Source organism: Leisingera sp. McT4-56, assembly GCF_020514995.1.
Lineage (GTDB): Bacteria > Pseudomonadota > Alphaproteobacteria > Rhodobacterales > Rhodobacteraceae > Leisingera > Leisingera aquaemixtae_A.
In genome coordinates, this window is the sequence record NZ_JAJALF010000010.1 from 1 (window position 1) to 55,449 (window position 55,449).

Consider the following 55,449-nt stretch of genomic DNA (forward strand, 5'->3'; position numbering starts at 1 on the left):
ATGGCAGGCCAACGGTCACTTGGGTAACCTCCTGCTTGCGATGCGCAAAAGCTTCGATGAAGCGAAGAAGAATGTTCCCTGTATCCTTTTTTTGGATGAAATTGACGCGATCGGTTCCCGCGACAGCGTCGGCGACAACAGTGCCAGCTACAGGCGCCAGGTGGTCGCCGGGTTCCTTGAGCAGATGGACCGCGTCAGCCGGGAGGAAGGGATCATGGTCGTCGGTGCCTGCAACCACCCGGAGCACCTAGACCCCGCGGTGCTGAGAGCCGGGCGGTTTGACATCAAGATCGAGATGCCGCTGCCAAGCAAGGCGATGCTGCAGCACCTCATTGCTGAGCGGCTGCAGGACGCAGTCCAAGAGGGGGATCTGCAGCTGCTGGCGCGGGACAGCATCGGCAAGACCGCCGCCGACATCGACGCCGCGGTGCGCTCTGCCCGCAGTGAAGCCCGGCACAGCGGCTGCCCGCTCGATCTCCAGCTTCTACGCCGCCATCTGCAAGTCATGGAACTGAAGGAGAGCCATGACTTACTTTACCGCATCTGCGTCCATGAATGCGGCCATGCCATCGTCGCCTGGATCTTCGGCGAGGCGATCACACAGGTCCGGGTGGCTGCCGCAGGCGGAACAATCGAACGGGATGTTCCTCCGAATGCAGGTCTGCCGTCGGATTTCGACCGTCAGTTGTACGTCCACTTGTCCGGTCGGGCAGCGGAGCGGCTCATCTTTAATACTGTGTCCGCGGGCGCTGGCGGCAGTGCCACGTCCGACCTCGGGAAAGCAGCGCGGATGGTCCTGGCAATGGATTTTGAACTGGGTTTAGGCGCCTTCGGCAACAGCTGGTTTGGACCGCAGGATCACGCGCAATTGGCTGAACCCGACCGCAAACGCCTCCGTGAGAAACTCGACTACGCCGAGGACCACGCGCGCGCGCTGCTGTACCCCCATCAGCAGCTGCTGCAGGACATGGCTGCAGACTTGGTGCAGAAACGAGAGTTCGATGCCAAAGCGGTCCGGTCCTGGCTGCGCGACGTGCCGCGCAAAAATGGTCCGGAGCCGGTCCAGGACCAGTAGATGCGCCCGCCAACCAAGCCGCGCCGCCACCGGATTTGCACAAAGCTTATGCGCAAACTTCCGCGGTGCAGGCACCGGTTGACCCAAAATCCGGATAATTCCCTCCTGGAAAAACTTTGCCCAAAACCCCTGCCGGACAGTTCTTTGCCCAACGTCCCTGCCCGGCGCCCTCTGCAGAGGGAAAGTTCCGTATTTCTAGGCACTTATCCACATCTCTCGCCTCTACAGGTTCATAGCGCGGGTCGATCCAACCCAATCGAGCGCCGTAAACTGTCTCCATCAACGCACGCGGGCGGCCGCCGCCCGCCGGAGACAGGAGACCTCGGTCAATGGCACGGGACCGGAGAAGACATGCCAAAAGCCAGCAGGCGCCGGAAACACCCGGTCGCCCGGCCACAATCAACTGCCTGCTTGAGGATCATCCGATGCATGCACTGTCCGAGGAGCGTCTGCTGACCACAGAGGAAGCTATAGCCTATCTCGCCCGCTTCAAAATCTTCACCAGTCGCAGCGGGCTGGACTCCAAATTCAAAAGCGGCAGCCTCGCACGGGTTGAGGTGAGCGGACGAGTTCGCATCCTCTACCGTCCGCCGGATCTGCTAAACGCATTCTTTAAGGGGGAGGTTCAGAGATGCCCCTCATTCTCTTTCGGCGCAAAAACAGCCAAGGCAAACCCACCGGAAATTTCGTCATCCGGGGTACCCTCGCAGGACAAAGCATTTATGAGAGCACTGGAGTTAGCGACAAAAAAGCCGCAGAAATCATCCGTGTAAGACGGTCAGCCGAAATCATCGAGCGTGCGACACTTGGTAAGTCGGCAACCCTGACTTTTGCCGAGGCTGCGCTGACCTACATGGAAAGTGGTGGGGAAACCCGGTTCATCGGACCGCTGCTGATTCACTTCGGGGAAAAGACACGGCTGGCCGACGTCGACAATGACGCGGCGAACAAAGCGGCACGGGCGATCCTGATGCCCGACGCTGCACCCGCCACCATCAACCGGCAGATCATCACCCCCATCAGCGCCATCTACAATCTAGCCGCTGACGATGGCCATGTGACTCCGCGCCGCTTCCGCCGTCGCAAGGAGCCCCAGTCCAAAATCCGCTGGCTGACACCTGGCGAGGCCGAGGATCTACTGGAAGCAAGCGAGCCACACCTGCTCCCGATCGTGACATTCCTGCTTGGAACCGGCTGCCGCACCAGCGAGGCGCTGGGACTGCAATGTGAAAACCTTCACCTAGAAACCCGTCAAGCGCTCATTCCGACATCCAAGAATGGCGAGCTGAAAATGGCCGAATTTCCGGCGCGTGTGATGCGTCTGCTTGCTGCTTCAGGACTGCCGGAAACCGGGGCTGTTTTCCGCACGCCGAAGGGACAGGCATACAAGCTCAGCACCGGCAGCGGCGGTCAGATTGAAGCTGCCTTCACCAAGGCGCGTGTTGCGGCCAAACTAGGCGGCGATGTGACACCGCACACGCTGCGGCATACCTTTGCCACATGGCACTATGCGATGAACAAGGACTTGCTTCTGCTGATGACGCGTGGCGGCTGGAAGAAACCAGATATGGCGCTCAAGTATGCCAAGCTGGCCCCCGCCGATCTGCCAGAAAAGCTTCTGGCGCACGGCTGGGACTTCCGTACACAGTTGCAGGCCGATCAGGGGCAGAAAGCCATTTTCGGGGCAAAGATCAGGGTGATAAAGTAGGTAGGATGCCGGGGTGAAAAAGTTGATTTGGTTAGCCTAGGCTCCGCATATACGCCATTTTTTAGCCATGAGCGCATTCACTTTCGCAGGCGGGGTGCGGCAAGCTGACCCCGCGCTCATCCGTCAGATTGCGTCAATTAGTGAAGGGTGACACATAGTTTTTTCACTAAGGCGCCACTAACCCCTCAATCTTTTTTTCAGCAGACTCCCCTCTCTCGCACCAGTCTTCATTATTAACTCATTGGTTTGCCATCGGAGCAAGCAGACGTTTATGCTGCGTGCGGCGAAATCGAGTTTCGAGCCCCTAACCTGCTGGTGCTGCGGCTTACAGGAATGTCTGTTTCCGTGTTTCCTACCAGAATGCCGCCTTGTCAGACTTTTATCTGCTGGAACTATCGTCACAGTATCGACAGCAAAAAATCTCTTCGAAGACCAGCAGATTGACGACAGATCAAGGGAAACCTGAGCGCATGTAGGCGATGATCTTCCAGATGTCTTCTTCACTCAGCGTTTGTTTAAAAGCTGGCATGTCTGTTCCGAAGCGTTCTCCACCCTCGGAGATAGCCCAAAGAAGATACTCATCTCCCGACATCGGCATCTGGATCAACCATCTCAGGAGGGCCGGAGAGGGAACGAGCGAGCGTCCGGCTTTACCATCTCCCAAACCCTTGGCGCCATGACACCTCGCGCAGTTTTCCGTGTAAAGTGCCTGACCCTCCGTAAGATTTCCGGGTGTCGCGCGAATGGTGCTTCGAGCCCCCCGATAGGCTGAAGGCACGCCCTCGTTCATGTATGTCCAGTGTCGCTGCATGCGCTGCTGCTGGCCAGGTCCCATGTTGCCATGCCCCCAACCAGGCATGCGTTCAGACCTCATGTGGCCCGGTCCCATTGGCCCATGACCCCACCAGTCTCCTGCTTGCTGTTGGGCACCGGCCACACCGGCAATAGCGATAGACAAAACGCCAAGGGCAAGAATGCGTAATCCACGCCGTGTCATCTTCTCCTCCTTACTGATTCCGCTCGATGAATGTCGCCTCAGGCCGCTTCGTAACTCGTGAACACCTCGGTGCTGCCGTCCTTAAGGATCAAGAATACGTCGTAGGCCTCACGACGATCTTCCGGCCCCATCCCAGGCGAACCGTAGGGCATCCCAGGAACAGCAAGTCCAATGGCGCTAGGTCGCTCCTCCAATAGACGACGAATGTCGGCAACCGGTACGTGCCCCTCGATCATGTAGCCATCGATCTCGCCTGTGTGGCAGGAGATCATTTTTTCGGGAATGCCGTTGTCCAATTTGTGGCGGACGAGCAGTGTTCCAAAGCTGCGCTCCTCGGTAACGCGAAAGCCTTCCTGCCGAAGGATATCGATCCAAGCACTGCAACAGCCGCAATTCGGATCCTTGAGAACATGGATGGAAGGTGTGTTTTGCGCAAACGTGGCAAATGGTGCTGTGCTGGCGAAGCCTGCGGCGTAAGTCAGTATTTGGCGGCGTTTCAGGTGCATAGTGAGAGTCCTCTGTACTTGCGACTCAGTTGAGCAAATTTCGCATCATTCGAGATAGGTTGTCTTGATCCTCGTCAAACATGCTGATGTTCTCCAACTTCCCGGCGCTCGGCGAGCGCTTGGCGCACGATCTGGAAAGCAGGGGAAAGAAACAACGTTGCCATGACCGCAGCAACAATCAGGTCAGGCCAACCGCTTGCCGTGCCCCAGACCCCCAAGGCCGCAAACATAACTGCCACGTTCTGGCGCCAAGCCCTGTCGCTACGGCAATCAAGCAAAACGAACTCGGGCTATGCTACCACCAAACCGGCGAGAAGCAGCAGACCGACCGTGATAAGCGACAGGCTGTCAATGTCTTGCAGGAGAGCTTCAATACCGGTCATCCGATGTGCTCCCAATTCACCCTGCGCAGCAGGAGAGCTGACCTACATCCATGTCAAAGGTCTGCGCTGCGAGTTTCAGCCCTTCTACGGTAGTGAGATAGGGAAATATCGTAGTTCCAAGTGACTTAGCGGTCATTCCGAATTTCAAGGCCATGGCCAGAGTCTGGACGCTGTCGGAGCCTTCCGGCGCCATGATAACACCTCCCAGAAGCTGGTCTGTCCTGGCATCGGCCACCAGTTTAATCAGGCCGCGCGTGTCCCGAGCCGCAAGCGCGCGCGGCACGTTGTCGAGCGTGAGAACGCTGGTTCTCACCTCATGGCCCGCCGCTTGCGCCTGCGCTTCGGTCAGGCCGGCGCCCGCCACCTGCGGGTCGGTGAATACAACCCAGGGCATCGCCGCATTATCGTAGGTCTCTTGACCGCCCAGAACTGCATTGCGGGCTGCCAGTTTCGCGCCATAGGCTGCCATGTAGACAAACTGATCGCGGTCCGTCACATCCCCGGCCGCATAGACGCCGGGGCGGCTGGATTGCATATCCACGCCGACAGCAATGGCCCCTCGCGCATCCGTTTCAACCCCCAGCTCCGCAAGGCCAAGTCCCTCGGTATTCGGGGTGCGCCCGGTTGTCAGGACGAGATAATCTGCCTCCAGATCCTGCACCGCACCGTCCTTTTGCACGTGCAGAACTGCTTCGCTGCCTTCACGGTGGCTACCCTCGTAGCTAACGCCTTCCAAAATCGTAATGCCTTCGTCGCGCAGGATTTCCGCCAGCGCTTCGGAGACCTCTGGCTCAGCCTGCGGCAGCAGGCGAGAGCGGCAGACAAGAGACACACTGACGCCCATCCGGGACATCATCTGCGCCAATTCAACGCCGATGAATCCGCCGCCCAGAAAAATCAAGCGTTCAGGCAAATGCTCCAATTCCAGCAGAGACGTGCTGTCCAGGGACGGCACAGTTTCAATTCCCGCGATGTCTGGCTGTGCTGGCCTCCCGCCGGTTGCGATGATCACCTTCGGCACCTGGATAAACCGGCCTCCTGCCTCGACACCGCCCGCAACCAGCCGCGCGGGGCCTTCTTCGATATAGGTGACACCCTCGTATCCTGGGAGCAAATCGGCATACTTCTTCTGCCTCAGCATAGCGACCAGATCATCCTTGGCCCCGGTTATCGCAGCCCAGTCTGTGACTTCTGCGCTGGCTTTCAGACCGCGAAAGCGATGCGCAGCCATCGCGCCATGCACCGCCTCGGCGGCACGGATCATCGTTTTCGAAGGCACACAACCCACATTCACACAGGTGCCGCCGATGGTGCCGTGCCCGATCAGCGCCACGCGTTTGCCGCCTTTGGCCGCAGTAATCGCGGCCGAGAAACCCGCCGATCCGGCCCCAATGACAGCAAGGTCATATTCTCCATTCGGCGTGCAGCAGTCGCTGTTCATTTTTTGATCCTTTTCAGGGCGCGCGCGGGCGCCGTTGTTTTGTGATTGGTTCATGCTCCGGCGAACTTTGCCGGGATCAGATTCAGCCCCAAAGGAGCACCATCCTAGTGGGGGCAGAAACAGCCGCAGCGCATCGAACGCCAGACCAATGCAAGAGCCGCAGCCGCCAGCCCAATGGCAATCATGCCGTACCCGGTCAGCCACCCGCCAACCGTTCCGACAAGCGCAGACAAAAGGACACGGCCGCCACAGCAGATTATCACCAGCGGTGCCGCCAGGATTGTCGCGGCGAGGCCTCCCATCAGACTGTCGCGCACAGGATCAGCCCTTCTCCATCGCCGGATAACCAGCATTTGCGGAGGCTGCCGAAATAGCTTCAGCGCTTGTTGCCGCGCTGTCAAAAACAACCGTGGCAGTCTTTGCTTCAAAATCCACGTCTACAGAGCGCACGCCACCCACCCCCGCCATGGCGTGCTTCACAGTCACCGGGCAGAGCGCGCAGGTCATATTTTCAACTGCGAAGGTTACAGTCTCCTCCGCTGCAACGCTTTGGGCGGCAGCGGGCAGCGCAAAGGAGGCGATGGACGCCATTCCGAGAAGGCCAAAGCCGAGAACCGCGGCGAGCATTTTTTTCATGAGATATTCCTTTCAATAGAAGAGCGGCGCCCACCAGGTGATGGTCAGAGCTGCCACAACAAGAACCAGCGAGATCCAGAGTGCGGTTTTGGTGATGCGTGCCGAAGAAGGCTTGGCGCAGTAGGAGCCAGGTTCGCAGGTGGCTGGCCTGCGGAAATAGACTTGCCGGAAGCCGGCGCCGATGAAGCCAAGCGCGATCAGAGCGAATACCGGCTTGTAGGGCTCAAGTGCGGTCAGGTTACCAATCCAGGCCCCCGAGATACCGAGCGTGAGCAAAACCAGCGGTCCGACGCAACAGGCGGACGCAAAAACCGCGCCAAGCAGACCGCCCGCGGCAAGCCAGCCTTTGCTGCTTCGGTTCACACCCGTGTCCGCTTCTCCGGTTTGCTTTTCAGCAATCCTCATATTTTTCTCCTCACGAATAGGGCTGGCACCTTGTGTAGGGCCTGTAGTAGCTACAGGGGCAAGGAGGTTATTTACGATGCCAGATCACAAAAACGCGACATCTCTCACTCGGGGGGAGCTGGCCAAGGCAACGGGCTGCAACCTTGAAACCATCCGATATTACGAGAAGACCGGCATGATGCCGGACCCGCCGCGCACGGCTGCGGGCCACCGCATCTACGGGCAGAGCCACATTCAGCGTCTGCGTTTCATCCTGCGGGCCCGCGAGCTCGGCTTTGCCATTGACGAAATTAAAGGGCTGCTTGGCCTCGTGGATGGCGGCACCCAGACTTGCGGCGAAGTGAAAGCCCTGACTGAACGCCATCTCAGCGATGTGCGCCGGAAAATTGAAGACCTTCGCAGGATCGAAAAAGTATTGGCCGCAACAGCAGGCCAATGTTCCGGCGAGGATGTCCCGGAGTGCCCGGTGCTGGAGGCGCTGGCATCTTGACCGGGACGTTTCTGATCTTTGCCCTGGCAGCCCTGGCGGAAATCGCCGGGTGCTTTGCCTTCTGGGCGTGGCTGCGCCTCGACCGTTCGCCGCTCTGGCTCGTGCCCGGCATCGCAAGCCTTGTGCTGTTCGCGTATCTTCTGACGCGCGCAGACAGCGCATTTGCCGGGCGGGCCTACGCCGCCTATGGCGGCGTCTATATCGCCAGTTCTATGTTCTGGATGTGGCTGGCCGAAGGCAATCGCCCCGACCGCTGGGATATAGCAGGAATGATGATATGCCTGATCGGTAGCGCTCTCATTTTGATGCCGTTGCGTAGTTAACGTCCGCCGGCAAGCAATCTTAGAAGAAGGCTGGAGCCCTTCTGTTTCCCTTGGCTCCAGCCTTCAGTTCGGAATCCCTTGCTACGCGCTGTGGAGGGGCGCCGGCCACTCAGCATTTCAGCCGCCTATAACCGTAGTCATAAACTGTAAGGATCCGCTCAGGAAAACCGCTTGTGCAGGGCGGAGTTGACCGCCTCCGACGCAAGCACAAGCACAACAATGGCCATGGTTACCGTCGCGGCCTTGTCATATTGGAACGAGCGCACGTAGGTCTGGACATAAAGCCCGATGCCGCCCGCACCGACAATGCCGAGGATTAGGCTTTCGCGCAGGTTCAGTTCGAAACGGAACACGGTGTCCCGCAGGATGACCGGCGCCATCTGAGGCCAAATCGCCCATCGCAGCTGCTGCGTGCGGCTGGCGCCAGCACTTTCCAGTGCTACCACCGGGGCGGCGGCCACATTGTCGATCGCTTCGGCATAGAATTTCGCCAGCATCCCCGTTGCATGGAAGGTGATGGCGAGGATCCCGGGCAAGGGCCCAAGCCCCACCGCACCAACCATGAGCATCGCCACCAGGATCAGCGGAATGGAGCGGATCATCGCCAGAAGGCCGCGCACCGGGCGCCAAACGGATGACGGCACTAGGGTCTCGGCTGCGAGAACTGCCAGCCCAGCGGACAGGATGACCGCAAAGAAAGTACCGAGGATGGCAATCCGCAGGGTTTCTGCCAGACCCCGCATGACTTCGCGCCAGATCGACAGGTCCGGCGGCATCATCCGCCCGAGGAATTCGCCCAGGCGAGGCCCTGCACCGGGAAGCTTGTCCAGCCCCATTTCTGCGCTTGTGGCGGACCAAAGGACGGCCGCCGCCAGCACGATCCAAGTCAGCACCTGGCTCATCAACTGACCACGCGCAGCCCGGCGCCGGGAACCGTGCCGTGGTAAAGTTCGGCGATGTCGTCGCTGGTCACCTGAGCGGAGGGTTTGTCGAACTGCACTGCGCCGGCTCGCAGCCCCACAATCCGGTCGGCAAAGCGGCGCGCCAGTTCTGGCTGGTGCGAACTGAAGACGACTCCGATGCCGCGTTTGTCAGCTGCGCCTGTGATCAGGCCGAGGATCCGTTCCGCATGGGCGGGGTCAAGGTTGCTCACCGGTTCGTCGGCAAGGATCAGCCTGGGATCCTGCGCCAGGCAACGGGCAATTGCCACCCGCTGCCGCTGACCGCCTGAAAGCTGGTCCGCCCTACGCCGGGCCAGATCGGAGAGACCGGTATCTTCGAGCGCGGCAGCTGTTTTGAGGTGGTCCTGCTCGCCAAACCGCCCCCAAAGGGAGGGCCAGATGCGCATCCGGGAAAGCCGCCCGTTCATCACATTCTGATAGACAGTCAGCCGGTCAACCAGTGCAAATTCCTGAAAGATGAACCCGGCACCGGTGCGCAGCTCACGCGGCGGAGCCTGCGTTGCCGAAAGCGGCACCCCCAGAACCTCGGCCTCGCCGCGCCAGCCGCGCAGGCGGCCGTCGAGCAGTGCGAGCAGGGTGGATTTCCCGGCGCCCGACGGGCCAAGCAGGGCCACCCGTTCACCCGGTGCGGCGCTGAGCGACACTTCGCACAGCGCCGCGGCGCCGCCGAAGTGGTGCGACACTGCATTCAGGGTGAAAGCTGCTGTCATTTCAGGTACCCGTAGCGCCGTGCCGTCTCGCGCACGCCTTCGTAAACGTCCCGGTCCACCGCGATGTAGCCGTCCGGCCCATAGAGATACGCCAGCAGGTGGCGGTTGCCTGGCTCATTGAGCTGCAACATGGTTTCGATGAACTTGGCCTGCACGCCCTTGTCCAGGCCGGGCCGTGCAACAACCGCATGGCTTGGGATCTGTTCGCTTTCGGCCAGGACTTTGACTTCTGCCTGCTGATCCGGCGTCAGCAGAAGATCGGCATACTGGCTGGCGCCGGCGGCATCCACAAGCCCATTCGCCATGGCCTGCATCGCCTGCTGATAGCCCCCGGCAAAGAACTTCCGGCCAAAGAAATTGTCCGCATCGGCGGCATCGGCGATGAGCCCCTCGCGCACGAACAGATCAAGCGGGTATAGATAGCCGGACTCCGATACCGGATCGGCAAAGGCAATGTCACGCCCTTTGAGGTCGGCCAGCGTCTCGATGCCGCTGTCCTTGCGGACAAACACGCGACCCGCATAGCTCGGCTGCCCGCGGTAGACCTCGGACAGCAGTGGCACGGCACCAATCTGATCCTCGGCCAGAACATAAGGCAGAGCGCCCATGAAAGATATGTCTGCATCGCCGTTGCGCAGCGCCTCGACGGCGGCGGCATGGTCGAAGGTCACAAACCCTGTCACTGGCATTCCCATGCGTTCGGACAGCCAGCCGGTGACCGCCTTTATGTCGCCCAGCAGCTTTTCGGGGTTTTCTTGCGGAATGAAGGCCAGTTTCAGCTCCTCACCCGCTGCCAAGGCTGGCGCGGCGAGGATTGCGGCCGATACGGCCAGAAAATTGCGGCGCGACAGCATCAGAACATCCTCTCGTCAATATCGGCTTGCATCGCTTTGAACAGGTCCCACTGGCGGCCTGCCTCCTCCCAATCGCCTTTGGCGCTTGCATCGCCGACAGCCCGCAGGATGGCCGCGAACTCATAGATCTCCGGCTTGGAGTTTTGATTAACCATGACACTCGCATCTGCCGCCAGATCAGGGGCGACCGTATCCACCAGAAGGGCGATGTTTTCGGCATCGCGCATCGGCAGCAGCGTATCCAGGGTGCTTGCGAAAGTGGTCAGTTCTTCCCAGGACAAGCGGAACACGCTGTCGCGGCCTTCAAACGCCTGATAGGGTTCCTCACCATCTCCGACAGCCTCGAGATAGGCGGTCAGATCGGCACGCTGTGCCTCATCCAGCCCCAGAACTTTGCTTTCGTCGAACCAGTCCACAACGCTGGCCAGCGTTGGCAGCGACCCGTCGTGCATATAGGGCGCGGTGAAGTTGATATTGCGCAAGGTGGGCGTTTCAAAGTGGATTGGCGTACCGCCCGGGAAGGGGGGCTCGGCAGTGCCGATGTCGTATGTGAGACCATCGCGGAAGTTACGCTCGGGCGTGTGGCACGAGGCGCAGGAGCGGTCTCCCAGTCCGGCGAAATCGGTGTTGAACAGCTTCTCCCCGCGCTTGGCAGCTTCCGAGGCCAAATTCGTCAGCCTGCCCGCCCTGTCGATTTTCGGATTCGGAAGAAAGTCGAACTGCTTGACATAGGCCTCCAGCGCGTCCAGCTGGAAGGGTGTCGGCTCATCGCCTGCGAACTCGGTCACGATCACATTGCGGATGAACCGCCGCAGGCTGGGCTCGCGCCCATCGCGCCCGTAAGGCGCAGTAAAGCGGATGCCCCGCATTGAAGGCGTGTCCAGATGGTCGTCTACCCGGTCATTGAACATCGGGTTGAAGAAGGAGCCGTCCACATCCATGCCGCCCGCGTATTTTGACAGTCCGGGGATGAAGAAGTCCCGGTTCACATCCGAACGGTTGTGGCAGGTGGAACAGGCAATACCCAGTTCGCGAGCCGGGCCGCCAAAAATTTCCGGGCTGTCGAACAGCATGTCGCCATAGGCAACCAGCGGCAGGTTCGCCTCATCCTCGCCAGCTTCTTCAAATTGCAGCACCAGCCGGGGCAATTCCTGCTGATCGGCGATATTCGACCCCGGCGGCAAGGTTGCAGGCAGCGACACCGGCGTTCCCGAGCGCACTGCGCTTTCGGGGACCGGGGTCAGCGTTTCGCGTTCCGCATAGGCGGCAGGCAAATAATTTTCTGTCAGATAGGTTTCGAGCGTTGCACGTGCTGCGGCAAAGCTCTCTGCATCGGTCTCTTGCGCTCCATGGCCAAGCACGCCAGCAGTGCCAAGCGAGGAGTTCAGGGCGAGCCATGCCCGCCCCAGATCGCGCGCGGCATTCGCATCCGCCGCCTTGATGCCGTCCTCGAACGCCCGGAACAGCGCTTCGGCATTGGCAACCTCATGTGCTGCGTAGGGCTGTCCAAGCGCAGTCTCTGCCGCTGCCAAGTGACGCAGGATACCCTGGGCCACGGCTGCCGTGGCCGCCTCGAACAGCGCCTGGCGGTCATGCGATGCAAGAGCCGCGCTGATTGCGCGGGCCTCATCCGGGCTCACCCGCGACATGGCATCTTCAGACAATGCGCTGCCCGGTGCCGGTGCGGTCCAGCTGTTTTCGATTTTTTCCCAGGGAACCGGGGTCAGGTTCCCCATGAACAGTGTCAGGCGGTAAGCGGCAGAGCGCGGCGCCCATGGGGCTTGCTCAATCGCTGTGGCCCCGGCGGCCACCGGCAAAAGGCCGACTAATGCCGCTGAAATGAGGTTTTTCATGGTCGAACCTACAAAAGTTAGCTTTGGCTAAATTGTGTAGTTTCTTCTATGCCGTTGTCAACCCGCCTTGTTGCAGGCATACAGGGAGGCCAAAATGACATGCGATCTTATGAGCGACATGACCGAAACAGATGAAAACGCCCTCAATCGAAGCCCAGATGAACAGGCAAGCGGTTTTGAGGCCGTACGCACGGCTCATCAAAGCGAGATGGTCGAAGATTATGTCGAGCTGATTGCCGAGTTGATTCACATGAACGGCGCAGCGCGGCCTGTTGAAATCGCCGAGCGTCTAGGCGTGACCCAGCCCACGGTCTCCAAGAACCTGAACCGCCTGAAACGGGAAGGGCTGATTCTGCAGGAGCCCTACCGTTCGATCCGCCTGACGGAAGAAGGCCGCCAGCTGGCCGAAGCCTGCCGCAAACGGCACAGAATCGTTGTGGATTTCCTTGTGGCTCTTGGCGTGTCGCAAGAGGTGGCCGAATATGATGCCGAAGGGATCGAGCACCACGTCAGCGAAGAAACCTTATCTGTATTCCACGCGTTTACCAGTGAACGGACAAAAAGCTGAGCTATTTTTGGCGCTATTGACTGGGGCGGCTAGAAAGCCCACAAAATTCCCGATGAGATCGTGCTGCCCATGACGAGTGCGGCTAATTTAGGCGGGCTTTCAGCACAGCAATACAGCTGCCCGCGCGATTGCCTTCCGGTTTTACCCCTATCAATCTGCAGGCTGGAAGCATCCGTGAGTGATTTATTGCCGGGAGACGAGGAGATCTATTGTCTACCGGCAAGAGGCATCCAATCTTCCTCGGCATGAGACGCTTTCCAAGGCTTCCGCTGGAACCGGTGTGCCTTGCATCGACTGTCATGAACCATGTCCAAACAACTCCGCGCCGGTGTGCATGTTGGCGGATGCCTCAAACTCCAGAACGGAATAGCGGATGCCATAGTGTTTTGCGAGAGACGATTTGATCTCCGACTTGATCTGCTCAGCATTGGCAAGGCATCCCTCTTCGACTACCACATGGCAATCGAGCGCGACCTCGTGTTCCTGCATTTGCCAAAGATGCACGTGATGAACATCGGCAACACCGTCCACGCTCCGGATCACTTCCACGACCCCCTTGCCGTCTATGTCCGGCGGGCTGCCCAGCATCAGCGTCCGGATTGGGCGGCCGATCTCGGTCACAGCGAGGTAGAGAATGTAAAGCGCGATACCAATTGTGATCGCAGGATCAACCCACTTCATGTCATAGAGAATGATGAGCGAGCCACCGATAATCACGGCGACTGAAGCCAGCGCATCAGAAAGGTTGTGCAGGAAGAGTGCTCGAATGTTAACACTGCCTTTCTGCATCGAGTAAGTGAGAAATGCGGTTAACGTGTCCACCACCAGCGCAATGCCGCCGAGGATTACGACAGTCCAGCCCGCAACCTCGGGGGGGTCGATCATCCGCATGCCCCCCTCGTAGATGAGATAGACACCAACCAGTATGAGCGTTGTGTAGTTGACCAGCGCAGCGACAATCTCGATCCGGCCGTAGCCGAAAGTCATACGCTCGTCGGCGGGCCGCCGGGCGATCTTGCGCGCGGCAAACGCGATGAGGAGAGATGCCATATCTGAAAAGTTGTGCAGCGCGTCCGCGATCAAAGCGAGGCTGCCCGCGAAAATTCCGCCGACGACTTGAGCGATGGTCAGAAGGGCATTCGCCCAGATCGCGATGGAAATCCGACGGTCTCCAGAAGCAGGATCGATATGAGCATGGCCATGATCATGCGGCATCTTGGTTTTTCTCGTGGCGGTGGTTCACTAGGCCCAGTCCCGGGATGTGCGGCACGTGCCCGGACCGTATTGCGCGGACACGAGCATTCATCCAGTGGCGGATAACTTTGCGATAGAGCCAGTCACGCAAAATTCCGAACGCCTGCCGGTGGTCCCGGTAGAATTCGTCCGGTGTGCCGAAAGTTCCAAAATCCCGGGCAATACCAGTTTTCTGAATGTAAGTGTCTCCACCTGTCCAATCGACTGGTGGCGCGCTCAAACAATTGGTTCCGGCACCATAGCCGCATAGGCTTTCGGTACCGGAAAAGGCGGCCTGGAGCGTCCCTAAGAATGCCTCGTCAAGGATGAAACCCTCGAGATTGACCCAGCCTTCCTCTGTCTCGGCCTCCACCCATGAATGCAAGATCTCGTCTGGAGCAATTGGATAAACGATCTCTGGTACCACGCCCCGCTGCAGCGCCTTGTGGATCGTGAAGCCATGCAGCCGGCACCGCACACCCACTCCGCGTAAAAGCGCCATGAGCAGTGTGCCCTTGGTGTTGCACTGGCCGTAGCCGTCGGTGAGAACCCTGGAGGCTGGGATGTCATCCGCGTGGTTGTAACCAAAGGCAATCTCGTTGCGGACGAAGCCGTACACCGCGCCGATTTGCTCATGCTGGGCCAGTTCCTTCCACCCGCGGTTCGTTATTAGCCTGGCAATTGACGGATGGTCAAAGTCCAATAGCCTCGTAGGCTTAAGAAGCGGATCTGCCGGATACACTGCATTTCTCCTCGAATCTTGCAAGAAGGGGTGTAACCGCTACAGTAACTGTAGCTTCAAGCCCTAATCCTGCAATCGCTATCCAGGATTGTCAGGATCACTTGCCTTTAAGCTGTTATGTGGTCCACTCCTTTTGCAGGCTGTGAGCCTCCAGACTTCGTGCTCGCAGCGGCTGCCTTCGAAAGAAGGCATGTCAGTGCTTAAATGCACAACGCCCCGGATAGTTGAGAGCTGCACTCATGCGCCGATTTCGTCGTGCTCCGTCAGACATTCGGCATGATCACGGAGCACCTCAAGGACCCGGCAATCAGATGTCTTGCCGCCACTGCATTCATGCACCATTCGTTCAAGCTCAGTGCGCAGCGCCTCAAGTCTGGCGATCCGCTGATACACCTGCTTCAACTGCCGCCGTGCTATAGCATCGGCTTCGTCGCAGGACCGTTCCGGATGGTCGCTCAGATCGAGTAGTTCCCGGATTGCATCCAGAGAAAAGCCGAGCTGGCGCGCGTGACGGATGAAGGATAGGCGATCAAGCTCGGCTTCACCATAGCGCCGCTGACCGCCTTCGGTCCTGCCTGGTTCGGGCATCAGGCCAATCTGTTCATAGTAGCGGATGGTCTGGACTTTGGTGCCAGTCTTCTTTCCCAAACTGCCAATCGTGAGCATACGCACCCCCAGGACGCTACAGTTCTGGTAGGTTTAATTGGGTCTGGCACTGGCCACAACTCAATTCACAGACACGCGACAAAGTCCCTCTCCTGAAAAAAACGGTTGAACCTCTAGTAGCTGCAGGGTGTAGACGCGCAAAAAATACGTGGAATCAGAAACGGGCTGCTTGCTTTGAAGCTTAAACTCCTTCGGAAAATTCTTTGGGCGCTGGCGGCTGTTGCGCTAATTTGGCTTTTGCTTTGGGCGGATTATCGTGCGGATCAGGCACGTGAGACGCAGTCGGCTTTCCGTGCGGCCTTCGAACTCACGGACCATCAAGGAATAACACGGACGCAGGAAGACTTCGCCGGGCGGTGGATGCTAGTCTTTTTTGGCTTCGCGAACTGCCCCGATGTCTGCCCGACGACTCTCGCTGAGGTCGCCGCTGTGATGGAAGGTCTAGGTCCGGACGCCGGGCGGATTCAGCCGCTCTTCATCTCGATCGATCCCGAGCGCGATACACCAATGACGCTTGCAGATTTCGTACCGCGCTTCGAGGCCGGCATCATCGGTCTCACGGGGACCCCGGACCAGATCGACCGGACAGCGAAGAGCTTTCACATCTTTTACGAAAAAATCGAGGAGGCTGCGGCCCCCGGCGGTTACACTATGGGGCATTCCTCGCAGCTGTTCCTTTTCGATCCTGAAGGTGGCTATGTCACGGCGTGGCCCTATGGCACGCCAGCAGAAGAGATCGTATCCAGTCTGAGAGAGCAGATTTCCTTATGACATTCAGGCTATCATCCGACACGTCGCTCGCAGCCGCATGGATCGTTGCACTAGTTTCCTCACTGTCTGTTTTGTTCATTGGCGAGGTTCTGGGGCAGACGCCTTGTGTCCTCTGCTGGTTTCAACGGGCATTCATGTTCCCGCTGGCGGTTGTGCTGGGTTGCGGGCTCTGGTGGCGGGACAGGAGGGCCGGCCGCTACGGTGTCGCGCTTTCTCTCGCCGGCGGAGCCATCGCATTGTGGCATCTCGGCCTTTTCTGGGGGCTCATTCCCGAACGCATCCAGCCCTGTACTGCGGCAGGTCCGTCCTGCACTGACCAAGGCCAGCTTGTCCTCAGCGTGCCAATCCCGCTGCTCTCGTTCCTGGCCTTTGCCCTCACCGCTGCCCTGTCAGCCGCTTCTTTGAAGGAAAATACCGAATGAACCGCCGCTCATTGATCCTTTCCGTTTCTGCTCTCGCAGTTGCGGCCTTTTCTGGCGCCTCTTGGTATGCAACGCGATCAGAGCCCATTGGGGAGGCCTCTTCAGTCACCCCGGAGATTGCCGACGCTTTGATCCGGCCCTATTCGCCGGTTCTCGGCCCCGAGGGTGCGACCGTGACGATCGTGGAGTTCTTCGATCCTGCGTGCGAAGCCTGCCGCGCATTTTACCCGGTCGTGAAGGATATTATGGCCGAGCATGGCGATACAGTGCGTGTGGTGATCCGCTACACACCGTTTCACGGGGAAGCTTCGGAAGAAGCGATCCAGGTCCTCGAAGCTGCGCGCATGCAGGGGGTCTTTGAGGAAGTTCTGGAAGCGATACTGCGGGATCAGCCCCGCTGGGCGTCCCACGGTGCGCCCGAGCCCGGCCTCATCCTCAATATCGCTGCGGTCGCAGGTCTCGACACAGAAGCCGCGCGGACGCAAATGCGCCTGCCGGATATTGTAGGCATCCTCAATCAGGACCGTGCCGATGTCGAAGCCGTGGGTGTGCGCCAGACGCCGACCTTCTTTGTGAACGGCAAGCCGCTCGCTACTTTCGGCGAGGCAGAATTGCGCGCGCTGGTCGCAGCCGAAGTCGCGGCAACCAATAGCTGAGTGACAATCTGAAAGGAAACTGGCGAAATGAAACCGGTACTTCATGCTGCCCTTGCAGCACTTGTGCTGCCACTCGGCGCCGCCTCCGCCGCGCTGGCCGGTTCCGGCCAAGTGAGCATCGAGAATGCCTGGTCGCGGGCATCTATCGGCACCAGCCGTCCCGGAGCTGCCTACATGGAGATAGTGAACGAAGGCGATGAGCCGGTCACACTGACAGGTATCAAGACTGATATTGCCATGATGCCTGAAATTCATCGGAGTTCGACGAACGAACAAGGCGTCAGTTCAATGGCTCCCGCGGGTGACGTGTCTATTGCGGCAGGAGAGACCGTCGCGCTGGAGCCCGGCGGTCTGCATGCCATGCTGATGAAACTTCAGCGCCCGATGAAGGTAGGGGAGACTTTTCCGCTTTCGCTTGTTTTTTCGGACGGTGGCTGGGTAACGGTCAACGTGCCGGTTCTTGGCATCGCAGCGCGCGGCCCGGGAAACTGATGCGGCGGCGTTCAGCTCTCGGATATGGCGCGGCGGCATTTGGTGCGATTGGCCTGACACTCTTGCTGGGCTGGTGGCGTGTAGACGGCCCCGGCGCACCAGAGCCCATGGACCAGCGGCCCTTGCCGCTTACGGCGATGGACTTCCGCCTGACTGACCACAAAGGGCAGCCAGTCGGCCCTGATACGCTTGTCGGGCGCCCGTCGATGATATTCTTCGGCTTCACCTACTGTCCTGACGTCTGCCCCACGACGCTCTCGGACATCTCAAGCTGGCTGGACATGATGGGCGAGGACGCCGAGCGGCTGAACACCATCTTTATCACGGTAGATCCCGAGCGCGACACTGTCGACGCTATGGCAGAGTATGTCGGCTACTTCCATTCGGCGATCCGCGGCTGGACCGGTCCAGAAGCGCAGATCAAGCGTGCAATCGAGGGCCTTCGCGCGACCTATGAGAAGGTTACTGGCGAAGATGGGAGATACACGATGAACCATACGGCGAAGGTCTTTCTGTTCGATGCCGAGGGACGCTTCGTCAGCACTATCGACTACCACGAACCGAGAGAATTCGCAGTTCCGAAAATCCGACGCGCGATGAAAGTTAGACTGGAGGGAGCAACATGAGGTTGAGGTGCCTGATGGCCGGGCTGGCGGTAACGAGCGGGATTTCGGCGGCGGTCGCAATGGTCGCCACATCCTACTCAACTACGCCTGTTCAGCCGACCCTAGCCGAGGCTGGCGTTTGGGAACCTGCGCCTCTCACACCGCCTCGGTTTGTGGAAGGCCCCTCTTACAGGCTTGCCCGCACGCGGCCTGGAAGTGCGCCGGACTTTCGTCCGCCGTTCCTTCCGGCCGTGGTAAGGAACGATGCTCCGCTGACTGCCATAGAACCGCCACTCATCACATGGTCACGCGAAATAGCTCCGGGCGAGACGCTTGATGCGGTTCTGGCCGAGGCCGGGCTTGCCGCCACAGACCGCGCAGAGATCGCCCTTGCGATTGACGCAGAATACGATCTCCGCCGACTGCGCCCCGGTCACGCAATCACTGTCATATCCACGACAGATGGAAGCCCTCGCAATGTGACCCTTGTTGTCGAAGAGGGCATACGGATCGAGGCATTATTTGGAGAGCAGCTCGCCACCCGGGTTGTGGCCCCTGAACCCGAAATCGTGACCCTTGCTGGCGAGACCAGGATCGAAACCTCGATCTTCGGGGCACTGGACGATGCCGGGATACCAGCCCAGTTCGCCGTCGATCTGGCGCAAATGCTGGGCGGCACAGTGGATTTCCGGCGCGAACTGAGCGGCGGCGAGACGCTGCGCCTTCTCTGGCGCGAGGCGCGGGTTGCGAACAAGGCTGTCCGCCAGCCCGAAATTTCGTTCGCTGCATTGGACCTTGGAGACGCTCTCTATGAAATCGCCTGGCCAGAGGATGGAACCGGCAAGGCTACAATCTATCTCGACGGCGAAGTGCTGCGTGTCTTTTCCCAGCCAGTAGAGGGCGCGCGGCTAACTTCCGTCTTCGGCCGCCGCAAGCACCCGGTCTTTGGCAATGTCCGCATGCACACTGGTGTGGACTTTGCTGCAGCGCGTGGAACGCCTGTCCGCGCCACTGCGCCCGGAAGTATTGCGTTTATTGGATGGCGCGGTGGCTATGGCCGTGTTGTCGAGATTGCCCATGGTGCGGACACACTGACCCGATATGCTCATCTCAGCGCCGTGCCCGAAGGCCTTGCTGAGGGTCAACGCGTGTCGGCCGGGGATACCATTGGCCGGATCGGCGCGACGGGCACTGCGACCGGCCCCAATCTGCATTACGAGGTGCGCGTAGACGGCCGGCCCACTGACCCGCTCTCCGATGACCGGCTCGCCGAGGCCACCAGGCGTGCAACACCGGACACAGCGGCGCTTACACGCCTGAGGGCGGCACGCGCCAGGCTGGAGGAGCAGCTTGCCAGCGTGATCGCCGAGAACCCCAATGAAAGGCTTTGACCATGAAACGACCGATCGCCGCCCTGGCATGTGCTCTTGCCCTGCTCCCCGCCGCACAGGTGCTGGCCCAATCGACGCCCATTGAGGTTAAAAAGACCAATGGCTGCGGTTGCTGCCTCGCTTGGATGGAACATCTGGGGGAAAGCGGGTTTGTTCCAAGCGGAAAAAACATGTTCGCAGGGCTGCTCGTGCGGTTCAAACTCGACAACGGTGTGCCGCAGCGCATGGTTTCTTGCCACACAGGTCTCACCGAGGGTTACGTAATTGAGGGGCATGTGCCCGCGGCCGACATTCGCAGGCTCCTTGCCGAGCGTCCCGACGCAGTGGGTCTTGCCGTACCCGGCATGCCGCTCGGATCGCCTGGTATGGATCAGGGCAGCTGGCGAGAGGCTTACGATGTGTTCCTTATCAACAATGACGGCTCGACCGAAGTCTACGCCAGTTACCCCGGCAACTGATCAGCACGATTGCACGCGGGCTGAGAACGGAGCTGTATTCCTCTGTTCGCCTGGCCGTTCAGGCTACCTTGCAACCAAATCACTTGATGATCACAGACCGGTTTCGTTTCTACGGACGGAGTATACCGATGCCTGCGAGGTGATCGTGATGGTGTTTGCAATCTCGGCCTTCAATGCCGCAATTCAAGCACCATTTGCGTGACTGCCCGCCGTCGAGCGCGGTCTATGCATATATTTCGATGGGCGTCCCGTCCCGCACCATTGCATAGACCTCTTCGATCTGGCGGTCGGACACAGAGATACAGCCTGCGGTCCAGTCGCGTTTGTTCATTGGGTCAATGCCCCGTCGCGGCCCGCCATGGATGAAGATGTCACCACCCGGAGATTTGTCTTGCGCCGCTGCAAATGCGATGTCCGCCTCGTTTGGATAAGAGATGCCGATGGAGAGGTGGAACAGACTGTCAGGATTGCGCCGGTCAATGAGGTAGGCGCCTTCGGGTGTTCGTCCATCCCCCTCAAATTGCTTATGACCTTCCGGTGCAAACCCCAGCCCGACCGGGTAGGTGCGCAAAACACCCTCAGCGCCATCCAGAACAAGCAAACGTTCTGATTTGTAGAGCCGCAAACGGGTAACTTCGGGCCCGGTATAACTACGGAACTTGCTTGCACAGCCGGATAGGAGGACGGCAATGCCGCCCAGTAGAATTCTGCGTCTCGGGATTCTGTTGATCATCGCTGCTCGGTGCCATTATTGACGGCTTGTTACCACAACCCTAGTTGAAGGGCCGGCACCAAATCAATGACCATGTGCCAAAGCGCCCTTCGCCATTTGTTCACCTGCTGGCTCGCCGCCTTCCGGCGGCGACTTGTGGCGGCCGTCCGCGTTCAGAAGCCGCAGCGCATTGGCCACCACCAGCAACGACACACCCACGTCCGCAGCAATGGCCCCCCACATCGAGGCCATTCCGAATGCAGTCGCCACGACAAAGGCGGTTTTCGTCGCTAACGAAAGGCCGATATTCTGGCGGATGATGCTCATCGTGCGGCGCGAATGGGCAATCAGCCACGGCACCTTGGCGATGTCATCTGTCATCAGCGCGATGTCCGCCGTCTCGATGGCCGCGTCCGAGCCTACGGCGCCCATGGCGATGCCGTAATGCGCCCGCGCCATGGCGGGGGCATCGTTTACGCCGTCCCCAATCATGGCAACAACCGAATGGCTGTCCACCAGTTCCTCGATGGCGGTTACCTTGTCTTCTGGCAGCAGTTCAGCGCGAACCTCGTCGATACCGACTTCGGCTGCTACCGCGCGCGCCGTGCGCTCGTTGTCGCCAGTCAGCATGACAACGGTGTTGACACCCTGTGCGTGCAATCGAGAGACGATGCCTTTGGCGTCAGGCCTGATCCGGTCGCGCAGTTCAAGAACGCCCAACACGCCCGTCTCGTCGCCCAACGCGACCAGCGTCGCCCCCGCCCCTTCGATCCGGTCCCGCAACTCATCAGGAATGGCATCCCCAAAACCTTTCTCCGCGGCGAACCGGTCAGAACCAAGCCAGACGGGCCGGTCACCCATGCGACCTTCGAGCCCTCGCCCCGGCACCGTGCGGGTATCCTCCGCAGCGGCTACTGAAACGGCGTCCCGCCCGGCGCGCTCGAGGATAGCGCGCGCTAGCGGGTGCGAGGAGCGCATCTCCAGCGAAGACGCCAGCGCAAGCAGGTCCCGCGCCTCCACCATTCCAAGCGGATGGATTGCCGCAACCTCCGGTCGGCCCTCGGTGATCGTTCCGGTCTTGTCCAAGGCCAGCGCCGTCGTGCGGCCAGGTGCCTCGACATAGGCGCCGCCCTTGATCAGCACGCCCGCCCGCGCCGAAGAGGCCAGCGCCGCAACGATCGAGACAGGCGTCGAAATCACCAGCGCACAGGGGCAGGCGATGACCAGGAGCACCAGAGCATTGTAGAACCAGAAGCCCCATGCGCCGCCAGCAAGTGGCGGAAGAACCGCGAGAGCGATTGCCAGTGCCATGACTACCGGCGTGTATATCCGCGCGAACTTCGCCACCCACTGTTCCACAGGAGCGCGGCGGGAATGCGCGTCGCCAACCATGCGTATGATTTTCGAAAGCACTGTGTCCGATGCCTTCTTCGTTGCCCGCACAGTAAGAGTGCCTTCACCGTTGATGGTGCCGGCATAGACTTCGTCGCCCGGTTCCTTTGGCACCAGAGCGCTTTCACCGGTAATGGGGGCCTGATCAACAGCACCCGCTCCCCCTACGACTTCACCGTCAAGCGGAATGCGGTCGCCGCCGCGCACAATGAATTTTGCATTTACAGCTACCGCGGACGCTGGAACCTCCGCTTCCGATCCATCGTCATAAAGCACCCTTGCCGTGGGGGGCGCGAGGTCCAGCAGCGCCGAAACTGCGTTCCTCGCCCGGCCGACACTCCAGTTTTCGAGATAAAGCGAAAGCGAGAAGAAAAAGGCGACCGTCGCGGCCTCGAAGAATTCGCCAAGGCCGATGGCGCCGGCCACGGCGACGACCATCAGGAGGTTCATGTCGGGCGAGAACCGCCGCGCTGAGGACCACGCCTTGGGAGCGACGAGCCAGACGCCAAAGAGGATCGCAACCGCGAAGAGTCCGGCTTCGGCCATCGGCATCGGTCCCTCCCCATGACCAGCGAACAGCCCTATAGCCCCGCTCATACCGGTCTCGACGATGTGGTAGAGGAAACCTGCTGCCCAAAATCCGCCACTCAACGCGGTGAAGCGCCATTGACGTGCCAGATGCGCTGCCTGATCCTTCGCTGCGTTCTTGACGTCCCAGGGCTTCGCACTCATCCCGGTACTAGCGACCAACTTGGTGACCTCGGAGTCGGATAGTGCTATTGCGGTATCAAGGATCGTCATGCGTCCGTTGATCACGTCAAACGCCAGGTGCTCGGTTCCGCCCACACTCGGACCCACGGCCCGGTTCAGAATTGCCACCTCTTCGGCGCAATCGAGTCCGGAGACCTGGAAACTGCGCCCGTTAGCAGGGGGCGGGCCTGCCGGACCAATGTCCCCGCAGGTTGAAGCACCGCCGCAGCAGGCAGATTCATGATCCTGCGTGCAGGTGCTATTGTCATCGTTACGGCGGGTTTCGAGCGGCATAGGCGGACCTTCAGATTCGACGAGATCCTTCGAACCTAATTCCTACAGCACCTAGAGCTTCAAGTGGTCAAACGCGTTTTTTCGCTAGACGCTCAAATGCGCCGTAAATGCGAGGGTCCGACCTCTGGCTTGTGGCGAAACATACCGTATGCCAGATTGCCGACGGGAAACAAAAAAGCAAACGGCAGAGGTTCAGATGCAGAAACGAAATGCGGCAATCGTGGCCACAATGCTAATTCTGGCAGGATGTTCTTCCTCTACTAGTGTCTCCGGCAACGCCGCAACGCGGGTCGGAAACGTGCCTGACGCCGTCGTTGATCTCGCGGCTCCGGGACAAAATCTTGCGTCTGCACGGCTTCTGCCTGAAGACGGCTGCTACTGGTATGAGCATAGCGGGCCAGTTGAAACCACGTTGCTGCCGCTTAGAACAACGGCGGGAAACCCGATCTGTTCGAAACCAAACGCATAGATTAGGTCACCAACCTCCCCCTCAACTCCGTGAAGTGATGCCGTCTTCGGCCTCATACAGATAGGCCGTCGAGCCGGTTTCCACGTTTGGGTAGAGATCGTTGATATGCGCCATAACCATGCGGACGCATCCTGAACTCGCCCTGCCACCGATCGAACGCGGCCAAGGCGTTCCATGAATACGCAGGTAGGTATCGCGGTTTCCAACAAACAAATAGAGAGCGCGGGAACCTAGCGCGTTCTTGGGGCCTGGTTCCTGCCCGTCTGCATACTGGGAATAGGCCTCCGGGTCGCGTTCGATCATGGATTGAGTAGGCGTCCAATGCGGCCACTCAACTTTTCGCCGGATGGTGTAAGTGCCAGGTTCGTACAAATTGCCACGGGCTATGGCCACACCATAGCGCATGGCAGTTCCCCCCTCTTCAATGTGGTAAAGGTATCTCGCAATGGCATCGACATGGATGTCCCCCGGCACCAACCCGTCGTTTGCAACGACCCGGGTGGGAAGGAAACGTTGGTGCAGCCCCCATGGATTAGACGTTGCCGGATCATAGTTTGGCGGTGTGATTTGAGCGTCCCAATTTGCCTTCTGTGTGGCAGTCGGCCAAGATCCGGCCCACACCGGTTCTGCGATTGCAGTAGAGAACAGTGCTGACGAACTTGCGACAAAATGGCGTCTCGTAATCATATCTGAGATTTTCTCCTGTGCCCTTTGATTGCTTCAAATTACCCCACTCCGATAAGAGCTACAGCTACTAAAGGGTCAAGGGGTTTCTGAGGCCAGCGTAGATTTCTGGACCGAGCTATTTTTGCTTACTGTCCCAACCTGGCAAGGCCTCCGTGGGTAGGGAAAACTGATCAGTTCATCACATGGAGGTTTCTGACAGAGAAGTTGAATGGCAGATTTCGGCCCATTGCGCCACGCGGTGGCTTCGATGGCAGGGCGAATATCGGCGTGTTCAAGTCACGGCTCGTTCAAGTATTCTGACCTTAGAGACGGGGTAGTTGTGCCAAAATCGATTCAGAGCCATTTTGAATGCCTATGACGCGTCCCGACATCATGCCGATTGACACGCAGACCGTTGTAATAGACGTGGCGCAGCTCTTGTACCGTACCGGATAAGTCTTGACACTCCAGCGCCGGAAAGCTGCATTGTGTCTGTCAATGAACCGGAAGCTGATCATTGATGTCCCTTTTTATACGGGCGAGGCGGACTACGGCCAACTCGCCCGGAACGTTCATGCGCTGGATCCAACCGCGAGGATCGACTGGGCGGCCGACTGCCGGCTCGTGCAGATAGAATCCAACTCTAGTGCCGGCCTTGTACTCGCGGTGGTGGAACAGACAGGTTTGATCCCAGGATCGGTGCTAGGAGTTTGACAATCATTTGGCTGCTAGCCGATCCGCCCGAGGACCGGAAAGACATCGAGCAGCCAGTAGGACAGCGCGGTGAGCTGCCCGGTCATCATCGCAAGCCCCATCACGACCATGACCGCGCTCGCGGCCTGATGCAGGCGGCACCCGACCCGTCTGGCGCCTTGCAACCGGCCGACAAGCCGATCGGTGAAACCCGCAACAATCAGGAACGGCACGCCAAGGCCTGCAGAATAAATCGCCAGTAGCAAGACCCCTTGCCCAACCATGGCGCTCGCCGCACTGGCGGTGAGGATCGCGCCGAGAATTGGGCCAATGCAGGGGGTCCAGCCGAAGCCGAACGCGAGGCCCAGAACATAGGACGCGGCCGGCCTGCCGCCGGGGACGTCGAGATGGAACCGAAGATCCCGTTCCATGGCGCCGATCCGCGCCGCGCCGATCATGAACAGCCCGAACAGAATCACGATGCCACCGCCAACGAGGTTGAGTTCATAACGCCACCGCAACAGTGCCTGACCCAGGGCCGTTGCCGAAGCCCTGAGTGCCATGAATATCGTTGAGAACCCGAGCACGAAGCAGAGGTTGAGCCAAAGGGTCTGAGCCCGGCTGACCTCTTCGACATCACCAGCAGTGGCTGGAAAGCTGCGATGAGCGTGCCGCGGTTGCGAGCGAATGCTGCGTCAGCAAACACCCGAAAAGGCAACGGCTGCAAAGTTCCGCACTGTGATGGAGTGGATGCCCCTCCCGACGGCATCGTGATGTGCCATGCTGGTACTGTCTTAACAGACCAGAAACAGAGGAGGCGACAATGGAAATGGTTGCGATCATAGGAGTAGATTTAGCAAAGCGTAGTTTTCAGGTGCATGGGGCAGCGGCTGACGGCAGTGTTCTGTTCCGCAAAAAGCTGTCTCGGGCGCAAGTTTTGGCATTTTTTGTACAACAACCGAATTGCACAGTTGCTATGGAAGCTTGTGCAACCGCGCATGACTGGGGGCGTCAGATCGAGGCACTTGGCCATGATGTGAAATTGATACCGCCCATCTATGTGAAACCTTTCGTCAAACGGCATAAGAATGATGCGGCTGATGCAGAAGCGATTGCCGAGGCTGCGTCACGTCCAACGATGCGAACAGTCGCCGTGAAAACACATGAGCAGCAAAGTCGGGCGGTTTTGTTCCGGACACGTGACCTGCTTTTGAGGCAACGCACGCAGCTGATCAACGCCCTGCGGGCTCATCTCGCCGAGTTTGGCCGGGTGGCACCAAAAACGACGACAAATATCAAAAGTCTGAGGGAAATCTTGGAAGATCCCGAGAACGGTCTGCCAAAAGTGGTGACAGATGTTGGATCAATCTACCTTGGTCAGATCGCTACACTAACAGAACAAATAGGCAGGCTTGAAAAGCAGGTACGCATCGAAGCGACAAGAGACGATAACGCACGCCGTCTCCAGACCATGCCAGGCATCGGTCCGATAACTGCAATGGCTGTCTCGGCCTTCGCCCCACCTATGGAAATCTTTCGTCGGGGTCGGGATTTTTCTGCGTGGGTAGGGCTGGTACCGAAGCAACACTCGACCGGGGGAAAGCAGAAATTGGGCCGAACGTCGAAGATGGGGCAGAGAGATATCCGCAGGCTCTTGGTCATCGGTGCCATGTCCGTAGTGAGGATGGCGATTCACAAGGGTGCCCCTGAAGCATCTTGGCTCCAAAGGATGCTCGCAAGAAAACCACGTATGGTCGTCGCAATTGCACTCGCAAATAAGATGGCGCGCAGGTTATGGGCCATGTTGGTGAAACACGAAGATTACAGAGACCCGGCTATCGCCGCCGCGTAAGCGTTGCGATGGCCGGTACGTCGGGAATGTGAGGAGGTCTTTGAGTGTAAGGGCAAATGATCGGAAAGATCGGGTTCAGTAAAACCAGGAACTCACACCGGGATAATCAACCCGCCACTGTGATGTGGAACTGAACCGCGTATCTCCATACCGGCCAGCGGCGTCTGAAACGCCGCATAAACAGGCCTGACAGATGACCGCATCCGTTCACATTCCCAAACGCTCAAAAAACAACTTGCATTAAAGGGGGCCTCCACAGATGAGTTGTGGCAGGGATGGTGAAAGTTAGTTTCTGATCTCCCCGGCAGCTTCCATCCGACGGGTCGGCACGTTCCTGCAGTCTGCCCGCATCAAAAAATGCCGGATCCTGGTTCCGCATTGAGCATCGCCGCGCCAATGGTTCAGAAAATCACCCGCTTCGGAAAAACACACCCCAGTACTAATTTTTTGCTCTTCCACGTCCTTCAAAAGAAGCTCCGTCGCACGCCTATCCGGCGTCCCCCGTCCCCAATGCACGTGCCGGTCAAGCCAGCTATTTCGGGCCCGGCCACCTTCAGCCCGGTCATTGGATTAAGTAAGAGAACTCAACAAGTACCGCCCTTTCCCCTTCATGGAGTGAATGCCGTACTGCCAACGTGATGATGAATGAGGTCAGCCAGTGCAGCTCCGCATGCTCAAATGAGAAGATCAGGACAGACTGATGGGCTTTCCAGCAGGGAACATCCGCTGACCGGGTGCGGTAGGCCTACTGCGAGCAAACCTGTGCAAAATCCGTGCAAAGGGGTACGTGTAGTCTGGTTTTTCCGATTGTTTTAGAGGTGTTATCTGTTGGGTGCATGCCCCTTAGCAGGGGAGCGCCTTCGACCACTCGGCCACGTCTCCGCTGACTCGTATATTTGCCGCAACTCAGAGAAACAAGGCGTTTTTTCAAAAATCTTCCCCCACCGGCAAAATAGGGATTCTCGGCCAAATCCCCGGCAATTCCGCAGAACTGCCGGAGATCCGGGCGCCGGCTGCCGCCCGGCATGAGTTCTTCCCGCTCAGGGCATCCGACCGCGGAAACAACGGCTCGAAGAGCCGTCTCGGCTGGGAGAGCGGCGGCGTGTTGCGGCACCCATCGGCGCCGGAAGTGCCAGCTTCGGCAGGCAGCTTGTCCACAGCCGGGTTGCTTTCCAATCCCCCCGAAAAGGCGCGAATTCACATTTCAGTTGAAAGAGGAAACCGCCGGCACCAATTTTCGGCAATGGCAGCATATTTCCCCGACCAGAGCCCTTTCGGCGCCCTCTTCGGCGCCTTCGAATTGAGCAGCGTCGCGCTGTGCCTTGCGGATACTACCAAGCCCGACAGCCCGATCGCCGGCGTCAATGCCCCCTTCTGCAGCCTTGCCGGCTACGATGCAGAAGATGTGCTGGGGCGGAACTGCCGGTTTCTTCAGCCCAAGGAAGGCGCCGGACCGGTGCGTGAGCGCATGCGCGCCTTTCTTGCGGACCCTACCGCGGGCCAGTCCCGGTTTCTGCTTGCGAACATCCGCAAGGGCGGCACCAGGTTCCTCAATCTGGTCTTCATGGCAAAGCTGATGCGCAGGGGCAGGCAGGTGGCCGTTCTGGGATCCCAGTTCGAGGTCAGGAGCCGCAACAACACGCTGGCATATCTGTACGACCGCGCCCTGACAGAGGATTTGGAGCGGATCAAGCAGGACACCATGGAACACGATCTGGTATTCCTCGAAAACTTCAAGACGCGTGCCTCAGCGCAGGCGGTCATTGCGCAGCCCAGGCTTGATACCAGCGGGTTTCATTGACGGCCAAGCCGGGCAGTTGGCACGCCCGGTCCAGACCCGCCAGCCGCAGCCCCATCAGGCAGCGAGACAGTCAGCCAGCGCCCGGCCCGCATGCAGCCGCGCCGTGCCTTGCTGTGCTGTCCTGTCCTGTCCTGTCCTGTCCCGTGGGATAGCGCGCTGTATTGCTCCGAGAACCAGTACAGTTTTACAAAACTGTACTCCTCTGTACCTGTCTCCTGCACCGCCGCAGCCGTAGAAAATCCCAAAGGCAGAGGAGAGAGATGATGCAGGCTTCGTTTTCAGGCTGGGGCAGCGGGCTGCTGGGTGTTGTGATCTTCAGCGGATCGCTGCCCGCCACCCGCGTCGCCGTGGGCATGCTGGACCCGGTGTTCCTGACCTCTGCCCGCGCCGTCATTGCGGCCCTCCTCGGCGCCGCGCTGCTGCTCCTGCTGCGCCAGCCCTGGCCGCACCGGCAGGACCTGGCGTCGATTGCCGTGATTGCAGCGGGAGTTGTTATCGGTTTCCCGCTGCTCACCGCGATGGCGCTCCAGCACATCACCGCCGCGCATTCGACCGTGTTCATCGGCCTGCTGCCGCTGGCGACCGCGATCTTCGGCGTTATCCGCGGCGGCGAGCGGCCCGCCCGCCTGTTCTGGCTGTTTTCCATCCTTGGCAGCCTGGCTGTGGCGGGCTTTGCCCTGTCGCAGAGCGCCGATGTGTCGCTGACCGGCGACGCGCTGATGCTGGCCGCAATCACCTTGTGCGGGCTGGGTTATGCCGAGGGCGCGCAGCTGTCGCGGCGGCTCGGCGGCTGGCAGGTGATCTCCTGGGCGCTGGCGCTGGCGCTGCCGGTCATGGCGGTAACCGCCTTCGCCGTCCGGCCCGGGACCTTTGCGGATCTGACGCTGCCGGTCTGGATAAGCCTGGGCTATGTCTCGATGTTCTCGATGCTGATCGGCTTTGTGTTCTGGTACCGCGGCCTGGCGCTTGGCGGCACCGCGGGCGTCGGGCAGCTGCAACTGCTGCAGCCGTTCTTCGGGCTGATCCTCGCGGCCGTTCTGCTGTCGGAGCAGATCGCGCCGCCCATGCTCGGCGCCACGGTGTTTGTGGTGCTCTGCGTGGCCGGGGCCAAGCGGTATGCGTGACGGCCCGCTGGCCGCCAGGCTGGTTACGGCAGCAGCGCCAGGCGCTTGAGGAACAGAGCCTTCACCGCATCTGCCTCGACCGTCATGCAGACCTTGACCGGCTCCCGCCCGCTGTCAGGCGCGGCCAGGGTGGCACCGGAGGTTTCGCCCTCGCAGGACACTTCAAGCGCCACATCGCGCATCCCGAACAGCTCCGGGTTGGTGCAGGCGATCACCGCCGCCGGATCATGCAGCGAGCAGCCGTTCTTGCCCGCGACCTCCAGATAGAACTTGAGGTAGAAGTACGACATCTTCTGCAGCATGCCGCCCAGGTCCGGCGACTTGGCGGCAATCGTCTCGAAATCCTCAGCCATGCAGAGGATGCGGTGGGTGACATCCAAGCCGACGAAAACCACCTTGGCGCCGCCCTGGCAGACCACATCCGCCGCATGCGGGTCGTGGTAGATATTGGCCTCCGCATGCGGCGTGATATTGCCGCCCTCCTCCAGAGAGCCGCCCATCACCACGATGGATTTGACGTTCTTGATGAACTCCGGGTCGCGCTGCATCGCCAGCGCGATGTTGGTCAGCGGGCCGATCGGGCAGACCACCAGCTCACCCTTGTGCTCTCGCGCCATGCGGCAGAGGAAATCCGCGGCGTCCTCCTCCAGCGCTTTGCCCTTGGGCTCTGCCGCCGGGATGTCGCCAAAGCCCTCGTCCCCGTGCACATGGGAGGAGGGCTTGAACGGCGGCAGCACCAGGGGCGCGGTGGCGCCTGCGGCCACCGGCACATCTAGCTCCGCGGCTTCCAGCAGGCGCAGCGCGTTGCGGGTGGCCGTTGCGGTTGTCACATTGCCGAAGATCGTCGTCAGGCCCAAGAGGTCGATGTCCGGGGCTGCCGCGGCATAGAAGATCGCCATCGCATCGTCGATGCCCGGATCGGTATCGATAATCAGTTTCACCATCTGCCTGTCTCCCGGCTTACTTGAACTTGTCCATCAGTTTTTCCAGCGGCGAGCGGGTGTCCGGCGCCGGCTCCTCCTTGGCAGCTTTGTCCGCCTTGGCCTCCGCCTTGGGCGTGCTGTTGGAGCTGCGCGGCGGTGCGACCCTCAAGGCAACGGCATTCATGAACTTGCCGCCGTCCCCCTTGGCCAGCTCTGCCGCGCCGTCGGAAATTCCGCGCATCAGGTCGTCCAGCCAGCCCTCATCCGCCTTGGGAAAGTCGCGCAGCACATAGCCCGCCACCGCGTCTTTGTGGCCCGGATGGCCGATCCCCAGCCGCACCCGGCCGTAGTCCGCCCCGATGTGCGAATGGATCGAACGCAGCCCGTTGTGGCCGGCATGGCCGCCGCCCTGCTTGATCCGCGCCTTGCCCGGCGCCAGGTCCAGCTCGTCATGCAGCACCACCACATCTGCGGGCGTCAGCTTGTAGAACCGCATCGCCTCACCCACCGACTGGCCGGAGAGGTTCATGAAGGTCTGCGGCTTCAGAAGCAGAACCTTCTCGCCGCCCAAGACCCCTTCGCAGATCAGCGCCTGGAACTTGGACTTCCAGGGGGAAAACCCGTGATCGCCGGCAATCTGGTCCAGCGCCATGAAGCCGATATTATGGCGGTTGCGCTCATATTTCGGGCCGGGATTGCCAAGGCCGACAAAGAGTTTCATGGGGGTCCTGCCCGATCTGCGTTTCAAGGAAACCGAGTGATGCCCTATTTGGGCAGCGGAATCCAGAGCCGCGCGGTGTCAGGCAAAGGACCGGTCCGGCGCATAGGGCGCCAGATCCACATTCGGCTGGCGGCCTTCCGCCAAGTCCGTGATCAGCCGCCCGGTAATGCCGCCCAGGGTCAGCCCGATATGCTGGTGGCCAAAGGCGTAAAGCACCCGGTCCGACTGCGGGCTGCGGCCGATGACCGGCAGTGAATCCGGCATCGTCGGGCGGTAGCCCAGCCATTCGCTGCTGGGCGCGGGCAGCGGCCCCAGCATCTCATCCCCCTTGTCGGCGATATACGCCAGCCGGTGCTTGTTCACGGGGGCATCCAGCGCCGCGATCTCCACCGTGCCGGTCAGCCGCAGGCCCTTGGCATGGGGAACAGCATAAAACCCGGCCTCACCCCAGCCCACCGGCCGCGTCACCCTATGCGCCTCGCCTTCGTACATCACGTGATAGCCGCGCTCAGTGCCAAGCGGCAGCTTCTTTGCTCCCGCGTCGTCTATGCGTTTAGAAAAAGCGCCACTGGCAATCACCGCATGGCCTGCGGTGACACTCTGCCCGCCGGCCTGCAGCGCCACCCCAGTGCCCGAGGCCCTGACCGCCTCAACCCTGGCCCGCAGGGTGGTGCCACCGAGATCCGTGAAGGCGTGGTGCATCCGGGTGATGAACTCCAGCGGATCGCGCAAGCTGCGGGCGGCATGAAAATGCACCGCTCGCTTGATGGGCAGATGCAGCCCCGGCTCCATCTCCTGCGCTTCCTCCGGCTCCACCTCGCGCCACGGAACGCCCAAGGCGCGGCGGCGCTCCAACCCATCGCTGGCAGCCTTGGCCGCCTTCTCCGTCGACCAGACCGACAGCTGGCCGCGCTCCACCACCAGATCCTGCGCGCCTGCCGCCTCGATCAGCGGATTGATCCCGGCATCGGCGTGCGAGAGCAGATCTGCCAGATGGCCCGCGATCCGCCGCGACGGACCGGGGCGGCAGTTTGCAAGGAAGGACAGCATCCAGCGCGGATTGCGCAGCGCATGGGCATAAGACAGCGACAGCGGGCTCTCCTTGGAAAACATCAGGCTGGGCAGCGAGGTCAGCACCGAAGGGTCATTCACCGGCAGGCAGGCATAGGTCGCCAGCGTGCAGGCGTTGCCATAGCTGGTCCCCGATCCCGGCTCCTCCGGGTCGATCAGCAATACTTTGTGGCCGCGCATCTGCGCCCACAGCGCGCAGCTCATCCCCACGATGCCCGCGCCCGCAACGGCGATATCGTAGTCCGCCATCCCCGGTCCTCCCTGTCCTCAGGCGTGACTGGGACAGCGGCACGGGCAAAAGTCAATCACCTGCAGACAGCCAGCGCTCAAAAGAAAACGGGCCCCCGATTGGGAGCCCGTGAAACCGTTGCCCGATGGGCGCGGTTCTTATTCTTCAGCAGCTGCTTCTGCTTCTTCGCCTTCTTCGCCTTCTTCATCGTCGGAAGAGGACAGGCCGGCCGGTGCTGCGATGTTCGCAATCACGAAGTCGCGGTCGATGGTCGGCTTGGCGCCTGCGGGCAGGTCCACGGACGAGATGGTGACCACGTCGCCGATGTTCAGGCCTTCCAGGTCCACAACGATCTTCTCCGGGATGTCGCCGGCGGTCACGCTCAGCTCGACTTCCGGACGCACAACGGTCAGCATGCCGCCTTTTTTGATGCCGGGGGCCTTGTCCTCGTTGATGAATTCAACGTGGATGTACAGGTTGATCTTCGAGGTGCGGCGCAGGCGCATCAGGTCGAGGTGGGTCGGCAGGTCCTTGACCACATCGCGCTGAACGTCGCGGCAGATCACGCGCACGTCGTCGTGGCCTTCCACTTTCAGGTTCCACAGAGTGGACTTGAACTGGCCGGCTTTCAGCTTTTTCAGCAGCTCGTTGAACGGAACCTGGATTGCCAGCGGCTCTGCATCGCCACCGTAAACCACACCCGGAACCATGCCTGCGCGGCGCGCAGCGCGAGCGGCGCCCTTGCCCGTCCCCGCACGTTCCTGGACTACGAGATCAGGAATCTCTTTTGCCATCTTAACTCTCCAATATGACTACCGGGGTGCCTCCAAGGCTGTCACCCCGCGTGAAGCCGTGCCTATAGACCGGTTGCCGCGGTTTGGGAAGGGGCAAAGCCCCCCGAAAGCCCCCTGCCCGCCCTGCCGGGGGCACTATTCCTGCCAGCGGCCGCCGAAATCCTCGGGGATCAGCAGATTGTGGCGCCCCAGCGCCTCCACCGAGCGCTCCCCGCAGAGCGCCATGGTGGTGTCCAGCTCCTTGCGAATCACCTCCAGCGCCGCGGTGACGCCCTTCTGCCCCATGGCGCCCAGGCCATAGACAAAGGCGCGTCCGATCATGGTGCCCTTGGCGCCCAGCGCCAGTGCCTTCAGCACGTCCTGGCCGGAGCGGATGCCGCTGTCCAGATGCACCTCGACGTCGCTGCCCACGGCGTCCATGATCTCCGGCAGCATCCGGATCGAGCTGAGCGCGCCATCCAGCTGCCGCCCGCCGTGGTTCGACACCACGATGGCATCGGCACCCAGCTTGGCAGCCATGCGGGCGTCCTCTGCATCCAGGATCCCTTTCAGGATCACCTTGCCGCCCCACATCTCCATCAGCTTCTCGATCTTGCCCCAGTCGAGCGACGGATCGAACTGCTCCGCTGTCCAGGCGCCCAGCTGCGAAGTGTCGGAGACGCCCTGCACATGGCCCACGATGTTGCCGAAGTTGCGCCGCTTGGCGCCCAGCATCTGCAGGCCCCAGGTCCATTTGGTCATCAGGTTGGCGATGGTGGCCGGCGTCAGCTTCGGCGGGGCGGACAGGCCGTTCTTCAGATCCTTGTGGCGCTGCCCCAGGATCTGCAGATCCAGCGTGATCACCAGCGCCGAGCACTTGGCATCCTTGGCGCGCTGGATCAGGCGGCGGATATAGTCCTCGTCCTTCATGGTGTAGAGCTGGAACCAGAACGGCTTGGAGGTCGCTTCCGCCACCTCCTCGATCGAGTTGATCGACATGGTCGACAGCGTGAACGGCACCCCGAACTCTTCCGCCGCGCGGGCCGCCTTGATCTCGCCGTCGGCGTGCTGCATCCCCGTCAGCCCCACCGGCGCCAGTGCCACCGGCATCGCCACGTCCTGACCGATCATCCGGCTGGCAGTGGTCCGCCCCGCCATATCCACCGCCACCCGCTGGCGCAGGCGGATTTGCTCGAAATCCGAGGTGTTCTCGCGGAAGGTCTGCTCCGTCCAGCTGCCGCTCTCCGCATAGTCATAGAACATCCGCGGCACGCGGCGTTCATAGATGCGCTTCAGGTCGTTGATATTGGTGATCACCGGCACTGGCTTCTCTCCCGATCTCATTTGGTAAAATTTCTTTACCAATTCAAGCCAGCAAAAGCAACGCCCCGTTTGCCGCACCCCTGAAACGCAAAAAGCCGCCCTGATAGAGCGGCTTTTCAGATCTGATTGTGTCAGAGCGTCACCCCATGTGGGCACCGTCCGCCAGCGACTTCACAAAGGCCAGCACCTCGGCCGGGGATTTGCCCGCGCCGATCTGGCTGACGATGGCGCTGCCCACCACCGCGCCATCCGAAATAGACGCGATGTTCTGCGCCTTCTCCGGCGTGTTGATGCCAAAGCCCACGATGATCGGCAGATCGGTCGCGGCCTTGATGCGTGCAACCTCGGGGCCGACGTCGCCGGCCTCGGCTTCTGCGGCGCCGGTGATGCCGGTGATCGAAACGTAGTAGACAAAGCCGGAGGTGTTCTGCAGCACCTTGGGCAGGCGCGCGTCGTCTGTGGTGGGGGTCGCCAGGCGAATAAAGTTCAGCCCCGCCTTCTGCGCCGGGATGCACAGCTCGTCATCCTCTTCCGGCGGCAGGTCCACCACGATCAGCCCGTCGATGCCGGCGGCCTTGGCATCCTCCAGGAAGGTGTCCACACCGCGGCTGTAGATCGGGTTGTAGTAGCCCATCAGCACAATTGGGGTGGTGTCGTCGCCCTTGCGGAAATCCGCGGCCAGCTGCAGCGTCTTTTCCAGCGTCATGCCGCCGTCGAGCGCCCGCTGTCCCGCCAGCTGGATGGTCGGCCCGTCGGCCATCGGATCGGTGAACGGCAGGCCCAGCTCGATAATGTCGACACCGGCGCCCGGTAGCCCCTTCACCACCTCCAGCGAGGTGTCGTAGTCCGGGTCGCCCGCCATCACATAGGTGACAAAGGCTTTCTTGCCGGCGGCATTCAGTTCGGCGAATTTGGCATCGATACGGGTCATGGGCGGGCCTTTTGAAATCTGTCCGCCCCGGTGTGCCGAATGTTGCGCGGGAAATCAATCCCGCGCAGCCGGGCCGCCTGCCGCGGCCCGGCTCAGCCGCCCAGCGGAATGTGCCAGCGCAGCGTCAGCGAGTTCACGCCCGGGTTCTCATCCGCGGTCGAGGCGTTGGACTTGTGGCTGAACGCCAGCGACACCGCCTTGCCGTTCTGGAACCGCTTGCCCACCGCCAGCAGGCTGCGGATTTCAAAGGCGGATCCCAGGTCGTTGCCCGGCTCGTTGTCGTGATAGGCGCCGGGCATCACGCTGGTTTCGAGGAACCAGTCGTTGTTCAGGTCCAGCACGCCGCTGATGCCGACACCGGCAAAGATATCGCCGGTCTCCTGCACCTCCAGCGTGGCGCCGAAACGCGCCGACAGCCGGCCGCGCTCGTGAAACGGCGCGTGCAAGTAGTCCACCGCAAACATGGCGCCGTCTTCCGCCCCTTCGCGATGGTAATCGGAGTACCCCAGTCCCAGAGTCACTTCCTGCGCAGCCGCAGGCAGCGCCATCGACGCCGAAACTGCAGCCGCCAGTATTGTTGTCTTTTTCATTTCCAGCCCCTCGGAAAAATAATGACTTTTGGCCAAGCTTTTTTCAGCACTCTTCTAAAACTCCCTAAATTTTTTCCAAGGGCCTTATGAAAAATCAGTGTGCATACTGTCTGTGAAGCGGAACACAGATGGCGACTGTGGCAGTTCTGCCAGCCATACATGGCTTGCGCGGGCCTTCAATGCTGCCTAGAAGCAGCTCCCAAATGGCATCAGGAGGCCGCAATGGGCTTTAAAATGGGAATCGTCGGCCTGCCCAACGTGGGCAAATCGACGCTGTTCAACGCGCTGACCAAAACCGCCTCGGCGCAGGCGGCCAACTTTCCGTTCTGCACCATCGAACCCAATGTGGGTGAGGTCGGCGTGCCGGACGCGCGGCTGGACAAGCTGGCGGCGATTGCCGGCTCCAAGCAGATCATCCCGACCCGGATGACCTTTGTCGACATCGCGGGCCTTGTCAAAGGCGCCTCCAAGGGCGAGGGCCTGGGCAACCAGTTCCTGGCCAACATCCGCGAAACCGACGCCATCGCCCACGTGCTGCGCTGCTTTGAAGACGGCGACGTGACCCATGTGGACGGCCGCGTCGACCCGGTGGCCGATGCCGAGGTGATCGAGACCGAGCTGATGCTGGCGGACCTCGAAAGCATCGAGAAGCGCCGCGCCAACCTGGTGCGCAAGCTGAAGGGCAACGACAAGGAAGCCCAGCAGCAGGACCGCCTGCTGGCCGCCGCCCAGGCGATGCTGGAAGACGGCAAACCCGCCCGCCTGGTCGAGGTCGATGCCGAGGACGCCAAGGCCTGGAAGATGCTGCAGCTGCTGACCACCAAGCCGGTTCTCTATGTCTGCAACGTGGGCGAGTCGGAATCGGTCGAGGGCAATGCCCATTCCGCCAAGGTCGCGGAAATGGCCGCGGCGCAGGGCAACAGCCATGTGATCATCTCCGCCCAGATCGAGGAAGAGATCAGCCAGCTGGAAGCCGATGAAGCCCAGATGTTCCTGGAGGAAATGGGCCTGGAAGAAGCCGGCCTCGACCGTCTGATCCGCGCGGGCTACGAGCTTCTGCACCTGGAAACCTATTTCACCGTCGGCCCCAAGGAGGCCCGCGCCTGGACCATCCGTTCCGGCACCGCGGCGCCGCAGGCGGCGGGCGTCATCCACGGCGACTTTGAGAAGGGCTTCATCCGGGCCGAAACCATCGCCTACGGCGACTTCATCGCCCATAACGGCGAACAGGGCGCCAAGGAAGCCGGCAAGATGCGCGCGGAAGGCAAGAGCTACATCGTCAAGGACGGCGACGTGCTGCACTTCCTGTTCAACACCTGATCCGCATTTCAGAAAAGATCCAATCCGCCCGCCGGCCCCGCTGCTGGCGGGCGGATTTGTTTCCGCAAGGGCGGGACTGACCGGCGGCATCCAGTCAGGGGGATCGCCGCCCCGGGGCGGAATTCCGGGACGGGACGCGAATTTGCACTACTCTTACCCGGGCACGTACAGAAAGCAGGGCTTTCATGGAAAAAGATGACAGTATCAACGTTCTGGGCGGGCCGCTGGAGCCTTGCTCGAACGCACCGGTCACCGGATTCTTCCGGGACGGCCATTGCAACACCTGCGATCAGGACCACGGCAGCCACACCGTCTGCGTGGTGACCACGGCCGAATTCCTGGCCTTTTCCAAGTATGTCGGCAACGACCTGTCGACGCCGCTGCCGGGCCTGAATTTCTCCGGCCTCAAACCCGGCGACCGCTGGTGCCTGTGCGCCGCGCGGTTCCTGCAGGCCGCCGACGAGGGCTGCGCCCCCAAGGTGCAGCTGGAGGCGACCCACATCCGGGCGCTGGACGTGGTGCCGCTGAGCGTGCTGCAAAGCTACGCCGCCGATCCGGCCTGAAACACCCGCGGAGAAGGAGACCGGACATGATGCGGATCCTCTTCCTCTTGGCCGCGTTCTGCCCCGCTGCGGCATCCGCGCAATCCACCTGCAATGGCCAGACCCAGATCGACGCCAATTTCTGCGCCAAGGAAAAATGGCAGATTGCCGACAATGAGCTGAACCGCCTGTGGAAGCAAGTAAAGCCGGCGGCGGATGCCCGCGGCACTGGCCAGGCCTTGCTGGCAGAGCAGCGCGCCTGGCTGAAACGGCGCGACGCCACCTGCCTGCCGGAGCGATCCTCGGGCGGCAGCGCGGCGGCGATGTTCTACTGGGCCTGCATGGAGGAGGAAACCCTGCAGCGCAATCAGGTGCTGCGGTCGCTGCGGTAACCCGGATAAAGAAAAGCCCCGGATTTCCCGGGGCTTTCTTTATTGATGCAGATGCGGAACCCGCCTGCCTTATTCCTCGAATGTGCGGCCTTCCTCGGTGTCGGACATGTCGAACCCCAGGTGCTTGGCAACGGTGAACACGTCCTTGTCGCCGCGGCCGCACATGTTCATCACGATGATGTGGTCTTTGGGCAGGTCCGGCGCGATCTTGGTCACATGGGCCAGCGCGTGGGAAGGCTCCAGCGCCGGGATGATGCCCTCGGTGCGGCAGCTGAGCTGGAACGCCTCAAGCGCTTCCTTGTCGGTGATCGAAACATACTGTGCGCGGCCCGTTTCATGCAGCCAGGAATGCTCCGGCCCGATGCCCGGGTAATCGAGGCCCGCGGAGATCGAGAATCCTTCCTGGATCTGGCCGTCCTCGTCCTGCAGCAGATAGGTGCGGTTGCCGTGCAGCACACCGGGGCGGCCGCCGGTGAGCGACGCGCAGTGCTGCATCCGGTCATCAACGCCCTTGCCGCCTGCCTCTACGCCGATGATGTTGACCGACGGATCGTCCAGGAACGGGTAGAACAGGCCGATGGCGTTGGAGCCGCCGCCGATTGCGGCGATCACGGTGTCCGGCAGGCGGCCTTCGCCTTCCTGCTCCGCCAGCTGCCAGCGGACTTCCTTGCCGATGATCGACTGGAAGTCGCGCACCATCGCCGGATAGGGGTGCGGGCCGGCCGCAGTGCCGATGCAGTAGAAGGTGTCGCGCACGTTGGTCACCCAGTCGCGCAGCGCGTCGTTCATCGCGTCCTTCAGGGTGCCGCGGCCGGAGGTGACCGGGATCACCTCGGCGCCCAGGAGTCGCATGCGGAACACGTTCGGCGCCTGGCGTTTTACGTCATGGGCCCCCATGTAGACGATGCATTTGAGCCCGAACTTGGCGCAGACGGTGGCGGTGGCCACGCCGTGCTGGCCGGCGCCGGTTTCCGCGATGATGCGGGTCTTGCCCATGCGCCGTGCCAGCAGGATCTGGCCCAGCACGTTGTTCACCTTGTGCGCCCCGGTGTGGTTCAGCTCGTCGCGCTTCATGTAGATTTTGGCGCCGCCCAGCTCAGCGCTCAGGCGCTCGGCGTGGTACAGCGGGCTGGGACGGCCGACGTAGTGTTTCCACAAGGCGTCCATCTCGGCCCAGAAGGAGGGGTCGTCCTTGGCCTTGTTGTATTCTTCCTCGAGGCTCAGGATCAGCGGCATCAGGGTTTCCGACACGAAACGCCCGCCAAAGATGCCGAAACGGCCGTTTTCATCCGGACCGTTCATGAAGCTGTTGAAAAGATCGTCGGCCATGGTTCTTCCCTCACTTTCGCAGCGCCCGCCATGACTATAGCGCGGCAGCGCCTTGGTAAAGGGAGATTGCGCAACCGGTTCGATCCGGCCAGGGCCCCTGCCCTGCCGGTGTGTTCCTTTTTTGCTATGGTCTGCTGCCTGTCCTTCAGGCTGGAAGGTGTAGATTGGCGGCGCCGCCAAGGGGCGGAGGCGGGACGGGAGGTTCCTCCCGCACGCTGAACGTTGTCTCTGCGCGCCCTTGCCAAAGGGCCCTGTTCCAAGGTGCCGGGGGTGTCAGGCCCGGCGGTGACCGCGATCAGGGGAGAGTGTGGCATTGGCCGCTTAAGATCAGGTGAGGCCAGCGCACGCAGGGTGCGCAACACCTCGGGCACTGCGCCTTGGGACAACCGCTAGACAGTGAGTATTTTTGGAAAGATGAAGGCGCAAGCCTGGTATTTTCATCTTTAAAAATCTCTCAAATCCCGCCCTCAGCGGCATAGCAGAAGGCCGCAGCGGTGCGAGCCCTCAGCCGCGGGCGGCGTGGGCCGCCTTGGTAAAGGCCTCGATCAGGTCCGCATCCTTTTCACCCGGCGCGCTTTCGACGCCGGAGGAGACATCGACCTGGCGGGCGCCGGTCATGCGGATCGCTTCCGCCACATTTTCCGGTGTCAGCCCGCCGGCCAGCATCCAGGGTTTCTGCCAGTATTTGCGCGCCGCCAGCAGACGCCAGTCGAAGGCGAGGCCGTTGCCGCCGGGCAGTTCTGCCTCCTTCGGCGGTTTGGCGTCGATCAACAGCTGGTCGGCCACCTGTTCATAAAGCGCAATCTGGGGAATGTCGGCGGCATCGGCGATGCCCACCGCCTTCATCACCGGCAGGCCGTAGCGGGCGCGCACCTCGGCCACACGCTCCGGGCTTTCACGCCCATGGAGCTGCAGCATGTCGAGCGGCACCGCGCCGGTGATGGCATCCAGCTCCGCGTCCGAGGCATTCACCGTCAGCGCCACCTTGCACAGGCCCATGGGCGCCTCGATGGCTAGCGCGGCGGCCTGGGCGATGGAGACATTGCGCGGCGATTTCGGAAAGAACACAAATCCCGCATAGGCGGCCCCCGCTGCGGCAACGGCAGCCACATCCTGCGGGGTGCTGAGCCCGCAGATCTTGACCCGGATGTCCGTCATGACAGGCTCAGTTCGCGTCTTCGAGAAGTGCCAGGACCTCGTCCTTGCCTTCGTTCTTCTGCTTCTTGAGACGGGTCACTTCGCGGTTCAGCTTGCGCGCCTCGCGCGCTTTCTGGGCGGCCTCGCTGCGGTGCTTGTGCTCGCGGATCCATTCCCAAAGGAAACCGATCACCAGCCCGGCGCCAACCCCGCCCAGCACCACCACAAACAGCGGCAGCGCAATGCTGTAGTTGAAGCCGAAAAGTTCCGCCAAGGCCACAGGCATCAGTTTCAGCTCGACCACCGTGCTGTTGGCCAGACAAACGGACACCAGCACGATGGCCAGCGCCCCAAGAACCGCGTAGCGAATGTAACGCATCAGGCTTTCCCGTTCAGGCGGTCCCTCAAGAGCTTGCCAGTCTTGAAGAACGGCACATGTTTTTCCTCGACATTGACCGTCTCGCCGGTGCGGGGATTGCGGCCAACCCGCGCGTCCCGCTTCTTGACCGAAAAGGCGCCGAAGCCGCGCAGTTCGACCCGGTCGCCGCGGGCCATGGCATCGGTCACTTCCTCGAACACCGTGTTCACGATCCTCTCTACATCCCGCTGATACAGGTGCGGGTTTTCATCTGCAATCTTCTGAATCAACTCAGAGCGGATCATGTTCTTTTTCCTCCCAGGATGCCGGTATGTTTTGGCTATTATTCTGAGAGTATAGGAAAAATTCGTGCATGGGGGAACAAAATGCCGCGGGTTTGACGGGCAAATCGGCGGCTCTTCACCACCTTTTCAGCCCGTAAGCGCCCAATCCAGGGCGGCAAAGCGCCGCCGCGGCGCGGCATCCGCCCCCCTCCGGCGGCTGGCCCGCATTTTGATTCGGGAGTTGCGAGCCGCCTGCGGCTGTGCCCGAAATGCGGCAGTTCACCTGTTCAGCAGCGCGAGATGCGTCATCTGCCGGCCCCAGATGCCGCATATGAAACTTTATTTCCGTAAAGTAAAATTTTTCATTGTAAAGCGCCCCGCATCGCCCATGCTTTTCTAAACTAGGCGCGTCACATCAGCTGGCTGGACCTGGTGCCTATCGAACCGGCACGCCCTGCCCTTCCGGCGCAGCGCAGGCCGGCCTGTCAAAGCCGGTGGCCAACAACCGGCAAGAAGACAAACCAACATGGAGAAAACTGGAAATGCCATTGGACATGAGCGCGATACATGTAGAGCAAGTCACCCTGAACTCTTTGGTGCAGAACATCCTTTATGCATCGGGAATCGTCGGGGCCATCCTGGTCGTTGTCGGCCTGCTGCTGATTGACGCGGGCACCGCGCGGCGGCGGAACCTGTTCAACTCGACCATCGAAAAGACGCTGGGGTTCTTCCTCGGCTTTGCCACATATTACTTCATCGGCTTTGGCCTGTGGGCCGGGCAGTATTACATCATGGAAGGCGCGACCATGATGGATTCCATCAATGACTGGTGGCTTGGCGGCGCCATGACCAATGCGCTGGCGCATCACACCGACCCGGCCACCTTTCCGGGGCTGAATACTTTCCAGATCTTCATCTTCTTCCTGGCGGTGTTTGCCGGGATCATCAACATCCTGCTGCATTTCGCGGTGTCCGAGCGGATGAAGGCCGCGGCCTATTTCATCACCTGCATCGTGGCCGCGGTGGTGTCCTCGGCGCTCAGCTGGGCGACCTGGGGCTCGGTCGGGCCGCTGACCAATGCGGGCTTTCACGACTTCTTCGGCGTCGGCTTTGTCTACCTGTTCCCGGCCGGCATGGCGCTGGTGTTCACCCCGAAACTGGGCGCGCGCCCCGGCATGATGGAACCGCACCCGCGGATCTCGGCCTATCTGGCACCGAGCATCGGCCTGTGCGCGCCGGGCCTGCTGCTGATCTTTGCCGGCCTGCCTATGGTGATCCTGTCCTGCCTGTTCTTCTTTGATCCCGAAGCGCTGGCGGTCAGCGTCACCATGGCCGACACCAGTGTCGGCATCGCGATCAACAACTACGCCATGGTTTGGGCCGGCGGCGCCATCACCGGGCTGCTGATCGCCTATAGCACCGGCAAATACGCCTATACCCTGCTGGGGCCGCTGGCGGGCTATGTCGCTGGCGCGTCCGGCTTTGATGTCTACCTGCCCTGGCAGGCCTTCATCGTCGGCCTGGTGGCGCCCTTTGCGGCCTATGCGGTCTATGAGTTCACGCTGAAGCGCGGCATCGACGAGCACAAGCTGTTCCCGCTGTTCCTGGGCTGCGGCACCCTGGGCATGGTGATGCTGGGCCTGTTCAAGGCCGGAACCCCGCGCGGCGGCTTTTTCGGGATCGAGGAAGGCGCCTATGCGTTCCAGCACGGCGAGATCTCGCTGGTGATGCAGCTGATCGGCACGGCCGCCTGCATCGGCACCGGTGTGGTGACGGCGCTTGTGCTGTCCTTCATCCTGGAGCGGACCGTCGGCTTGAAAGTGTCCGAGGACGACCAGATCGACGGGTTGGACGGCAAGATCTGGGATCTGGAGCCGGATGTCGTCACCCATGCGGACAACGCGCAGAACGCCTGAACCGGCGTGTAACACGGAAGGCCCCGGCATCTGCCGGGGCTTTTTTCGTTTTGGCGGACGGGAATGGCCTTGCCGTGTCCGGCTGGCATTGCTGCTTCTGCGGCCCTTCAATCAACCAGCCCCGAAACGGAAAAATCGGCTATACTTGCCGTGATCGACAAAGAGGAGACCACCATGCTGTACCCGCTTGCCACGCTTGAGGCCGATAAACTCGACGCGATCAAGAGCTTGGAAAAGGATATCGGCAGCCCGGTGGTAGCGCTTGCCGGGGTTGAAGCCGACACTGCGACGCTACCGGAGGATCAGCTGAAAAGGCTGCAGGAGCTGGAAGAGGAGCTGGGCGTCGTGCTAGTGGCGGTGCGACCGAACTAGGAGGCCGGTACGGGCCCGCCGGTTCTCCGGCCAGAGATTTTAATTGGGCTATGCCGCAGCCGGCCTGGGACTAACGGGCACAGAACTGCGCGGCACATGGTGATACTGGCGGCGAATGCCGGGCAGGTTCTGCGCCGGCTGCCAACCGCTGGCAACTGACACACGCATTGCGGGTCAAAGAAAGCATTAGCCGGTTCCCGGCAATTCGGAGTTTCGCCCGGTTTTGGTATTTATAGGGCTGCACGGCAGAAGTTTTGGCAGGTTTTCCCGGTTTTGAGCCTGAATTTCGCCGCCAAGCCGTCTGCAGGCACTATGGCAAGAATGTGTCACTGGATCGCAAACAACGTTCGAAATTTCCAAAAACTTGGCAACTACCCCAACATGTTGAAGGCTGAACCACACAGGTAATCAATATCTTGAGGACTGGAGGCAGCATGAACAAACAAGAGGCTTCACCTTTCGGATTTCACGGAAATGAAAGGCCGCTTGCTCCGGCGAAGCTAGCGCTTTTAGCTGCGATTGCCGTCATCGGCAGCACCGCAAATGGTGAGGAATACATAGAGCCGGAGATGCCCGGCGTTCAGGTTGCAAATGCATTCGAAGAAGGCGCCCGCGCAATGATGTGCGAAAAGGTTGGCTTCTTGTCTTTTGTCTGGGCAATTGATCAGGAGTTGAAATCGCCCCAATTTCCGGATGCCAGCGTCCAGTACAGCGACAGCTTGATCGCCGTGACCCGCGACCGCAGCATCAACGGCATTTCGGTTCCCCAATCCGAATTCCTGTGGCGCGAAGCCCCGCGGAAATGGAAATACTCCGGCTTCGACGGCATAGAGCCGGTGACCGATTCCTGCACCGACATCACCGCGGAGATCGCAGCCTCTTTCATGGATTTCGCCGAGGCCGCCTCTTGGGGCTTGCCCGATTTGGAACAGCGCGCCGTATTGTTTGATGCGCTGGAGGACGACCTGCGCACCAGGCTCGAACTGGCCCAGATCGAGCGCGACGAGGCCAAACAAGAACTGGTTGCCCTGCGCGATGATTACTCAGGCCTGGAAACAGAGCTTTCACTGGCCAGAATGGCAGTGTGCGAGATCAGCAGCCGCACACAGGAAATGCTGGTGAATGCGTCGGCCGTCAGCGCGCCGGCGGGCCTCGAGGAGTTCTCGCACAATGCCGCAAGGCTCTTCGGCGGCGAGGATTGCAACGGGACGATCGAAGAGAACATCGAAGAAAAAATCGAAAACGCGGTGTTTGTCAGCACCGGGATGGCACCCCCGAAATAAGCCGGTTTCTGCGGCTCAGGCGCGGCGGCGCGCCCCGCCCTGTAGCTCACCGGATCCCCCGAGGATTTCCCCGCCAGACAAACAAAAAGCCCCGCAGAGATCTGCGGGGCTTTCTGTTTTCGAGCCGTGAGGCCGGGGACTATTAGTCGCCCGACTTCAGTGCGGCGCCCAGGATGTCGCCCAGCGATGCGCCGGAGTCCGAGGAGCCATACTGTTCCACTGCTTCTTTCTCTTCCGCGATCTCGCGCGCCTTGATGGACAGGCCCAGGCGGCGGGTCTTGGAGTCGACGTTGGTCACGCGCACGTCGACCTTGTCGCCAACCGAGAAACGCTCAGGGCGCTGGTCGGCACGGTCGCGGGACAGGTCGGAGCGGCGGATGAAGGACTTCATGCCTTCGTATTCCACTTCGATGCCGCCGTCTTCGATTGCGGTCACTTCCACGGTCACGATCGAGCCGCGCTTCACGCCGCCCACGGCTTCAGCGAACTTGTCGCCGCCCAGGGCTTTGATCGACAGCGAGATACGCTCTTTCTCAACGTCCACTTCGGAGACAACGGCCGAAACCATGTCGCCTTTGCGGTAGTTCTGGATCGCGTCTTCGCCGCGCTCGTCCCAGGACAGGTCGGACAGGTGAACCATGCCGTCGATGTCGCCGTCGAGGCCGATGAACAGACCGAATTCGGTGATGTTCTTGACTTCGCCTTCGACCTGGGTGCCTTCCGGGTGGGTCTCAGCAAAGACTTCCCACGGGTTGCGCATGGTCTGCTTGAGGCCCAGGGACACGCGGCGCTTGGCGCCGTCGATTTCCAGAACCATGACGTCGACTTCCTGGGAAGTGGAGACGATTTTGCCCGGGTGGACGTTTTTCTTGGTCCAGGACATCTCGGACACGTGAACCAGACCTTCGACGCCCGGCTCCAGCTCAACAAATGCACCGTAATCGGTGATGTTGGTGACGCGGCCCTTGTGCACGGAGGACAGCGGGTACTTGGCGCCAACCAGATCCCACGGGTCTTCCTGCAGCTGCTTCATGCCCAGGGAGATGCGGTGGGTCTCTTTGTTGATCTTGATGACCTGAACCTTGACGGTTTCGCCGATCGACAGGATCTCGGACGGGTGGTTCACACGGCGCCATGCCATGTCGGTGACGTGCAGCAGGCCGTCAACGCCGCCCAGGTCAACAAACGCACCGTATTCGGTGATGTTCTTGACGACACCGTCCACTGCCTGGCCTTCGGACAGGTTGCCGATGACTTCGGCGCGCTGCTCGGCGCGGGACTCTTCGAGGATCGCGCGGCGGGACACAACGATGTTGCCGCGGCGGCGGTCCATCTTCAGGATCTGGAACGGCTGCTTCAGACCCATCAGCGGGCCGGCGTCGCGCACGGGGCGCACGTCAACCTGCGAGCCGGGCAGGAACGCAACAGCGCCACCCAGGTCGACGGTGAAGCCGCCCTTGACGCGGCCGAAGATCGCGCCTTCGACGCGCTGATCGTCTGCGTAGGCTTTCTCCAGGCGGTCCCAGGCTTCTTCGCGGCGGGCCATCTCGCGGGAGATGACAGCTTCGCCACGGGCGTTTTCAGCGGCGCGCAGGAAGACTTCCACTTCGTCGCCGACTGCGATTTCAGCCGCTTCGCCGGGGTTTGCGAATTCTTTCAGATCAACGCGGCCTTCCATTTTGTAGCCGACGTCGATGATGGCCTGGCCGGCTTCGATTGCCAGCACTTTGCCTTTGACAACCGAACCTTCGTCCGGGGTGTCCATTTCGAAGCTTTCGTTCAGGAGGGCTTCGAATTCCTCCATCGATGCGTTTTGAGCCATGAGGTCTCAGGTTTCCTTTACTAGTGTTTCTGGCCGGGCGGTTGTCTCCGCCGGTCTTGGTTAAGCCAGTCCAGAACGTGGCCCGGAGCATATCTGATCAAACAAACACAAAGGGCCGAGGTAGTCCCCAGCCCTGCTCAGATATGCCGCCCGGGCGTTCGCCGCCCATGTTCTGACAGCGCGCGATATAGGCGGATTCCCAAGGTTGCGCAAGGGAAAAGCCCTGCATGGCAAGGCGGAACCGCATTTACACCGCCTGGAGCGGAAGGCCCTAGCGCCGGTCAGGGCCGCGCCCGGCCAGCCTCCGGTGCTGGTAGTCCTGTTCCAGCAGGACAACGGCAATTAGCAGGTATTCGACTTCAGCGCCCTCCCCGAGCAGCGGAAGATAGATTTCGGACGTGCTCCGGTAGGCTGGCAGCGGGCCGACATAGGGCAGCGACGCATGCAATGGCTGGCGGGAGGAAGCGGCTTCTGCAAAGCCGGTCCAGATCATCGAGCCGGGGCCGAACCCAGGATGTTCGGAGAGCCGGGTGCCAACGAATTTGTCGCGCAGCGTGTTGCTGAGCCTGCTGCGCACATAAAGTGCCTTGAAATCGGACAGTATCCCGCTTGCAGTGCGTTCGATCTCAAAAATGGACAGGATGCTTGGCGCGTTTTCAGCATTGGGCAACCCAAGCTCTGTCAGCCTTGGAAAAGCACCGTCCAACATGGCGCTCTTCCAAGTGAAGAAGATGCTCTTCAGCTCCGGCTGCAAATCACCTGCGGAGAAATCAGAACTGAACATCGCTTAGGCTGCCCCTGGCAAAATCACTCCACTCTGCGGCCCTCAGAATGCGGCAAGAGCCGTGCTATACAATAGCGCCCAGCTGTTAATGTAGCCTGAAATCAGTCTATTAAAGGTTTCCTCCTCAAATCGGCCGCCTTATGAGGCAGATCATCGGCACAGGCAGGCGGCCCCGAATGCCGCCCGCCTTCTTTCCTGACCGCTCTCAGGCGATCTCAGTCACGATGGTTTCGCGGGACTTGCGCACCTTTTTCATCGGCAAGAGCCAGTCGCCCTCTTCGGCGCGGTAGCCGAGCGGCAGCAGCAGGACCGAGCGCAGGCCCTTGTCCTTGAGGCCCAGGATTTCGTCGATCTTCTCCGGCGTGAAGCCCTCCATCGGGGTGCTGTCCACTTCCAGCTCGGCGGCGGCGGCCAGCGCGAATCCCAGCGCGATATAGGCCTGGCGGGCTGCGTGGTCATGATTGGTGCGCGCCTCGCGCGGCAGGTAGGTCGCCTTGAGGTTCTCGTAATACTGGTTCAGCATCGGGACCTCGCCGCGTTCCTCGGTCATCTGGCGGGTGACGGCGTCGATGCGGTCCTCGGAGTAGTTGTCCCAGGCGGCAAAGACGATGAGATGCGAGCCGTCGGTGATCTGCGCCTGGTCCCAGGCATGTGGACGGATCTGCGCGCGGATCTCCGGGTTGGTAATGACAAACACCTCAAACGGCTGGGTGCCGGATGAGGTCGGCGCCATGCGGATCGCCTCGATGATCTGGTCGACCTTCTCTTGCGGGACCGCTTTGGAGGGGTCCATCTTCTTGGTGGCGTAACGCCAGTTCAGCTTCTCGATCAGGGTGCTCTTGCTCATTTCTCCGGTCCTTTCGGGCCTTGTCTGAAAGGTGGTATAAATTTGTAACCGGCTATATAAGCGGTACCGTACAGGGCACAAGAAGGCACATTCCTGAGCCCCGGTTACACGGAGGGAACCACCATGGCGCAGGGGCAATGCCCGGAATGCGGCCGAATCAACGAAGTTCTGTCGCGGGTCGGCGACCGTTGGAGCGTGCTGATCGTGATCTCATTGGCGCAATACGGCGTGCTGCGGTTCAATGAGCTGAAGCGGCATCTGGGCATTTCCCAGCGGATGCTGAGCCTAACCCTGCGCGAGCTGGAGCGCGACGGGCTGGTCAGCCGCACCTATTACCCGACGATCCCGCCCAAGGTGGAGTATGCGCTGACACCGCTGGGTGAATCGTTCCGAGAGCCGGTCAAGGCGCTGGGGCTGTGGGCGCTGGAGCATCTGCCGGTGATTGATGCCGCGCGGGCGGAATTTGATGCCGCGGCGGAAGCGGAGAAGAAGACCGCCTGAGGGTTCAACCTGGCAGGAGGCCCGCCCCCCCCCTGCCGGGCACGATGAAGCCGTCACCTGCGCAAATCCCAGACGCCTGCGTCGCGCCGCAGCATGGCCTGTTCGGCGGCGTCCAGCCGGGCCGCTGCCGCGCCGGGATCGCGGCTGCCGCCCGCCTTGTTCCAGATCTTCAGGGCTGAGGCCGGGCTCCAGGGCAGGCAGGCGGTGGCCAGCCACTGCCGCAACCCCGGGGGCAAGGCATCATAGGCCTGCATCGGATCCCCTGCCCGGCGCCTGCGTTTGAGCCGGGACACCAGGTTGCGGCGCGGTCTGCGGTCAGCCATTGCGGCCGCACTCCTCAGCGGAAGCCCGGAAACCCGCCGCTTCACTGTCACCCGTCGTCGCCATGATCACTCTGCCTCGTGTTGCCTCCGCGAGTCACGTTGTTATGTCATAACATTTCAAATCTCAAGCGGATGCTTCTGGCTGGAAAAAGAAAGCATTCCGCCGCCCGGATGCCGCAAACTGGAAATCACACGCCGTCTTTTGCCGTCAGTCTGGGAGCAGCAGCCGAAAGGGAGGCATAGATGGGCCAGCAGCCGAATTTCCTTGTCATCATCTCGGACGAGCACCGCAAGGATGCGATGGGCTGTGCGGGCCACACGATTGTGAAGACGCCGAACCTAGACGCGCTGGCGGCGCGAGGCACGATGTTCACCGCGGCCTATACGCCCTCGCCCATGTGCGTGCCCACCCGCGCGGCACTGGCCACCGGCAACTGGGTGCACAAGTCGGGGCATTGGGACAGCGCGACCCCCTACGCTGGCAGCCCGCGCAGCTGGATGCATACGCTGCGCGACGCGGGCCGCGAGGTGGTGTCGATCGGCAAACTGCATTTCCGCTCTGCCGAGGATGACAACGGGTTCTCCGAGGAAATCCTGCCGATGCATGTGGTCGGCGGTGTCGGCTGGGCCGTCGGGCTGTTGCGGGAGAACCCGCCGCCTTATGACTCGGCGGCGGAACTGGCCGGCGATGTGGGCGCGGGCAGCAGCAGCTATACCGACTACGACCTGGCGATCACGGAAGCGGCGGAGGCCTGGCTGGCCGATCCCAGGCGGAAGAGGCAGCCGTGGGCGGCGTTTGTGTCGCTGGTCAGCCCGCATTATCCCCTGACTTGCCCCGAGAAGTGGTACAGTATGTACGACCCGGCAGAAATGGACCTGCCGGTGGGCTATGGCGCGGGCCTGCCGGATCACGAGGAGCTGCGCAATATCGCCGCCTTCTTCAACTACGATGATTACTTCGACGAACAGAAGATGCGCGAAGCCAAGGCGGCCTATTACGGGCTCACGTCCTTCATGGATCATTGCACCGGCCGGGTAATCCGGGCGCTGGAGGCAAGCGGCCAGCTGGGGAACACGGTGATCCTCTATGTGTCGGATCACGGCGACATGATGGGGGACCAGGGGTTCTGGACCAAGCAGGTGATGTACGAGCAATCGGCCGGGGTGCCGATGATCGCCGCCGGGCCGGGTATTCCGGCAGGGCAAATGGTGGCGACATGCACCAGCCTGACCGACATCGCCGCCACCGCACGCGAGGTCTGCGGCGTGGCGGAGGATGCGGAACTGCCGGGCGTCTCGCTGCGCGTGATTGCCAATGCACCCTATGACGAAAGCCGCACCGGGTTCAGCGAATACCATGACGGCGGTTCGAGAACCGGCGCATTCATGGTGCGCTGGGGCAAGTGGAAATACGTTCATTACGCCGGGATGCAGCCGCAGCTGTTCGACCTGGAAGGCGACCCGCATGAGCAGATGAACCGGGCGAAGGACGGGATGCATAACCCGGAGATCAGGGCGGCTCTGGCGGAAGGCGAGCAGCGGCTGCGGGCAATCTGCGATCCGGATGAAGTGAACACCCGTGCCTTTGCGGACCAGCGCCGCAGGATCGTGGAACTGGGCGGCGAGGAGGCCTGCCGCACGGCCTATGTGTTCAACCATACGCCGACGCCGGAAGAGCAGGACAAGATGCGCGAAGGCCCGGCACTGTAGCGCTTGCCGCGCGGACGGCCCTTGCCTAGGGTCGCGAGCGGGAGGGCCGTGCGATGACATTGGAAGAGGCAATTGCAACCCAGCCGCAGTGGGTGCAGATCTGGGTCAACATCCTGTTTCTGGGCGCCTTTGTGCTGCCGCTGGCACTGCTGATCTGGAAGCCCAGCCGGATCGCCGGACTGGTGACGGTGGCAGCGAGCCTGCTGGCGGGCGGCGGAGTTTACTGGATCTACGGGCAGCTGGGATATGTGCGGCTTCTGGGGCTGCCCCATGTGATCCTGTGGACGCCGCTGGCGGTCTGGCTGTGGCGTCAGCGGGCGCGACCGGACATGCCTGCCTGGCCGCGGCGGATCATCCTGATGGTCTGCGCGGTGATCGCGGTGTCGCTGGCGTTTGATTATGTGGACTTGGCCCGCTATCTGCTGGGAGAGCGGCAGCCGTTCTGAGCCGCCGCCTGCCGCCAGGTTTGCTGTCAGGCCTGCCGCCTAGAGGTCAATTTCCAGCACGCCTTCCGGCGCCTGCGCGCGGGACTGGCAAAGAATGATGGCCCCCTCGCGCTGCTTGTTCGAGAGCACGAAATCGCGGTGCTCTGCATCGCCGGAAATCAGCCCGCATTTGCAGACGCCGCAGATGCCGTCGGAACATTTCACATCCACGTGGATACCGCTTTCGGCCAGCGCCTCGGTGGCGGTCTTTTCCGCCGGCACCAGGATTTTGCGGCCCGATTTCGCCAGCTTCAGGGTGAAGGGATGGTTTTCGTATTCGGGCTGTTCGGGAACCGAGAAGTATTCCATGTGGCGGGCCTCTTCCGGGAAGCCATTGGCTTCTGCCGCCTCCAGCACGGCCTGCATATAGACCTCCGGCCCGCAGGTATAGACGTGGCTGCCGGGCACGTATTGCAGCACTTCGTTCAGGTCTGCGCGGGTGCCCTGATCGGAGAAATGCAGATGCACCTTGCCCGCCCAGGGGACGCTCCGTAGGTCTTCCAGGAACCCGGCATTTGCCATTTTCGAACAGGAGTAGCGGAACTCGAAATCCCGGCCCAGCGCGTGCAGCCGGTGGGCCATCGCGATCATCGGCGTCACCCCGATACCGCCCCCCATCAGGTAGGATTTGGCGGCATCCTCCACCAGCGGGAAGTGGTTGATCGGCTTGGAGATGAACACCATCCGGCCTTCTTCAAAGATCCGGTGCATCAGTCTGGATCCGCCGCGCCCGGTGTCCTCGCGCAGCACCGCGATCTGGTATTTCGTGCAGTCCGCCGGATCGCCCGACAGCGAGTACTGGCGAAAGAACTCCGGCGCGACGACCACGTCGATATGGGCACCTGCAGTGACCGGAGGCAGCGGGGCGCCGTCCGGCAGCGAGAACTCGTACTTGGTGACGGCTGCCGTCATGTGCTCCACCTTCGACAGACGCACGCGCATCACCGGCGCATCATCCTGGTCTGCGGTATAGACATGCTCCGGCGGCAGGCCCTGCGCGCGGCGGCGCTTGTGCTCCGCTGCGGGGATCATCGCCTGATAGGCGGCGATCCCGGCCTCGCGGTCCATCGGCGCGGGCCAGGCATAAGGCGGCGGGGCCAGCGGTGCGGGGTAGACCGCCAGGGTCTGATCCTCGAATTTCAGGTCAAGGTCCTTGGACAGCTTGCGGGCGTTCACGGGATGCTGCGAGGGGGCATAGGGCCCATCCTCCACCATCTCCAGATCCCACCACCATTTCTTGGTGCCGTTCACCTCGCCATTGCCCAGCGCGTCATCGAGCTTTGCCAAGAGCGGCGCACTGCCGGGCACATTCATCGCGGCCCAGCGGAACGGCGCCTCGGCAAACAGGCCCTCCAGGTTCCAGGGGCAGGTCTTCATGCAGCGGCCGCACATTGCGCCGCCGGGCACAGTGACGCGGTAAGTGGTGCATTTCTGGCTGTCGGACTTCCAGATTTCATAGCCGTTGAACATCAGCTTGGGCCCGGCGGTGATGGCACCGGAGGGGCATTCGCGGGCACATTTATTGCAAGCCTCGCAGAACCGCTGCAGGCCAAAATCTACCGGCTTGTCATGCGCCATTGGCAGGTTGGTGGTGACGGCACCGGATTTCAGGCGGGGGCCGAGGAAGGGGTTCAGGATCACCTCGCCGATGCGGGAGACCTCGCCGAGGCCGGAGAGCAGCAGCAGCGGCGGCTGCAGCACCTCGCCGTCCATCACCGAATGCACCCGGGCGGTATAGCCGAGGTTGCGGATCTGCTGCGCGATCACCCCGCCCAGCAGAGAAAACCGCAAGTAGGCACGCATCGACTGGGCGCAGGCGATCCAGTCGTCGCCGGAGGCGCCCTCCATCGTTTCGTGGCCTTGGTCGATGATCATGCTGATGGCGTTTTCGTGGTAGGGCGCCAAGGGGTCGCCCGCCGCGTCGTGGGAGTAGTAGGCCCAGTCCGGGCAGCGTGAGATACCCACCGCGTCGCAGCCAAGGAAATAGGCCGCCGCCTTGATATTGGCGGCGTTGCGTGCAGCATCGGCGGCGCTGGGGTCAACCTGCGGCACGGGCTCGCCGTCCTGCAGCAACACGAAGGCCGCAAGCGAGGATCGAAAGGCAAAGGCAGAGGAGGACTTGCGGACATAATTGCCGTTCTTCGCCGCCTCCTGCGGGCCTTTGCCGAGGTCGCCGAACAGGGAACGCGCAAACATGTCGGCGCGTTTCGGGACCCGCGCGACGTTCACCTCGTCAATATAAGTGGTGGGGTCTGCCACCCGCTTCAGGGTCTCGAACGGGTGCGGGCCGTCCATGAAACGGCGCTTGGCATAGGGGTCGCGGGTGGCGGCGCCTTTGGCGTGGGCGCCAAGGCCCAGCCGGTATTTGAGCCCCGGCGTCTGTCCCGGTACCAGCGGCAGATCTGCGGCCAGCTCCAAGGTGGTGGTGACGGCGGCGATGCCGAAACGGCTGCCGAGGAAGGGGTTTGTCAGCACGCCGTCCTCATAGGTGGCAAGCCCCGCCTGCACCGCCAGCTTGCCCAGGTGCACATCACTGGCGGCACCGGTATGGGCGCGCGCCTCCCACCCCAGAAGGCGGATGTAGTTGGCGAGCGTCACCACGGTTTCCGCCGCCCGCAGGCAGGCGCGCTGGCCCTGTGCATCCGGCAGCCAGTCAGAACCATCTTCCCCGGCCTCGGGGTCGCGGGGGAATTCGTAGACATAGACCAGCGCGTGCGTGTGGTGGCGGCAGTCCGCGGGCGGGGCCTGCATCGCCTCACGCAAGTTCGCCATAACCACGTCAATGCCGGAGGCAAAGGTCTTGGTCTGCTTGCTGCGCAGCGTTTCCTCCAGCGCTGCCACATCCGGGTTCACCAGCGGCGCGTCCAGCCAAGTGCTGGAGGGCACCGCGCAGGCACCAGCAAGCGAGGCGTCGCAGAAGTAGCCAAAGGACTTCAGATGATCGCTGCGTTCATGCAGACTGGCGGGAATTTCGGCGCGTTCCTTTTTCACCAGTCCCTCGCGGGTGGCGTCCAGCATCGCCTGGTAATCGCGCATGGCGTTGACGAGGGAGAGCGGCGCATCGGGGCGGCGGAAGCTGACCTGCGCCAGCGGCGGCAGTGCGTCCAGTCCTTCCGGCCCGGCCTGCCGGGTCAGGGTCTCCATCGGGTACGGACCCAGGTGCACGGGCCGGTTGCGGTAGGAAAACAATTTGCCCATGGATGGCCCCTTTGAGTTACAGCTTGGCGACGATGCGCGGCTCGTCCTGCAGTAGTTTGACGGCGGAGTGGCGCAGCGCGGACAGTTCTGCGCCGCTCAGTTTGGCCTCGAAATACGCCGCGTTCTCCTGCGCGATGGGCAGCACCGCCTGCAGCGCCGCCTGGCCCGCGGCGGTCAGCGCCACC

At 61.3% G+C, this 55,449-nt stretch carries 57 protein-coding genes and 1 pseudogene (1 of these 58 only partly in view); 24 read left to right on the plus strand and 34 right to left on the minus strand.

What is annotated here, in order from left to right; translation table 11 throughout:
* A partial coding sequence (locus LHL23_RS12590) for an AAA family ATPase (protein ID WP_226430109.1) occupies positions 1-1,075 on the plus strand: 1,075 nt, incomplete at its 5' end.
* A 631-nt stretch (positions 1,076-1,706) separates the two neighbouring features.
* Positions 1,707-2,783, plus strand: a complete 1,077-nt coding sequence (locus LHL23_RS12595; RefSeq protein WP_226430110.1) for a tyrosine-type recombinase/integrase — start codon at positions 1,707-1,709, stop codon at positions 2,781-2,783.
* Positions 2,784-3,234: 451 nt separating this feature from the next.
* On the opposite strand, the gene LHL23_RS12600 is transcribed toward LHL23_RS12595, so the two are convergent.
* The 6 genes and pseudogenes from LHL23_RS12600 to LHL23_RS12625 all read right to left on the minus strand — a co-directional run bounded on the left by LHL23_RS12600 (position 3,235) and on the right by LHL23_RS12625 (position 7,151).
* On the minus strand, positions 3,235-3,780 hold the full coding sequence (locus LHL23_RS12600; RefSeq protein ID WP_082023082.1) for a c-type cytochrome: 546 nt from the start codon (positions 3,778-3,780) through the stop codon (positions 3,235-3,237).
* A 38-nt stretch (positions 3,781-3,818) separates the two neighbouring features.
* Positions 3,819-4,286, minus strand: coding sequence for a DUF411 domain-containing protein (locus LHL23_RS12605; protein WP_027236546.1), 468 nt, complete (start codon positions 4,284-4,286; stop codon positions 3,819-3,821).
* 74 nt (positions 4,287-4,360) lie between these two features.
* Positions 4,361-4,528 (minus strand): annotated as a pseudogene (locus LHL23_RS12610) (cation transporter); the annotation flags it as partial.
* A 157-nt stretch (positions 4,529-4,685) separates the two neighbouring features.
* On the minus strand, positions 4,686-6,110 hold the full coding sequence (gene merA / locus LHL23_RS12615) for a mercury(II) reductase (protein WP_027236545.1): 1,425 nt from the start codon (positions 6,108-6,110) through the stop codon (positions 4,686-4,688).
* Between the two features lie 321 nt (positions 6,111-6,431).
* Positions 6,432-6,746 (minus strand): cation transporter, encoded by a 315-nt coding sequence (locus LHL23_RS12620; protein WP_027236544.1) that lies wholly within the window; start codon positions 6,744-6,746, stop codon positions 6,432-6,434.
* 12 nt (positions 6,747-6,758) lie between these two features.
* Positions 6,759-7,151 carry a mercuric transporter MerT family protein gene (locus LHL23_RS12625; protein ID WP_039173611.1) on the minus strand — a complete coding sequence of 131 codons (393 nt, stop codon included), beginning with the start codon at positions 7,149-7,151 and terminating at the stop codon, positions 6,759-6,761.
* Between the two features lie 76 nt (positions 7,152-7,227).
* Between LHL23_RS12625 and LHL23_RS12630 the strand changes: the two genes are divergently transcribed.
* Entirely contained in the window at positions 7,228-7,641 is a 414-nt protein-coding gene (locus LHL23_RS12630; protein ID WP_027236542.1) for a MerR family transcriptional regulator, read from the plus strand.
* Complete coding sequence (locus LHL23_RS12635; protein WP_051357805.1) at positions 7,587-7,964, plus strand: YnfA family protein; 378 nt, start codon at positions 7,587-7,589, stop codon at positions 7,962-7,964. Before LHL23_RS12630 ends, LHL23_RS12635 begins: the two co-directional genes overlap by 55 nt.
* 158 nt (positions 7,965-8,122) lie before the next feature.
* Here the strand turns inward: LHL23_RS12635 and phnE are convergent, their stop codons facing one another.
* The 4 genes from phnE to LHL23_RS12655 are packed head-to-tail and all read right to left on the minus strand — an operon-like array spanning position 8,123 to position 12,343.
* Complete coding sequence (phnE, locus tag LHL23_RS12640) at positions 8,123-8,866, minus strand: phosphonate ABC transporter, permease protein PhnE (protein ID WP_036797393.1); 744 nt, start codon at positions 8,864-8,866, stop codon at positions 8,123-8,125.
* A complete protein-coding gene (locus LHL23_RS12645) occupies positions 8,866-9,636 on the minus strand; it encodes a phosphonate ABC transporter ATP-binding protein (protein ID WP_027236539.1) in 771 nt (256 codons plus the stop codon). The genes phnE and LHL23_RS12645 overlap by 1 nt, the downstream gene beginning before the upstream one ends.
* Entirely contained in the window at positions 9,633-10,490 is an 858-nt protein-coding gene (locus LHL23_RS12650) for a phosphate/phosphite/phosphonate ABC transporter substrate-binding protein (protein WP_027255756.1), read from the minus strand. The genes LHL23_RS12645 and LHL23_RS12650 overlap by 4 nt, the downstream gene beginning before the upstream one ends.
* Complete coding sequence (locus LHL23_RS12655; protein ID WP_036797390.1) at positions 10,490-12,343, minus strand: cytochrome c peroxidase; 1,854 nt, start codon at positions 12,341-12,343, stop codon at positions 10,490-10,492. Before LHL23_RS12655 ends, LHL23_RS12650 begins: the two co-directional genes overlap by 1 nt.
* A 109-nt stretch (positions 12,344-12,452) precedes the next feature.
* On the opposite strand from LHL23_RS12655, the gene mntR reads away from it, so the two are divergent.
* The gene (gene mntR, locus LHL23_RS12660) at positions 12,453-12,911 is read left to right on the plus strand and encodes a manganese-binding transcriptional regulator MntR (RefSeq protein ID WP_152612216.1); all 459 of its coding nucleotides are present in this window, start codon (positions 12,453-12,455) and stop codon (positions 12,909-12,911) included.
* A 297-nt stretch (positions 12,912-13,208) separates the two neighbouring features.
* Here the strand turns inward: mntR and LHL23_RS12665 are convergent, their stop codons facing one another.
* The 3 genes from LHL23_RS12665 to LHL23_RS12675 all read right to left on the minus strand — a co-directional run bounded on the left by LHL23_RS12665 (position 13,209) and on the right by LHL23_RS12675 (position 15,552).
* A complete protein-coding gene (locus LHL23_RS12665; protein ID WP_226430111.1) occupies positions 13,209-14,126 on the minus strand; it encodes a cation diffusion facilitator family transporter in 918 nt (305 codons plus the stop codon).
* Positions 14,116-14,886: a transglutaminase-like domain-containing protein gene (locus LHL23_RS12670; protein WP_039173604.1), complete on the minus strand. Its 771-nt coding sequence runs from the start codon at positions 14,884-14,886 to the stop codon at positions 14,116-14,118. Before LHL23_RS12670 ends, LHL23_RS12665 begins: the two co-directional genes overlap by 11 nt.
* Before the next feature lie 237 nt (positions 14,887-15,123).
* A complete protein-coding gene (locus LHL23_RS12675) occupies positions 15,124-15,552 on the minus strand; it encodes a MerR family transcriptional regulator (RefSeq protein WP_027236534.1) in 429 nt (142 codons plus the stop codon).
* Between the two features lie 174 nt (positions 15,553-15,726).
* On the opposite strand from LHL23_RS12675, the gene LHL23_RS12680 reads away from it, so the two are divergent.
* The 7 genes from LHL23_RS12680 to LHL23_RS12710 are packed head-to-tail and all read left to right on the plus strand — an operon-like array spanning position 15,727 to position 20,347.
* On the plus strand, positions 15,727-16,323 hold the full coding sequence (locus tag LHL23_RS12680; RefSeq protein WP_051357804.1) for an SCO family protein: 597 nt from the start codon (positions 15,727-15,729) through the stop codon (positions 16,321-16,323).
* Complete coding sequence (locus LHL23_RS12685; RefSeq protein ID WP_027236532.1) at positions 16,320-16,745, plus strand: disulfide bond formation protein B; 426 nt, start codon at positions 16,320-16,322, stop codon at positions 16,743-16,745. Before LHL23_RS12680 ends, LHL23_RS12685 begins: the two co-directional genes overlap by 4 nt.
* Positions 16,742-17,401: a DsbA family protein gene (locus tag LHL23_RS12690; protein WP_226430112.1), complete on the plus strand. Its 660-nt coding sequence runs from the start codon at positions 16,742-16,744 to the stop codon at positions 17,399-17,401. The genes LHL23_RS12685 and LHL23_RS12690 overlap by 4 nt, the downstream gene beginning before the upstream one ends.
* Positions 17,402-17,428: 27 nt before the next feature.
* Positions 17,429-17,893 carry a copper chaperone PCu(A)C gene (locus LHL23_RS12695; protein ID WP_226430113.1) on the plus strand — a complete coding sequence of 155 codons (465 nt, stop codon included), beginning with the start codon at positions 17,429-17,431 and terminating at the stop codon, positions 17,891-17,893.
* Entirely contained in the window at positions 17,893-18,519 is a 627-nt protein-coding gene (locus tag LHL23_RS12700; RefSeq protein ID WP_027236529.1) for an SCO family protein, read from the plus strand. The genes LHL23_RS12695 and LHL23_RS12700 overlap by 1 nt, the downstream gene beginning before the upstream one ends.
* Positions 18,516-19,889 (plus strand): M23 family metallopeptidase, encoded by a 1,374-nt coding sequence (locus tag LHL23_RS12705; protein ID WP_226430114.1) that lies wholly within the window; start codon positions 18,516-18,518, stop codon positions 19,887-19,889. The genes LHL23_RS12700 and LHL23_RS12705 overlap by 4 nt, the downstream gene beginning before the upstream one ends.
* A 2-nt stretch (positions 19,890-19,891) precedes the next feature.
* Complete coding sequence (locus tag LHL23_RS12710) at positions 19,892-20,347, plus strand: DUF411 domain-containing protein (protein ID WP_027255769.1); 456 nt, start codon at positions 19,892-19,894, stop codon at positions 20,345-20,347.
* 223 nt (positions 20,348-20,570) lie between these two features.
* On the opposite strand, the gene LHL23_RS12715 is transcribed toward LHL23_RS12710, so the two are convergent.
* The 4 genes from LHL23_RS12715 to LHL23_RS12735 all read right to left on the minus strand — a co-directional run bounded on the left by LHL23_RS12715 (position 20,571) and on the right by LHL23_RS12735 (position 26,012).
* Entirely contained in the window at positions 20,571-21,080 is a 510-nt protein-coding gene (locus tag LHL23_RS12715; protein ID WP_035919395.1) for a L,D-transpeptidase family protein, read from the minus strand.
* Positions 21,081-21,143: 63 nt separating this feature from the next.
* Complete coding sequence (locus tag LHL23_RS12720) at positions 21,144-23,495, minus strand: heavy metal translocating P-type ATPase (protein ID WP_193747985.1); 2,352 nt, start codon at positions 23,493-23,495, stop codon at positions 21,144-21,146.
* Positions 23,496-23,985: 490 nt separating this feature from the next.
* Positions 23,986-24,651, minus strand: a complete 666-nt coding sequence (locus tag LHL23_RS12730) for a L,D-transpeptidase (RefSeq protein WP_036797386.1) — start codon at positions 24,649-24,651, stop codon at positions 23,986-23,988.
* A 707-nt stretch (positions 24,652-25,358) separates the two neighbouring features.
* Positions 25,359-26,012 carry a cytochrome c biogenesis CcdA family protein gene (locus tag LHL23_RS12735; protein ID WP_082023080.1) on the minus strand — a complete coding sequence of 218 codons (654 nt, stop codon included), beginning with the start codon at positions 26,010-26,012 and terminating at the stop codon, positions 25,359-25,361.
* Positions 26,013-26,146: 134 nt separating this feature from the next.
* Here LHL23_RS12735 and LHL23_RS12740 point away from each other — a divergent pair, with 134 nt between their 5' ends.
* The 3 genes from LHL23_RS12740 to LHL23_RS12750 all read left to right on the plus strand — a co-directional run bounded on the left by LHL23_RS12740 (position 26,147) and on the right by LHL23_RS12750 (position 30,100).
* Positions 26,147-27,175 carry an IS110 family transposase gene (locus LHL23_RS12740; protein WP_027236523.1) on the plus strand — a complete coding sequence of 343 codons (1,029 nt, stop codon included), beginning with the start codon at positions 26,147-26,149 and terminating at the stop codon, positions 27,173-27,175.
* A gap of 1,150 nt (positions 27,176-28,325) precedes the next feature.
* Positions 28,326-28,976, plus strand: a complete 651-nt coding sequence (locus LHL23_RS12745) for a PAS domain-containing protein (protein WP_226430115.1) — start codon at positions 28,326-28,328, stop codon at positions 28,974-28,976.
* A 263-nt stretch (positions 28,977-29,239) separates the two neighbouring features.
* Entirely contained in the window at positions 29,240-30,100 is an 861-nt protein-coding gene (locus LHL23_RS12750; RefSeq protein WP_226430116.1) for a DMT family transporter, read from the plus strand.
* Positions 30,101-30,123: 23 nt separating this feature from the next.
* Here the strand turns inward: LHL23_RS12750 and LHL23_RS12755 are convergent, their stop codons facing one another.
* From LHL23_RS12755 to LHL23_RS12785, 7 genes are all read right to left on the minus strand, one after another.
* The gene (locus tag LHL23_RS12755) at positions 30,124-31,044 is read right to left on the minus strand and encodes a nucleoside hydrolase (RefSeq protein WP_226430117.1); all 921 of its coding nucleotides are present in this window, start codon (positions 31,042-31,044) and stop codon (positions 30,124-30,126) included.
* Between the two features lie 16 nt (positions 31,045-31,060).
* Complete coding sequence (gene pth, locus LHL23_RS12760; RefSeq protein ID WP_226430118.1) at positions 31,061-31,744, minus strand: aminoacyl-tRNA hydrolase; 684 nt, start codon at positions 31,742-31,744, stop codon at positions 31,061-31,063.
* A 78-nt stretch (positions 31,745-31,822) separates the two neighbouring features.
* Positions 31,823-33,064 carry an NAD(P)/FAD-dependent oxidoreductase gene (locus LHL23_RS12765; RefSeq protein ID WP_226430119.1) on the minus strand — a complete coding sequence of 414 codons (1,242 nt, stop codon included), beginning with the start codon at positions 33,062-33,064 and terminating at the stop codon, positions 31,823-31,825.
* 138 nt (positions 33,065-33,202) lie between these two features.
* Positions 33,203-33,838, minus strand: coding sequence for a 50S ribosomal protein L25/general stress protein Ctc (locus LHL23_RS12770; protein WP_222478949.1), 636 nt, complete (start codon positions 33,836-33,838; stop codon positions 33,203-33,205).
* A 135-nt stretch (positions 33,839-33,973) separates the two neighbouring features.
* Positions 33,974-35,140, minus strand: a complete 1,167-nt coding sequence (locus LHL23_RS12775) for an alpha-hydroxy acid oxidase (protein ID WP_222479725.1) — start codon at positions 35,138-35,140, stop codon at positions 33,974-33,976.
* 139 nt (positions 35,141-35,279) lie between these two features.
* Complete coding sequence (gene trpA / locus LHL23_RS12780; protein ID WP_222478947.1) at positions 35,280-36,071, minus strand: tryptophan synthase subunit alpha; 792 nt, start codon at positions 36,069-36,071, stop codon at positions 35,280-35,282.
* A 92-nt stretch (positions 36,072-36,163) separates the two neighbouring features.
* Positions 36,164-36,661, minus strand: coding sequence for an acyloxyacyl hydrolase (locus LHL23_RS12785; protein ID WP_222478945.1), 498 nt, complete (start codon positions 36,659-36,661; stop codon positions 36,164-36,166).
* Positions 36,662-36,883: 222 nt separating this feature from the next.
* Between LHL23_RS12785 and ychF the strand changes: the two genes are divergently transcribed.
* From ychF to LHL23_RS12800, 3 genes are all read left to right on the plus strand, one after another.
* On the plus strand, positions 36,884-37,981 hold the full coding sequence (gene ychF / locus LHL23_RS12790) for a redox-regulated ATPase YchF (protein ID WP_226430120.1): 1,098 nt from the start codon (positions 36,884-36,886) through the stop codon (positions 37,979-37,981).
* A gap of 185 nt (positions 37,982-38,166) precedes the next feature.
* Positions 38,167-38,544, plus strand: a complete 378-nt coding sequence (locus tag LHL23_RS12795; RefSeq protein WP_226430121.1) for a DUF2237 family protein — start codon at positions 38,167-38,169, stop codon at positions 38,542-38,544.
* Between the two features lie 26 nt (positions 38,545-38,570).
* Positions 38,571-38,915: a lysozyme inhibitor LprI family protein gene (locus LHL23_RS12800; RefSeq protein WP_226430122.1), complete on the plus strand. Its 345-nt coding sequence runs from the start codon at positions 38,571-38,573 to the stop codon at positions 38,913-38,915.
* A gap of 69 nt (positions 38,916-38,984) precedes the next feature.
* Here the strand turns inward: LHL23_RS12800 and trpB are convergent, their stop codons facing one another.
* From trpB to ihfB, 4 genes are all read right to left on the minus strand, one after another.
* Positions 38,985-40,244, minus strand: a complete 1,260-nt coding sequence (trpB, locus tag LHL23_RS12805; RefSeq protein WP_226430123.1) for a tryptophan synthase subunit beta — start codon at positions 40,242-40,244, stop codon at positions 38,985-38,987.
* Positions 40,245-40,748: 504 nt separating this feature from the next.
* Entirely contained in the window at positions 40,749-41,402 is a 654-nt protein-coding gene (locus LHL23_RS12810) for a phosphoribosylanthranilate isomerase (RefSeq protein ID WP_226430124.1), read from the minus strand.
* 7 nt (positions 41,403-41,409) lie between these two features.
* The gene (locus tag LHL23_RS12815; RefSeq protein ID WP_226430125.1) at positions 41,410-41,760 is read right to left on the minus strand and encodes a lipopolysaccharide assembly protein LapA domain-containing protein; all 351 of its coding nucleotides are present in this window, start codon (positions 41,758-41,760) and stop codon (positions 41,410-41,412) included.
* On the minus strand, positions 41,760-42,083 hold the full coding sequence (ihfB, locus tag LHL23_RS12820; RefSeq protein ID WP_226430217.1) for an integration host factor subunit beta: 324 nt from the start codon (positions 42,081-42,083) through the stop codon (positions 41,760-41,762). The genes LHL23_RS12815 and ihfB overlap by 1 nt, the downstream gene beginning before the upstream one ends.
* A gap of 494 nt (positions 42,084-42,577) precedes the next feature.
* Between ihfB and LHL23_RS12825 the strand changes: the two genes are divergently transcribed.
* The 3 genes from LHL23_RS12825 to LHL23_RS12835 all read left to right on the plus strand — a co-directional run bounded on the left by LHL23_RS12825 (position 42,578) and on the right by LHL23_RS12835 (position 45,594).
* Positions 42,578-43,939, plus strand: a complete 1,362-nt coding sequence (locus LHL23_RS12825) for an ammonium transporter (protein ID WP_226430126.1) — start codon at positions 42,578-42,580, stop codon at positions 43,937-43,939.
* A gap of 150 nt (positions 43,940-44,089) precedes the next feature.
* Positions 44,090-44,311, plus strand: a complete 222-nt coding sequence (locus LHL23_RS12830; RefSeq protein WP_226430127.1) for a hypothetical protein — start codon at positions 44,090-44,092, stop codon at positions 44,309-44,311.
* 434 nt (positions 44,312-44,745) lie between these two features.
* On the plus strand, positions 44,746-45,594 hold the full coding sequence (locus LHL23_RS12835) for a hypothetical protein (RefSeq protein WP_226430128.1): 849 nt from the start codon (positions 44,746-44,748) through the stop codon (positions 45,592-45,594).
* Between the two features lie 142 nt (positions 45,595-45,736).
* On the opposite strand, the gene rpsA is transcribed toward LHL23_RS12835, so the two are convergent.
* The 3 genes from rpsA to LHL23_RS12850 all read right to left on the minus strand — a co-directional run bounded on the left by rpsA (position 45,737) and on the right by LHL23_RS12850 (position 49,047).
* Positions 45,737-47,416: a 30S ribosomal protein S1 gene (rpsA, locus tag LHL23_RS12840; protein WP_065269590.1), complete on the minus strand. Its 1,680-nt coding sequence runs from the start codon at positions 47,414-47,416 to the stop codon at positions 45,737-45,739.
* Between the two features lie 271 nt (positions 47,417-47,687).
* Complete coding sequence (locus LHL23_RS12845; RefSeq protein WP_226430129.1) at positions 47,688-48,200, minus strand: hypothetical protein; 513 nt, start codon at positions 48,198-48,200, stop codon at positions 47,688-47,690.
* A 205-nt stretch (positions 48,201-48,405) separates the two neighbouring features.
* Positions 48,406-49,047, minus strand: coding sequence for an NAD(P)H-dependent oxidoreductase (locus tag LHL23_RS12850; protein ID WP_226430130.1), 642 nt, complete (start codon positions 49,045-49,047; stop codon positions 48,406-48,408).
* Positions 49,048-49,170: 123 nt separating this feature from the next.
* On the opposite strand from LHL23_RS12850, the gene LHL23_RS12855 reads away from it, so the two are divergent.
* Positions 49,171-49,548, plus strand: a complete 378-nt coding sequence (locus LHL23_RS12855; RefSeq protein WP_226430131.1) for a winged helix-turn-helix transcriptional regulator — start codon at positions 49,171-49,173, stop codon at positions 49,546-49,548.
* A 53-nt stretch (positions 49,549-49,601) separates the two neighbouring features.
* On the opposite strand, the gene LHL23_RS12860 is transcribed toward LHL23_RS12855, so the two are convergent.
* Positions 49,602-49,871: a DUF6525 family protein gene (locus LHL23_RS12860; RefSeq protein ID WP_226430132.1), complete on the minus strand. Its 270-nt coding sequence runs from the start codon at positions 49,869-49,871 to the stop codon at positions 49,602-49,604.
* 243 nt (positions 49,872-50,114) lie between these two features.
* On the opposite strand from LHL23_RS12860, the gene LHL23_RS12865 reads away from it, so the two are divergent.
* Together LHL23_RS12865 and LHL23_RS12870 are read left to right on the plus strand one after the other, a co-directional pair.
* On the plus strand, positions 50,115-51,581 hold the full coding sequence (locus tag LHL23_RS12865) for a sulfatase-like hydrolase/transferase (protein WP_226430133.1): 1,467 nt from the start codon (positions 50,115-50,117) through the stop codon (positions 51,579-51,581).
* 53 nt (positions 51,582-51,634) lie between these two features.
* Positions 51,635-52,027 (plus strand): hypothetical protein, encoded by a 393-nt coding sequence (locus LHL23_RS12870; protein ID WP_226430134.1) that lies wholly within the window; start codon positions 51,635-51,637, stop codon positions 52,025-52,027.
* 39 nt (positions 52,028-52,066) lie between these two features.
* Here LHL23_RS12870 and LHL23_RS12875 read toward each other — a convergent pair whose 3' ends face one another.
* Positions 52,067-55,264, minus strand: coding sequence for a 2Fe-2S iron-sulfur cluster-binding protein (locus LHL23_RS12875; protein WP_226430135.1), 3,198 nt, complete (start codon positions 55,262-55,264; stop codon positions 52,067-52,069).
* 16 nt (positions 55,265-55,280) lie between these two features.
* On the minus strand, positions 55,281-55,449 hold the final stretch of the coding sequence (locus tag LHL23_RS12880) for a MarR family winged helix-turn-helix transcriptional regulator (RefSeq protein WP_226430136.1). Its footprint extends 284 nt past the window's final position; the window shows 169 of its 453 coding nt (coding positions 285-453); its start codon lies off the right edge, out of view; it ends in the stop codon at positions 55,281-55,283.

Bases quoted from the DNA above. Each gene is read 5' to 3' on its own strand.
- LHL23_RS12845 (WP_226430129.1), bottom strand. From the start codon at position 48,200: ATGTTCAGTTCTGATTTCTCCGCAGGTGATTTGCAGCCGGAGCTGAAG.
- LHL23_RS12795 (WP_226430121.1), top strand. From the start codon at position 38,167: ATGGAAAAAGATGACAGTATCAACGTTCTGGGCGGGCCGCTGGAGCCT.
- LHL23_RS12800 (WP_226430122.1), top strand. From the start codon at position 38,571: ATGATGCGGATCCTCTTCCTCTTGGCCGCGTTCTGCCCCGCTGCGGCA.
- LHL23_RS12770 (WP_222478949.1), bottom strand. From the start codon at position 33,838: ATGGCAAAAGAGATTCCTGATCTCGTAGTCCAGGAACGTGCGGGGACG.
- merA (WP_027236545.1), bottom strand. From the start codon at position 6,110: ATGAACAGCGACTGCTGCACGCCGAATGGAGAATATGACCTTGCTGTC.
- LHL23_RS12740 (WP_027236523.1), top strand. From the start codon at position 26,147: ATGGAAATGGTTGCGATCATAGGAGTAGATTTAGCAAAGCGTAGTTTT.
- LHL23_RS12600 (WP_082023082.1), bottom strand. From the start codon at position 3,780: ATGACACGGCGTGGATTACGCATTCTTGCCCTTGGCGTTTTGTCTATC.
- LHL23_RS12710 (WP_027255769.1), top strand. From the start codon at position 19,892: ATGAAACGACCGATCGCCGCCCTGGCATGTGCTCTTGCCCTGCTCCCC.
- rpsA (WP_065269590.1), bottom strand. From the start codon at position 47,416: ATGGCTCAAAACGCATCGATGGAGGAATTCGAAGCCCTCCTGAACGAA.
- ychF (WP_226430120.1), top strand. From the start codon at position 36,884: ATGGGCTTTAAAATGGGAATCGTCGGCCTGCCCAACGTGGGCAAATCG.
- pth (WP_226430118.1), bottom strand. From the start codon at position 31,744: ATGAAACTCTTTGTCGGCCTTGGCAATCCCGGCCCGAAATATGAGCGC.
- LHL23_RS12625 (WP_039173611.1), bottom strand. From the start codon at position 7,151: ATGAGGATTGCTGAAAAGCAAACCGGAGAAGCGGACACGGGTGTGAAC.
- LHL23_RS12700 (WP_027236529.1), top strand. From the start codon at position 17,893: ATGCGGCGGCGTTCAGCTCTCGGATATGGCGCGGCGGCATTTGGTGCG.
- LHL23_RS12675 (WP_027236534.1), bottom strand. From the start codon at position 15,552: ATGCTCACGATTGGCAGTTTGGGAAAGAAGACTGGCACCAAAGTCCAG.
- LHL23_RS12850 (WP_226430130.1), bottom strand. From the start codon at position 49,047: ATGAGCAAGAGCACCCTGATCGAGAAGCTGAACTGGCGTTACGCCACC.
- LHL23_RS12860 (WP_226430132.1), bottom strand. From the start codon at position 49,871: ATGGCTGACCGCAGACCGCGCCGCAACCTGGTGTCCCGGCTCAAACGC.
- phnE (WP_036797393.1), bottom strand. From the start codon at position 8,866: ATGAGCCAGGTGCTGACTTGGATCGTGCTGGCGGCGGCCGTCCTTTGG.
- LHL23_RS12720 (WP_193747985.1), bottom strand. From the start codon at position 23,495: ATGCCGCTCGAAACCCGCCGTAACGATGACAATAGCACCTGCACGCAG.
- LHL23_RS12635 (WP_051357805.1), top strand. From the start codon at position 7,587: ATGTTCCGGCGAGGATGTCCCGGAGTGCCCGGTGCTGGAGGCGCTGGC.
- LHL23_RS12655 (WP_036797390.1), bottom strand. From the start codon at position 12,343: ATGAAAAACCTCATTTCAGCGGCATTAGTCGGCCTTTTGCCGGTGGCC.
- LHL23_RS12730 (WP_036797386.1), bottom strand. From the start codon at position 24,651: ATGATTACGAGACGCCATTTTGTCGCAAGTTCGTCAGCACTGTTCTCT.
- LHL23_RS12620 (WP_027236544.1), bottom strand. From the start codon at position 6,746: ATGAAAAAAATGCTCGCCGCGGTTCTCGGCTTTGGCCTTCTCGGAATG.
- LHL23_RS12815 (WP_226430125.1), bottom strand. From the start codon at position 41,760: ATGCGTTACATTCGCTACGCGGTTCTTGGGGCGCTGGCCATCGTGCTG.
- trpB (WP_226430123.1), bottom strand. From the start codon at position 40,244: ATGGCCGACGATCTTTTCAACAGCTTCATGAACGGTCCGGATGAAAAC.
- LHL23_RS12750 (WP_226430116.1), top strand. From the start codon at position 29,240: ATGCAGGCTTCGTTTTCAGGCTGGGGCAGCGGGCTGCTGGGTGTTGTG.
- LHL23_RS12865 (WP_226430133.1), top strand. From the start codon at position 50,115: ATGGGCCAGCAGCCGAATTTCCTTGTCATCATCTCGGACGAGCACCGC.
- LHL23_RS12755 (WP_226430117.1), bottom strand. From the start codon at position 31,044: ATGGTGAAACTGATTATCGATACCGATCCGGGCATCGACGATGCGATG.
- LHL23_RS12605 (WP_027236546.1), bottom strand. From the start codon at position 4,286: ATGCACCTGAAACGCCGCCAAATACTGACTTACGCCGCAGGCTTCGCC.
- mntR (WP_152612216.1), top strand. From the start codon at position 12,453: ATGAGCGACATGACCGAAACAGATGAAAACGCCCTCAATCGAAGCCCA.
- LHL23_RS12630 (WP_027236542.1), top strand. From the start codon at position 7,228: ATGCCAGATCACAAAAACGCGACATCTCTCACTCGGGGGGAGCTGGCC.
- LHL23_RS12855 (WP_226430131.1), top strand. From the start codon at position 49,171: ATGGCGCAGGGGCAATGCCCGGAATGCGGCCGAATCAACGAAGTTCTG.
- LHL23_RS12665 (WP_226430111.1), bottom strand. From the start codon at position 14,126: ATGCCGCATGATCATGGCCATGCTCATATCGATCCTGCTTCTGGAGAC.
- LHL23_RS12870 (WP_226430134.1), top strand. From the start codon at position 51,635: ATGACATTGGAAGAGGCAATTGCAACCCAGCCGCAGTGGGTGCAGATC.
- LHL23_RS12715 (WP_035919395.1), bottom strand. From the start codon at position 21,080: ATGATCAACAGAATCCCGAGACGCAGAATTCTACTGGGCGGCATTGCC.
- LHL23_RS12765 (WP_226430119.1), bottom strand. From the start codon at position 33,064: ATGGCGGACTACGATATCGCCGTTGCGGGCGCGGGCATCGTGGGGATG.
- trpA (WP_222478947.1), bottom strand. From the start codon at position 36,071: ATGACCCGTATCGATGCCAAATTCGCCGAACTGAATGCCGCCGGCAAG.
- LHL23_RS12825 (WP_226430126.1), top strand. From the start codon at position 42,578: ATGAGCGCGATACATGTAGAGCAAGTCACCCTGAACTCTTTGGTGCAG.
- LHL23_RS12785 (WP_222478945.1), bottom strand. From the start codon at position 36,661: ATGAAAAAGACAACAATACTGGCGGCTGCAGTTTCGGCGTCGATGGCG.
- LHL23_RS12705 (WP_226430114.1), top strand. From the start codon at position 18,516: ATGAGGTTGAGGTGCCTGATGGCCGGGCTGGCGGTAACGAGCGGGATT.
- LHL23_RS12685 (WP_027236532.1), top strand. From the start codon at position 16,320: ATGACATTCAGGCTATCATCCGACACGTCGCTCGCAGCCGCATGGATC.
- LHL23_RS12690 (WP_226430112.1), top strand. From the start codon at position 16,742: ATGAACCGCCGCTCATTGATCCTTTCCGTTTCTGCTCTCGCAGTTGCG.
- LHL23_RS12695 (WP_226430113.1), top strand. From the start codon at position 17,429: ATGAAACCGGTACTTCATGCTGCCCTTGCAGCACTTGTGCTGCCACTC.
- LHL23_RS12595 (WP_226430110.1), top strand. From the start codon at position 1,707: ATGCCCCTCATTCTCTTTCGGCGCAAAAACAGCCAAGGCAAACCCACC.
- LHL23_RS12875 (WP_226430135.1), bottom strand. From the start codon at position 55,264: ATGGGCAAATTGTTTTCCTACCGCAACCGGCCCGTGCACCTGGGTCCG.
- LHL23_RS12810 (WP_226430124.1), bottom strand. From the start codon at position 41,402: ATGACGGACATCCGGGTCAAGATCTGCGGGCTCAGCACCCCGCAGGAT.
- LHL23_RS12650 (WP_027255756.1), bottom strand. From the start codon at position 10,490: ATGCTGTCGCGCCGCAATTTTCTGGCCGTATCGGCCGCAATCCTCGCC.
- LHL23_RS12645 (WP_027236539.1), bottom strand. From the start codon at position 9,636: ATGACAGCAGCTTTCACCCTGAATGCAGTGTCGCACCACTTCGGCGGC.
- LHL23_RS12835 (WP_226430128.1), top strand. From the start codon at position 44,746: ATGAACAAACAAGAGGCTTCACCTTTCGGATTTCACGGAAATGAAAGG.